At 71.0% G+C, this 57,149-nt stretch carries 55 protein-coding genes (2 of these 55 cut by a window edge); 18 read left to right on the forward strand and 37 right to left on the reverse strand.

Annotated elements, in window-relative coordinates; all coding sequences use genetic code 11:
- A protein-coding gene (locus tag L3Q67_RS43165; RefSeq protein WP_499187161.1) for a nitroreductase family protein crosses the window boundary here: on the forward strand, positions 1–283 show its 3' end. It extends 341 nt beyond the left edge of the window; 283 of the gene's 624 nt are visible here — the last part of the coding sequence; the start codon falls outside the window, past its left edge; it ends in the stop codon at positions 281–283.
- 1 nt (position 284) lies between these two features.
- On the opposite strand, the gene L3Q67_RS43170 is transcribed toward L3Q67_RS43165, so the two are convergent.
- Complete coding sequence (locus tag L3Q67_RS43170) at positions 285–2,774, reverse strand: FtsK/SpoIIIE family DNA translocase (RefSeq protein WP_499187162.1); 2,490 nt, start codon at positions 2,772–2,774, stop codon at positions 285–287.
- A gap of 130 nt (positions 2,775–2,904) precedes the next feature.
- Between L3Q67_RS43170 and L3Q67_RS43175 the strand changes: the two genes are divergently transcribed.
- Both L3Q67_RS43175 and L3Q67_RS43180 read left to right on the forward strand, forming a co-directional pair.
- Entirely contained in the window at positions 2,905–3,717 is an 813-nt protein-coding gene (locus tag L3Q67_RS43175) for a lysophospholipid acyltransferase family protein (protein WP_499187163.1), read from the forward strand.
- Between the two features lie 72 nt (positions 3,718–3,789).
- Positions 3,790–4,749 (forward strand): EamA family transporter, encoded by a 960-nt coding sequence (locus L3Q67_RS43180; RefSeq protein ID WP_499187164.1) that lies wholly within the window; start codon positions 3,790–3,792, stop codon positions 4,747–4,749.
- 219 nt (positions 4,750–4,968) lie between these two features.
- On the opposite strand, the gene L3Q67_RS43185 is transcribed toward L3Q67_RS43180, so the two are convergent.
- From L3Q67_RS43185 to thyX, 8 genes are all read right to left on the reverse strand, one after another.
- Positions 4,969–5,565: a DUF305 domain-containing protein gene (locus L3Q67_RS43185; protein ID WP_499187165.1), complete on the reverse strand. Its 597-nt coding sequence runs from the start codon at positions 5,563–5,565 to the stop codon at positions 4,969–4,971.
- A gap of 91 nt (positions 5,566–5,656) precedes the next feature.
- Entirely contained in the window at positions 5,657–7,312 is a 1,656-nt protein-coding gene (locus L3Q67_RS43190) for a substrate-binding and VWA domain-containing protein (RefSeq protein ID WP_499187166.1), read from the reverse strand.
- Between the two features lie 49 nt (positions 7,313–7,361).
- Positions 7,362–9,059, reverse strand: coding sequence for a ribonuclease J (locus L3Q67_RS43195; protein WP_499187167.1), 1,698 nt, complete (start codon positions 9,057–9,059; stop codon positions 7,362–7,364).
- On the reverse strand, positions 9,056–10,069 hold the full coding sequence (gene dapA / locus L3Q67_RS43200) for a 4-hydroxy-tetrahydrodipicolinate synthase family protein (RefSeq protein WP_499187168.1): 1,014 nt from the start codon (positions 10,067–10,069) through the stop codon (positions 9,056–9,058). Before dapA ends, L3Q67_RS43195 begins: the two co-directional genes overlap by 4 nt.
- Before the next feature lie 128 nt (positions 10,070–10,197).
- On the reverse strand, positions 10,198–11,718 hold the full coding sequence (locus L3Q67_RS43205; RefSeq protein WP_499187169.1) for a serine/threonine-protein kinase: 1,521 nt from the start codon (positions 11,716–11,718) through the stop codon (positions 10,198–10,200).
- A 92-nt stretch (positions 11,719–11,810) separates the two neighbouring features.
- Positions 11,811–13,055: a divalent metal cation transporter gene (locus L3Q67_RS43210; RefSeq protein WP_499187170.1), complete on the reverse strand. Its 1,245-nt coding sequence runs from the start codon at positions 13,053–13,055 to the stop codon at positions 11,811–11,813.
- 179 nt (positions 13,056–13,234) lie between these two features.
- On the reverse strand, positions 13,235–13,627 hold the full coding sequence (locus tag L3Q67_RS43215) for an ACT domain-containing protein (protein ID WP_209665314.1): 393 nt from the start codon (positions 13,625–13,627) through the stop codon (positions 13,235–13,237).
- 4 nt (positions 13,628–13,631) lie between these two features.
- Complete coding sequence (gene thyX / locus L3Q67_RS43220) at positions 13,632–14,384, reverse strand: FAD-dependent thymidylate synthase (RefSeq protein ID WP_209665313.1); 753 nt, start codon at positions 14,382–14,384, stop codon at positions 13,632–13,634.
- A gap of 145 nt (positions 14,385–14,529) precedes the next feature.
- On the opposite strand from thyX, the gene L3Q67_RS43225 reads away from it, so the two are divergent.
- From L3Q67_RS43225 to L3Q67_RS43240, 4 genes are all read left to right on the forward strand, one after another.
- A complete protein-coding gene (locus tag L3Q67_RS43225; protein WP_499187171.1) occupies positions 14,530–15,060 on the forward strand; it encodes a toxin-antitoxin system HicB family antitoxin in 531 nt (176 codons plus the stop codon).
- Positions 15,060–15,965: a DUF4097 family beta strand repeat-containing protein gene (locus L3Q67_RS43230; protein ID WP_499187172.1), complete on the forward strand. Its 906-nt coding sequence runs from the start codon at positions 15,060–15,062 to the stop codon at positions 15,963–15,965. Before L3Q67_RS43225 ends, L3Q67_RS43230 begins: the two co-directional genes overlap by 1 nt.
- Before the next feature lie 42 nt (positions 15,966–16,007).
- Positions 16,008–18,884: an ATP-binding protein gene (locus L3Q67_RS43235; RefSeq protein WP_499187173.1), complete on the forward strand. Its 2,877-nt coding sequence runs from the start codon at positions 16,008–16,010 to the stop codon at positions 18,882–18,884.
- Between the two features lie 124 nt (positions 18,885–19,008).
- A complete protein-coding gene (locus L3Q67_RS43240) occupies positions 19,009–19,566 on the forward strand; it encodes an NADPH-dependent FMN reductase (protein WP_499187174.1) in 558 nt (185 codons plus the stop codon).
- Between the two features lie 385 nt (positions 19,567–19,951).
- On the opposite strand, the gene L3Q67_RS43245 is transcribed toward L3Q67_RS43240, so the two are convergent.
- Positions 19,952–21,163 carry a winged helix-turn-helix domain-containing protein gene (locus L3Q67_RS43245; protein WP_499187175.1) on the reverse strand — a complete coding sequence of 404 codons (1,212 nt, stop codon included), beginning with the start codon at positions 21,161–21,163 and terminating at the stop codon, positions 19,952–19,954.
- Positions 21,164–21,227: 64 nt separating this feature from the next.
- Between L3Q67_RS43245 and L3Q67_RS43250 the strand changes: the two genes are divergently transcribed.
- Complete coding sequence (locus L3Q67_RS43250; protein ID WP_499187176.1) at positions 21,228–21,788, forward strand: GNAT family N-acetyltransferase; 561 nt, start codon at positions 21,228–21,230, stop codon at positions 21,786–21,788.
- On the opposite strand, the gene L3Q67_RS43255 is transcribed toward L3Q67_RS43250, so the two are convergent.
- A complete protein-coding gene (locus L3Q67_RS43255) occupies positions 21,754–22,239 on the reverse strand; it encodes a GtrA family protein (RefSeq protein WP_499187177.1) in 486 nt (161 codons plus the stop codon). The two genes, L3Q67_RS43250 and L3Q67_RS43255, sit on opposite strands and share 35 nt — an antisense overlap.
- Positions 22,240–22,375: 136 nt before the next feature.
- On the opposite strand from L3Q67_RS43255, the gene L3Q67_RS43260 reads away from it, so the two are divergent.
- The gene (locus tag L3Q67_RS43260) at positions 22,376–22,897 is read left to right on the forward strand and encodes a YqaA family protein (RefSeq protein ID WP_499187178.1); all 522 of its coding nucleotides are present in this window, start codon (positions 22,376–22,378) and stop codon (positions 22,895–22,897) included.
- Here L3Q67_RS43260 and L3Q67_RS43265 read toward each other — a convergent pair.
- From L3Q67_RS43265 to L3Q67_RS43315, 11 genes are all read right to left on the reverse strand, one after another.
- Entirely contained in the window at positions 22,886–23,347 is a 462-nt protein-coding gene (locus L3Q67_RS43265; protein ID WP_499187179.1) for a hypothetical protein, read from the reverse strand. The genes L3Q67_RS43260 and L3Q67_RS43265 overlap by 12 nt on opposite strands.
- A 3-nt stretch (positions 23,348–23,350) precedes the next feature.
- Positions 23,351–24,097 carry a 4-hydroxy-tetrahydrodipicolinate reductase gene (gene dapB / locus L3Q67_RS43270; protein WP_499187180.1) on the reverse strand — a complete coding sequence of 249 codons (747 nt, stop codon included), beginning with the start codon at positions 24,095–24,097 and terminating at the stop codon, positions 23,351–23,353.
- Entirely contained in the window at positions 24,094–25,467 is a 1,374-nt protein-coding gene (locus L3Q67_RS43275) for a M16 family metallopeptidase (RefSeq protein WP_499187181.1), read from the reverse strand. The genes dapB and L3Q67_RS43275 overlap by 4 nt, the downstream gene beginning before the upstream one ends.
- A gap of 137 nt (positions 25,468–25,604) precedes the next feature.
- Positions 25,605–27,854, reverse strand: a complete 2,250-nt coding sequence (locus L3Q67_RS43280; protein ID WP_499187182.1) for a polyribonucleotide nucleotidyltransferase — start codon at positions 27,852–27,854, stop codon at positions 25,605–25,607.
- Positions 27,855–28,145: 291 nt separating this feature from the next.
- Positions 28,146–28,415: a 30S ribosomal protein S15 gene (gene rpsO / locus L3Q67_RS43285; RefSeq protein ID WP_499187183.1), complete on the reverse strand. Its 270-nt coding sequence runs from the start codon at positions 28,413–28,415 to the stop codon at positions 28,146–28,148.
- A gap of 118 nt (positions 28,416–28,533) precedes the next feature.
- A complete protein-coding gene (gene thpR / locus L3Q67_RS43290) occupies positions 28,534–29,034 on the reverse strand; it encodes a 2'-5' RNA ligase family protein (protein ID WP_499187184.1) in 501 nt (166 codons plus the stop codon).
- Between the two features lies 1 nt (position 29,035).
- Positions 29,036–29,515 (reverse strand): helix-turn-helix domain-containing protein, encoded by a 480-nt coding sequence (locus tag L3Q67_RS43295; RefSeq protein WP_499187185.1) that lies wholly within the window; start codon positions 29,513–29,515, stop codon positions 29,036–29,038.
- An 87-nt stretch (positions 29,516–29,602) separates the two neighbouring features.
- Positions 29,603–30,577, reverse strand: coding sequence for a bifunctional riboflavin kinase/FMN adenylyltransferase (locus L3Q67_RS43300; RefSeq protein ID WP_499187186.1), 975 nt, complete (start codon positions 30,575–30,577; stop codon positions 29,603–29,605).
- Positions 30,578–30,587: 10 nt separating this feature from the next.
- Positions 30,588–31,430 (reverse strand): tRNA pseudouridine synthase B, encoded by an 843-nt coding sequence (gene truB / locus L3Q67_RS43305; RefSeq protein WP_499191787.1) that lies wholly within the window; start codon positions 31,428–31,430, stop codon positions 30,588–30,590.
- Between the two features lie 93 nt (positions 31,431–31,523).
- Positions 31,524–32,867 carry an MFS transporter gene (locus L3Q67_RS43310; RefSeq protein ID WP_499187187.1) on the reverse strand — a complete coding sequence of 448 codons (1,344 nt, stop codon included), beginning with the start codon at positions 32,865–32,867 and terminating at the stop codon, positions 31,524–31,526.
- A gap of 127 nt (positions 32,868–32,994) precedes the next feature.
- Positions 32,995–34,275, reverse strand: coding sequence for an MATE family efflux transporter (locus tag L3Q67_RS43315; RefSeq protein ID WP_499191788.1), 1,281 nt, complete (start codon positions 34,273–34,275; stop codon positions 32,995–32,997).
- Between the two features lie 181 nt (positions 34,276–34,456).
- Here L3Q67_RS43315 and L3Q67_RS43320 point away from each other — a divergent pair, with 181 nt between their 5' ends.
- From L3Q67_RS43320 to L3Q67_RS43340, 5 genes are all read left to right on the forward strand, one after another.
- On the forward strand, positions 34,457–34,669 hold the full coding sequence (locus L3Q67_RS43320; protein WP_499187188.1) for a DUF397 domain-containing protein: 213 nt from the start codon (positions 34,457–34,459) through the stop codon (positions 34,667–34,669).
- Positions 34,670–34,935: 266 nt separating this feature from the next.
- Positions 34,936–35,754 carry a helix-turn-helix domain-containing protein gene (locus L3Q67_RS43325; protein ID WP_282770056.1) on the forward strand — a complete coding sequence of 273 codons (819 nt, stop codon included), beginning with the start codon at positions 34,936–34,938 and terminating at the stop codon, positions 35,752–35,754.
- Positions 35,755–35,991: 237 nt separating this feature from the next.
- Positions 35,992–36,672: a hypothetical protein gene (locus tag L3Q67_RS43330; RefSeq protein ID WP_499187189.1), complete on the forward strand. Its 681-nt coding sequence runs from the start codon at positions 35,992–35,994 to the stop codon at positions 36,670–36,672.
- Between the two features lie 81 nt (positions 36,673–36,753).
- The gene (locus tag L3Q67_RS43335; RefSeq protein WP_499187190.1) at positions 36,754–37,335 is read left to right on the forward strand and encodes a winged helix-turn-helix domain-containing protein; all 582 of its coding nucleotides are present in this window, start codon (positions 36,754–36,756) and stop codon (positions 37,333–37,335) included.
- Between the two features lie 97 nt (positions 37,336–37,432).
- The gene (locus L3Q67_RS43340; protein WP_499187191.1) at positions 37,433–38,788 is read left to right on the forward strand and encodes an alpha/beta hydrolase family protein; all 1,356 of its coding nucleotides are present in this window, start codon (positions 37,433–37,435) and stop codon (positions 38,786–38,788) included.
- Positions 38,789–38,870: 82 nt separating this feature from the next.
- On the opposite strand, the gene L3Q67_RS43345 is transcribed toward L3Q67_RS43340, so the two are convergent.
- Positions 38,871–39,872 (reverse strand): DHH family phosphoesterase, encoded by a 1,002-nt coding sequence (locus tag L3Q67_RS43345; RefSeq protein ID WP_499187192.1) that lies wholly within the window; start codon positions 39,870–39,872, stop codon positions 38,871–38,873.
- A gap of 23 nt (positions 39,873–39,895) precedes the next feature.
- On the opposite strand from L3Q67_RS43345, the gene L3Q67_RS43350 reads away from it, so the two are divergent.
- The gene (locus L3Q67_RS43350) at positions 39,896–40,921 is read left to right on the forward strand and encodes a TRM11 family SAM-dependent methyltransferase (protein ID WP_499187193.1); all 1,026 of its coding nucleotides are present in this window, start codon (positions 39,896–39,898) and stop codon (positions 40,919–40,921) included.
- A gap of 214 nt (positions 40,922–41,135) precedes the next feature.
- Here the strand turns inward: L3Q67_RS43350 and L3Q67_RS43355 are convergent, their stop codons facing one another.
- The 7 genes from L3Q67_RS43355 to rimP all read right to left on the reverse strand — a co-directional run bounded on the left by L3Q67_RS43355 (position 41,136) and on the right by rimP (position 47,906).
- Positions 41,136–41,990, reverse strand: a complete 855-nt coding sequence (locus L3Q67_RS43355) for an alpha/beta hydrolase (RefSeq protein ID WP_499187194.1) — start codon at positions 41,988–41,990, stop codon at positions 41,136–41,138.
- A gap of 6 nt (positions 41,991–41,996) precedes the next feature.
- Entirely contained in the window at positions 41,997–42,449 is a 453-nt protein-coding gene (gene rbfA, locus L3Q67_RS43360; protein ID WP_499187195.1) for a ribosome-binding factor A, read from the reverse strand.
- A gap of 30 nt (positions 42,450–42,479) precedes the next feature.
- A complete protein-coding gene (locus tag L3Q67_RS43365; protein WP_209665283.1) occupies positions 42,480–42,773 on the reverse strand; it encodes a DUF503 domain-containing protein in 294 nt (97 codons plus the stop codon).
- 61 nt (positions 42,774–42,834) lie between these two features.
- Entirely contained in the window at positions 42,835–45,810 is a 2,976-nt protein-coding gene (gene infB / locus L3Q67_RS43370; RefSeq protein WP_499187196.1) for a translation initiation factor IF-2, read from the reverse strand.
- Positions 45,811–45,982: 172 nt separating this feature from the next.
- On the reverse strand, positions 45,983–46,228 hold the full coding sequence (locus tag L3Q67_RS43375) for a YlxR family protein (RefSeq protein WP_499187197.1): 246 nt from the start codon (positions 46,226–46,228) through the stop codon (positions 45,983–45,985).
- 74 nt (positions 46,229–46,302) lie between these two features.
- Complete coding sequence (gene nusA / locus L3Q67_RS43380) at positions 46,303–47,400, reverse strand: transcription termination/antitermination protein NusA (protein ID WP_499187198.1); 1,098 nt, start codon at positions 47,398–47,400, stop codon at positions 46,303–46,305.
- Positions 47,397–47,906, reverse strand: a complete 510-nt coding sequence (gene rimP, locus L3Q67_RS43385) for a ribosome maturation factor RimP (protein WP_499187199.1) — start codon at positions 47,904–47,906, stop codon at positions 47,397–47,399. The genes nusA and rimP overlap by 4 nt, the downstream gene beginning before the upstream one ends.
- 112 nt (positions 47,907–48,018) lie before the next feature.
- Here rimP and L3Q67_RS43390 point away from each other — a divergent pair, with 112 nt between their 5' ends.
- Positions 48,019–48,969 (forward strand): ferritin-like domain-containing protein, encoded by a 951-nt coding sequence (locus L3Q67_RS43390; RefSeq protein ID WP_499187200.1) that lies wholly within the window; start codon positions 48,019–48,021, stop codon positions 48,967–48,969.
- 5 nt (positions 48,970–48,974) lie between these two features.
- Here L3Q67_RS43390 and L3Q67_RS43395 read toward each other — a convergent pair whose 3' ends face one another.
- Genes L3Q67_RS43395 through L3Q67_RS43410 form a run of 4 tightly spaced genes read right to left on the reverse strand, consistent with a single transcriptional unit; the run spans position 48,975 to position 52,749 of the window.
- Positions 48,975–49,664 carry a hypothetical protein gene (locus L3Q67_RS43395; protein WP_499187201.1) on the reverse strand — a complete coding sequence of 230 codons (690 nt, stop codon included), beginning with the start codon at positions 49,662–49,664 and terminating at the stop codon, positions 48,975–48,977.
- A gap of 19 nt (positions 49,665–49,683) precedes the next feature.
- Complete coding sequence (locus L3Q67_RS43400) at positions 49,684–50,736, reverse strand: aminotransferase class V-fold PLP-dependent enzyme (protein ID WP_499187202.1); 1,053 nt, start codon at positions 50,734–50,736, stop codon at positions 49,684–49,686.
- A gap of 10 nt (positions 50,737–50,746) precedes the next feature.
- Positions 50,747–52,258, reverse strand: coding sequence for a PH domain-containing protein (locus tag L3Q67_RS43405; protein ID WP_499187203.1), 1,512 nt, complete (start codon positions 52,256–52,258; stop codon positions 50,747–50,749).
- Entirely contained in the window at positions 52,255–52,749 is a 495-nt protein-coding gene (locus L3Q67_RS43410) for a PH domain-containing protein (protein WP_209665274.1), read from the reverse strand. Before L3Q67_RS43410 ends, L3Q67_RS43405 begins: the two co-directional genes overlap by 4 nt.
- Before the next feature lie 91 nt (positions 52,750–52,840).
- On the opposite strand from L3Q67_RS43410, the gene L3Q67_RS43415 reads away from it, so the two are divergent.
- On the forward strand, positions 52,841–53,440 hold the full coding sequence (locus L3Q67_RS43415; RefSeq protein WP_499187204.1) for a TetR/AcrR family transcriptional regulator: 600 nt from the start codon (positions 52,841–52,843) through the stop codon (positions 53,438–53,440).
- A 36-nt stretch (positions 53,441–53,476) separates the two neighbouring features.
- The gene (locus L3Q67_RS43420; protein WP_499187205.1) at positions 53,477–54,199 is read left to right on the forward strand and encodes a class I SAM-dependent methyltransferase; all 723 of its coding nucleotides are present in this window, start codon (positions 53,477–53,479) and stop codon (positions 54,197–54,199) included.
- Between the two features lie 7 nt (positions 54,200–54,206).
- On the opposite strand, the gene L3Q67_RS43425 is transcribed toward L3Q67_RS43420, so the two are convergent.
- The 3 genes from L3Q67_RS43425 to L3Q67_RS43435 form a co-directional block, all read right to left on the reverse strand.
- Positions 54,207–54,848 (reverse strand): GOLPH3/VPS74 family protein, encoded by a 642-nt coding sequence (locus L3Q67_RS43425; protein ID WP_499187206.1) that lies wholly within the window; start codon positions 54,846–54,848, stop codon positions 54,207–54,209.
- A gap of 142 nt (positions 54,849–54,990) precedes the next feature.
- The gene (locus tag L3Q67_RS43430; protein WP_499187207.1) at positions 54,991–56,403 is read right to left on the reverse strand and encodes an ArnT family glycosyltransferase; all 1,413 of its coding nucleotides are present in this window, start codon (positions 56,401–56,403) and stop codon (positions 54,991–54,993) included.
- On the reverse strand, positions 56,400–57,149 hold the 3' portion of the coding sequence (locus L3Q67_RS43435) for an ABC transporter permease (protein ID WP_499187208.1). The gene runs 33 nt beyond the window's last position; 750 of the gene's 783 nt are visible here — the last part of the coding sequence; the start codon falls outside the window, past its right edge; its stop codon occupies positions 56,400–56,402. Before L3Q67_RS43435 ends, L3Q67_RS43430 begins: the two co-directional genes overlap by 4 nt.

The raw sequence follows: 57,149 nt of genomic DNA on the forward strand, positions 1-57,149 counted from the left end.
CCCGCACGGCGGCAACGACGCGCTCTCGGTCTTCTACGGCGGCATCTTCCCGGCGGTCTGGAGCTTCCAGCTGGCGCTGCGGGCCCGCGGCCTCGGCTCCACGCTGACCAGCTACCACCTCGAACGCGAGGCCGAAGCCGCCGAGATCCTGGGCATCCCGGACGACGTCACGCAGGTCGGCCTGCTGCCCGTCGCCTACACCACGGCGACCGACTTCAAGCCCGCGCCACGCACTCCGCCCGAGGAGCTGACCTACCAGGACAGCTGGGGCAGTCCGCTCTGAACTACTCGCCCGCGTCGGCGGGGCCGCCGCCGCGGATGAGGTACAGCACCGACTCCAGTTCCTCCGGCTTGATCAGCACGTCACGCGCCTTCGAACCCTCGGACGGGCCGACCACGCCACGCGACTCCAGCAGGTCCATCAGCCTGCCCGCCTTGGCGAAGCCGACGCGGAGCTTGCGCTGGAGCATCGAGGTCGAGCCGAACTGCGAGGTGACCACCAGCTCGGCCGCCTGCAGCAGCACGTCGAGGTCGTCGCCGATGTCCGCGTCGATCTCCTTGGCCTCGCCCGCCTTCGCCGCGGTGACGCCGTCCTGGTAATCCGGCTGCGCCTGCTCCTTGGCGAAGTTCACGATCGCCGAGATCTCGTCGTCGCCGACGAACGCGCCCTGCACGCGCACCGGCTTCCCGGCACCCATCGGCAGGTACAGCGCGTCACCCATGCCGATCAGCTTCTCCGCGCCCGGCTGGTCGAGGATGACCCGCGAGTCGGTCAGCGAGGAGGTCGCGAAGGCCAGCCGCGAGGGCACGTTGGTCTTGATCAGGCCGGTCACCACGTCCACCGACGGCCGCTGCGTGGCCAGCACCAGGTGGATACCCGCGGCACGGGCCTTCTGGGTGATCCGCACGATCGCGTCCTCCACGTCGCGCGGCGCGGTCATCATCAGGTCGGCCAGCTCGTCGACGATGGCCATGATGTACGGGTACGGCGTGTAGACCCGCTCGCTGCCCGGCGGCGCGGTGATCTCGCCCGAGCGCACCTTCGCGTTGAAGTCGTCGATGTGGCGGACCCGGTTGGCCTGCATGTCCTGGTAGCGCTGCTCCATCTCCTCCACCAGCCAGGCCAGCGCGGCGGCGGCCTTCTTCGGCTGGGTGATGATGGGCGTGATCAGGTGCGGGATGCCCTCGTACGGGGTCAGCTCGACCATCTTCGGGTCGATCAGGATCATCCGGCACTCGTCCGGCGTGGCCCGCGCCAGCAGCGACACCAGCATCGAGTTGACGAAGCTGGACTTACCGGAACCGGTGGACCCGGCCACCAGCAGGTGCGGCATCTTCGTCAGGTTCGCGGTGACGAAGTGGCCCTCGATGTCCTTGCCCAGCCCGATCACCATCGGGTGGTTGTCCTTGGCTGCCTTCGGCGAGCGCAGCACGTCACCGAGGCGCACCATCTCGCGGTCGGAGTTGGGCACCTCGATGCCGACCGCGGACTTGCCCGGGATCGGCGCCAGCAGCCGCACGTTGTCGGTGGCCGCGGCGTAGGCGATGTTCTTGGTCAGCGCGGTGATCTTCTCGACCTTCACGCCGGGGCCGAGTTCGACCTCGTAGCGGGTCACCGTCGGCCCCCGGGTGAAACCGGTGACCTGGGCGTCGACGTTGAACTGGTCGAGCACGCCGGAGATCGACTCGATCATCACGTCGTTGGCCTTGCTGCGTGACTTCGGCGCGTCACCGAGGGCGAGCAGGTCCGCCGACGGGAGCTGGTAGTCGCCCTCCACCGTGCGGGTCACCGTCATCGGTGCCTCGGCGGCGGGCTGCTTGCGCGGCTTCTTCTCCGGTACCTCGGCGGCCTTGACCTTCGGCGGGGTGGGCAGCGGCCCCGGCTCCACCGGCAGTTCGAGCTGGTCGTCCTGGTCTTCGGCGGCCTTAGCCTGGCGGCGGCGCGACGGCTTGCGCAGCCGGACGGTCTTCGTGTCCGCCTCGGTGACGTCCGCTTCGCGCGCTTTGCGCTCGGCTCGGGCCTCCTGGCGCGCCTGCTCCTCTTCGAGTTCGTCGGGGTCCATACCCCACTCGCGCAGCCGCTGCGGGATGTCGCGGACCGGGGTGCCGGTGAACACCAGCACGCCGAAGCCCAGCACGAGCGCCAGCAGCGGCGCCGCCACCCAGGTGGTCACCCCGGCGGCGAGCAGGCCGCCGGAGAGGTAGCCGAGGAAGCCACCGGCGTACATCCGGTCGGCGTTGACCGAGGGCAGCCCGGCGAACAGGTGCAGCAGGCCGAGCACGGCGAAGATCATCAGCAGCGCGCCGATCACCCGGCGCGGCCGCGTGTCCGGCTGCGGTTCCGAGCGCATCAGCGCCACCGCGGCCACGGCGAGCACCAGCGGCAGGGTCACCGAACCGGCGCCGAACACCGTGCGCGTGCCGATCTGCACCCAGCCGCCGACCGGGCCTGCGGCCTGCCACCAGACACCGACCGCGATCACGATGGCCAGCCCGATCAGCGCCAGCGCGAGCCCGTCCCGGCGGTGCTCCGGCTCCAGGTCACGGCCGCGGCCCACGGTCCTGGCCAGCGAGCCGACGCCCTTGGCCAGCAGGTTCCACCCACCGCGCACGGCCCGGCCGAAACCGCCCCCGGACTTGCCGCGCGGCGCCGGTTTGCGCGCTGGCGGCCGCTTGGCCGCCGTACGAGGGCGGCTGCCGCCGCGGGTGGTCCGAGCGGGCGCCTTCCCACCACGTCCCTTGGTTGGTCCCTTGGTTGCCGAGCCACCTGCCATGGGCTCCACGGTAACCCTCGGTCCCGGCGCGTCACATCTGCCACTCGCAGCACACCGGGAACATTTCTCACGTTACCGCTCGGCCGGTCCCCAAACCGGGTGAATCACCACTCGTGACATGCTCTGGCGCATGTTCGCTCTCCACCGCGACGAGAACGGGCGCCGGCGCGTCCCCACGCCGGCCATCTGGCGCACGATGCTCGCGATCGACCACCGCCTGGTCAACCTGGTCGGCAGGCTGCGGATCACCGGTCAGGTGCCCAGCGGGCTGCGGGACCGGCCGCTGCTGATGGCCGCCAACCACATCGGCGTGTTCGACCCCTTCGTGCTGATGGCGGCGTGCCGCAAGATCGGCATCGCGCCCCGGTTCATGCTGGCGGGCGGCATCCTCGACGCCCCGGTGATCGGCCCGGCGCTCAAGGCCAGCGGGCACCTGCGCGTGGACCGCGGCAAGTCCGATTCGGCGGTGTCTCAGTTCGGCGCGGCGGTCGACGCCATGCGCACCACGCGGGCACCGATCATCGTCTACCCGGAGGGCCGGATCAGCCACGACCCCGGCCTGTGGCCCGAGCGCGGCAAGTCCGGCGCGGCGCGGCTGGCGATCGCCTCGGGCGTGCCGGTGGTGCCGATCAGCCAGTGGGGCGCGCACGAGGCGGTCTACTGGGGCACCGAGACGGTGACCGGGCCCGCCGACATCCTGCCGCTGGCGAAGTCGGGCCTGACCGCGCCGCTGCGGCGGCCGGTGTTCCGGGTGCACTTCGGCGAGCCGGTCGACCTGGCCGACATCGAGCCGGAACGGCCGGGCGCCGGGGTGCGCGCGCACGCCAAGATCATGCGCGCGATCACCGAGGGCCTGGTGCCGCTGCGCCGCGGTGAAATGGACGCCCCGCGGTTCCACGACCCGACCCGGCCGACCGACACGGTCAGCCCGTGGAAGCCGTAACCCCCGTTCGACTTTAGGCAGTTACCGAAAAAGGGTTCCGGACTGTCGGTGCCCGGTCGTATCGTGCGGTCCATGGTCACCGAGGTCCCGGCGCGCACGCTGGTCGTCCACCGGGGCCGCGGCACGGTGCTGATCCTGGTCGCGGCCCTGTTCTTCAGCAGCTCCGGCGCGCTGGGCAAGCCGGTGATGCTGGCCGGGCTGAGCCCCGAACAGGTGGCCGCCGCGCGGATCGGCCTTGCCGCGCTGGTGCTGGCCATCGGCGTGGCGCTCGCGCGGCCGTCACTGCTGCGCGTCCGGGCGGCGGACTGGCCGCTGCTGCTGGGGTACGGCCTGCTCGGTGTCGCCGGGGTGCAGCTGTGTTATTTCATCTCGGCGAGCCGGATCCCGGTGGGTATCGCGATCCTGCTGGAGTTCACCTCGCCGGTGCTGATCGCGTTGTGGGTCCGCTTCGTGCGGCGGGTGCGGTTGCCCAGGGTGATGTGGGGCGGCATCGCGCTGGCGATGCTCGGGCTGGCCATGGTCGCCCAGGCCTGGGAAGGTCTGCGGCTGGATGCCTTCGGCCTGCTCGCCGGCGTCGGCGCGGCGATCTGCTCGGCGGGGTACTTCCTGATCGGCGAGCGAGCGGTAGCCGATCGGCACCCGCTGGGGCTGGTCACGTGGGGCATGATCGTCGGCGCGGTGGCGGTGTGCGTGGTGGCGCCACCTTGGACCATCCCGGTATCGTTGCTCTCGGCGCCTGCCCAGTTCGGCCCTTGGCAGCCGCCGATCTGGGTGCTGCTGGTCGCTCTGGTGCTGTTGTCGACCGTTTTCGCTTATCTGGCGGGAATTTCTTCGCTACGACACCTGCCCGCTCCGGTGGCGAGCGTGCTGGGCCTGTGCGAACCGCTGCTGGCCGCCGCTCTTGCTTGGGTCCTTCTGGGAGAAGCCCTCACCTGGGTACAACTGCTGGGCGCGGCTGTCCTGCTGGGTGGCGCCCTGATCGTCCAACTGAACTCCCCCGGCAAACCCACGGGCGGGGCCGCTCCCGCCTGACCGCCACTCCAGCCGACTGTCCACACGGGACTCCAGCTACGCGAACGTGGAACTCGGCTGCGCGAATGCGGGACTCGGGTGCCTGAGTGTGGAACTCGGCTGCGTGAGTGTGGGGTTCGGGGGCGGCGGCCCTGCCGAATGCTATGAGTGGGGCATTACTTGCATTGAATGCTAGTAATGCCCCACTCATAGCATTCGCCGGGGGCGCGGCGGCGGGGGTTAGAGGGAGTTCAGTTCGGTCAGTTCGGCTTGCTGGGCCTGGCTGATCTTGCCGGCCAGGTCCTTCGCCTGCGGGTTCTTCCCGTTCGCCTTTTCGGCGTCGGCGACTCGCACGGCGCCTTCGTGGTGCCGCGTCATGAGTTCGACGAACTTCCGGTCGAACTCCGCGCCGGTCGCGGATTCGAGGGCCGTCATGTCGGCATCGGTGACCATGCCCGAGTGGCCGCCGTGGTCGAGGCCCGGGTCTTCCGGCGGCTGCTGCCCCCACACCTCGAGCATGCTCGAGAGCTGCGCCATTTCCGCGTCCTTCGTGTCCCGGATCTTCAGCGCCAGCGCCTTGACCTTCTCGTTCCCCGACTTCTCCACCGCCAGCGCGGCCATGTCCACGGCCTGCTGGTGGTGCGGGATCATCTCGGTCGCGAAGGCCACGTCGGCCTCGTTGAACTCCGCGGACACCTGCAGCCCGGCCACCGCGGCGGGCGGCGGCGCCTGCGGACCCGGCTCCGGCGCGGCCTCCTCTCCGGAACAACCGGCGAGCACCAGCGCCGAGGTCACACCGGCGACGGCCAGGACCGGCCGTCGGGGGAAGCGGAACATGCGAAGCTCCTCGGAGGAAAACGGAAGAATCGGGTGTGCGCACTAGATTCCCAGAGCGTGCCGTTCGCACGCGCACCGGGGTCCGCCCTGCTCACCCGCAGCAGGCGAGCTTGCTCAACGCTGCGTAGAACACTTCGTTGATCTTCCCCGGATCGGGTGTGGTGAACGCCTGCCCACCCGTGGCGGCGGTGATTTCCTGCAACTCCGCCACGTCGATGTCCGGCCCGACGCCGATGCCGAGCAGCTGGATCGGCCGCTTCGGATCGGCGAGTGCACCCAACTGGGTGAGCAGGTCCGCGCGGCTGATCCCCTGCGCGTCGTCGTTGCGCCCGTCGGTCATCACGACCACCAGGTTCAGCCGTCCGGGTTCCCATTCGGCACGCGCGGTCCGGTAAGCGGCGAGCACGCTGTCGTACAACCCGGTCTGCCCGTCCGGGGTCGCCTGGATGCTGCCGAGCGTCGCCTCCGCCCCGCGCGCGAGCTGATCGCTCACCGGCGCCATCGGCAGCACCTCGCGGTAGTCCTTGTCCCCGTCGAGCTTCGTGGAGAAGGCGAGCACCCGGATGTCGCTGGTCGGCCGGAACAACCGCAACGCGCGCTGGGCCGCCTCGCGCGTCAGCTCCATGCGCGTGCGCCCGGTGGCAGGCTCCACCGCGTTCATCGAGCCCGACACGTCGATCAGCACCTGCAGCCGCGAGCTCAGATTGATGCCCGCCCACTGGTTCAGGATCAGGTCGACCTCGTCGGCGGGCGGCATCATCGCGGGCTGCATGTCCCGCGAAACCACGCGCCCGTCCTGCGACCGGTCCCGCAGCGCCTTCCCGCCGGGCGTCCGGAAGCCCGCGTCCGCCAGCGCCTGCAAACCTTCCGGTGCGTCGATCGCCCGCAGGAACCGATCGGCCGCGGCACGTTCGCCGGGACCTGCTCCCGGCAGTACCACGAACGGGTGGTCCAGCGCGGGCGCCAGCGGCGCGTACACCGCGACCAAACCGTGGCCGCCCTGTTCGACGTTGTGCCGCAGCACGGAGTTCTCCGTGGTGGGGAACGCGGTCAACGCCTCCTGCTGCGCGGCCGACGGCAGCCGCCCGAACAGCTCCGGTGCGCCCGCGACCGTGTTCGGCGACAACCGGCGCAGCAACTCGGCGAAGGCCGCGCCCGGATCGGGCTGTCCCTTCACCGTGTCCCGCGCGGCGAACAACGCCGCCACCCCGACCGGATCACGAGCCGGGTCCGCCATGCCCACCCGCAGGCCGCTGTCGGCCGGGCCGAGCACGTCCGACCAGGTGAGCGTCTTGGCAGGCCAGCCGAGCGTGGTCGCGGTCCGCTCGTCGAGCGCCAGCACCACCGGCGAACTGGCGATCGACCGGCCCGAAGCGGGCACCTCGGCCGCCCCGGCTTCCCGCGCGCGCCGCAGCATCAGCGTGGACTCCGGCACCCAGACGTGCGCCGCGTTGTCCTGGGGCAACGCGAGCTCTTCGACCGCGCGCAGGGAGTCGCGGCTTTGCACCTCGACCTTGCCGCACCCCGGGCCGGTGCCCGGCGGGAGCGCGTGCGCGATCCTCGTGAGCACCGGCGCGGTCTCCTCGGCGGCGACCACCCGCAACGTCACCGGTTGGGCGCAGCCGTTGCGGGCGCGCACGAAGACCACCGCACCCCAGGAAATGCCGGCCACCACCAGCACGGCGGCCGTCAGCAGGACCGGCAGCCGCCGGAGTCGTCGAACCGGAACCGCGGAATGACGCCCCATGCGCGCCTCCTGGACCGTGGGGGGTCAGTCCAGATTAATCGCGAAACGCTCAGACGGGAATGACCGTGGGCACGATCATCGGCCGGCGGCGGTAGGTGTCGGCGACCCAGCGGCCCACCACCCGGCGCACCGACTGCGCGATCCGGTGCGTGTCGGTGATGCCCTCGGCCTCGGTGCGCGACAGCTCCATCTCCACCAGCGGCACCACCGCGTCCAGTGCCTTCGGGTCGTCGGAGAAGCCGCGACCGGACACCGTCGGCGGGCTGACCGCGCGCCCGGTGCTGGAGTCCACGGCCACGTTGATCGCGATGAACCCGCCCTCGCCGAGGACCAGCCGGTCGGACAACGTCGACTCGCCCACGTCACCGACCGACAGGCCGTCCACGTAGACGTGCCCGACCTCGACCCGGCCGCTCAGCCGCGCGCGGCCGTCGACCAGGTCGACCACCACGCCGTCCTCGGCGATCACCACGTTCTCCGGCGCGACGCCGGTGCGGACCGCGAGCTCGCCGTTGGCCACCAGGTGCTTCCACTCGCCGTGCACCGGCATCACGTTGCTCGGGCGCACCGCGTTGTACAGGTAGAGCAGCTCACCGGCGGAGGCGTGCCCGGACACGTGCACCTTCGCGTTGCCCTGGTGCACCACGTTCGCGCCCAGCCGGACCAGGCCGTTGACCACGCCGAACACCGCGGTCTCGTTGCCCGGGATCATCGAGCTGGCCAGCACCACGGTGTCCCCGGCCTTGATCGAGATCTGCCGGTGCTCACCGCGGGCCATCCGCGAGAGCGCGGACAGCGGCTCGCCCTGCGAACCGGTGGAGACGAACAGGACCTTGCTCTCCGGCAGTTTCGCCGCCTGGTCGAGGTCGACCAGCAGCCCCTCGGGCAAGTTGAGCAGGCCGAGCTCGGCGGCGATGCCCATGTTGCGGACCATCGACCGGCCGACGAAGGCCACCCGGCGGCCGTGCTGCACGGCCACGTCGAGCACCTGCTGCACGCGGTGCACGTGGCTGGCGAAGCAGGCCACGATCACCCGCTGGTCGACCCGCCGGATCACGTCGTCGAGCACCGGGCCGATGTCGCGCTCCGGCATCACGAACCCGGGCACCTCGGCGTTGGTCGAGTCCACGCAGAACAGGTCCACGCCCTCGTCGCCGAGCCGGGAGAACCCGGCGAGGTCGGTCAGCCGCCCGTCCAGCGGCAGCTGGTCGAGCTTGATGTCACCGGTGTGCAGCACCACCCCGGCCGGGGTGCGGATGGCCACCGCCAGCGCGTCCGGGATGGAGTGGTTGACCGCGAAGAACTCCAGGTCGAACGGGCCGACCTGCCGGCGCTCGGTCTCCTTGACCTCGATCAACTTCGGCCGCTGCTTGTGCTCCTTGCACTTGGCCGCCAGGAGCGCCAGGGTGAACCGCGAACCGTAGATCGGCAGGTCCGGGCGCAGGCGCAGGAGGAAGGGCGCGGCGCCGATGTGGTCCTCGTGCCCGTGGGTGAGCACCAGCGCCTCGATCTCGTCGAGCCGGTCCTCGATCGCCCGGAAGTCGGGCAGGATCAGATCCACCCCCGGCTGGTCGTCCTCGGGGAAGAGCACGCCGCAGTCGACGATGAGCAGGCGGCCGTCGAACTCGAAGACGGTCATGTTGCGCCCGACTTCGCCGATGCCGCCGAGCGCGACCACGCGGAGCGCGCCTTCTTCGAGTGCGGGTGGTGCCGAGGTGGGGCCGGGTCCGATGGACAGTGAGCTCAACGGTGAATTGTCCCAACGCTGGTATGGGTGGTCGGTGCGACGTACGCCGCCGCGGAGTCGGCGTGCGCCACCCGTGAACTATGCCAGTCGCTCGCCGGGGCCGCGTCCAGTGGCACGCCCGCCTGGGTGAGATCCGCCGAAATCGCGGCGATCTGCTCCTCGGTGGCCGGCACGATCGGCAGCCGCGGGTCACCCGCATCGTACCCGCGCAGCCGCAGCGCGGTCTTGCTGAACACCACGCCGCCGACCCGGGAGAAGGCCCGGTAGACCGGCAGCATGCCGCGGTGGTTGGTGCGCGCGGTGGAGGTGTCGCCCTTTTCGTAGGCTTCGATCATCGCCCGGATGCGCCCGGCGACCACGTGCCCGACCACGCTGACCACGCCGGTCGCGCCGACCGAGAGCCACGGCAGGTTCAGCCCGTCGTCCCCGGAGTAGTAGGCCAGGTCGGTGTTCGCGATGACCTCGCTGCCTGCCAGCAGGTCGCCCTTGGCGTCCTTGACCGCGAGGATCCGCGGGTGCTCGGCGAGCCGGCGCAGGGTGTCGACCTCGATCGGCACGATCGAGCGCGGCGGGATGTCGTAGAGCATGATCGGCAGGCCGGTGGCGTCGGCCACGGTGGTGAAGTGCGCGTGCAGGCCCGCCTGGGTGGGCCGCGAGTAGTACGGGGTGACGATCAGCGCGCCGTGCGCGCCGGCCTTCTCGGCCTGGCGCACCAGTTCCACGCTGTGCGCGGTGTCGTAGGTGCCGGCGCCGGTGACCACGGTGGCGCGGTCGCCGACCGCCTCGACCACGGCCCGGATCAGGTCCGACTTCTCCGCGTCGGAGGTGGTCGGGCTCTCGCCGGTGGTGCCGTTCACCACCAGCCCGTCGTTGCCCAGTTCCACCAGGTGCTTCGCGATCTCCTGGGCCCGATCGAGGTCCAGCGCCCCCTCGCGGTCGAACGGGGTGATCATCGCGGTGAGCACGCGGCCGAACGGCCGTCCCGGTGCTGCCGAAGGTGGAGTGGACATGCTCCGACGGTACCTGTTCACGGCCGGTAACCCGGCGCCGACCTCGCACTATGACATGATCACCGCGCCTGGTCACCGGTTGGCGCAGAATCCCCGGCGCGACGGCCAGGAGGCCGCAACTCCTCCGCCTACCGGACCTCGATGGCGGCCGGTCCCGTCGCGGTGGCGCCGCCGGTCTTGCTCAGCACGCAGTAGGCCTGGCGGACGAGGTTGCCGGAGGTGTCCTTCTTGGCGTTCCACGCCTGGGCGGTCGGCAGCAGCGCGCGGTACTGCAACCCCGCCCGCTGGTTGGCCGGCACCACGTTCGAGTGAAAAATCAGCTCGCAGCGCGATTCCACCGAGATCCGCAGTCGCTCGGGGTCCGGGTAGGCCGCCGCGGGCGCGCTGTCGGCGACACTGCTGTCCCCGCCCAGCGTGCCGAACGAGGCGTACACCTCGAAGTCGTGCTGCTCCTCGCATTCGACCTTGTTGCTCGACGAGATCGACCGGCCCGGTTCCAGCGGCACGTTGTAGCAGCGCTGCGAGGACGACGGCGTGTCGAACTGCTGGATGTCGCCCTGCGTGCCGTAGGTCAGCGCGCCCAGCATCGCCGAGTCCTCCTTGGGCGCGCCCCACCAGTTCCCGAGGAAGAAGCCACCGGCGAGCAGCAGGACCGCGGCCAGCGCGGCCCCGGTGACCACCAGCGGCCGCTTGCCCTTGCGCGGCGCGGCGACAGGCTGCTGCTGTCGCGCGTAGTGCGTGGGCGCGGGCCCGGCCATGGTCGGCGGCGGTCCACCGTAGACCGACGTCGGGGTGTGCTGGCCGGTGCCGGCGGCGGCCATCTGCAGCAGCCCGTGTGCCTGGTGCGCGGTCAGCCTGCCCTCGGGCGCGGCGACCAGGAGGCCCATCACCACCGAGGCGAGCGGGCCCTGGGTGCGGGTCAGGTACGGGACCTCGTTCATGATCGCGTGCAGGGTGGCGGCGGTGCTGGAGCGCTCGAACGCGAGCACGCCCTCGGCGGCGAAGAACAGGGTGACGCCGAGCGACCACAGGTCCGAGGCCGGACCGGCTTCCTGACCGGAAACGCGTTCGGGCGCCATGAACGCGGGACTGCCGACGATCATGCCGCTGGTGGTCAGCCGGGGGTCGTCGACGGCCTGCGCGATGCCGAAGTCGGTCAGCTTCACGCGGCCGTTGGGCGCGACCATGATGTTGCCGGGTTTGACGTCGCGGTGCACGATTCCCGACTCGTGCGCGGCCTGCAGCGCGGACAGCACCTGGAGGCCGATGCTCGCCACCTGCTGCGCGGGCAGCGCGCCCCGCTCGCGCACCAGGTCCGACAGCGTCGGCGCGTCGACCAGTTCCATCACGATGTAGGTGGTGCCCGCTTCGGAGACCACGTCGAACACGGTGACCACGGCGGGGTCGTTGAGCCTGCCGCCGGTGCGCACCTCGCGCAGCACCCGCTCGGAGAACACACCCGCGTCGTCGGCCCCCTCGGGCAGGCGCAGTTCCTTGATCGCCACCTGCCTGCCGATGACCCGGTCCTCGGCGCGGAACACCACGCCCATGCCACCGCGGCCGAGTTCACCGAGCAGGACGTACCTGTCGGCGATCACACGGGGCCCTGGCGCGGGCGCCTGGGCCCGCTGGGTCGTCTCCTCGGTCACGATCGGCGCGCCTCCCTCGAGTTTGGCCAGGATGGTAGTCCGACCGTGCGGACGGTCGTGCGGTTCCTGCCCAACCCGTGAAAGAACCGTGCCTAAGCGAAGGTGAGGTACAGCAGCGCGACGTTCAGCGTGATGATCACCGCGGCGACCAGCCAGGCCAGCGTGGTGGTGACGCGGTGGTTGGCGTCGGCGCCCATCAGCCCGCGGTCGCTGGTCAACCGCACCAGCGGCACCAGTGCGAACGGGATGCCGAAGGACAGCACCACCTGCGAGACCACCAGCGCGCGGCTCGGGTCGACGCCGAGCGCCAGCACCACGATCGCCGGCGCCAGGGTGATCAGGCGGCGCGCCAGCAGCGGGATCCGCTTGCGCAGCAGGCCCTGCATGATCATCGCACCCGCGTAGGCACCCACCGAGGTCGAGGCGAGGCCCGAGGCGAGCAGGCCGATGGCGAACAGCAGCGCGACGGCCGGGCCGAGCACGTCGCCGACCGCCAGGTGCGCGCCCTCGATGGAGTCGACCCCTTCACGGCCACGAAGGGTGGTCGCCGCGAGCAGCACCATCGACAGGTTCACCGCGCCGGCCAGCAGCATCGCCAGGCCGACGTCGTACTTGGTCGCCTTGAGCAGCCGGGCACGCCGCTCGCCGTCGGCCTGGCCGTGGCGGTCGCGTGCGAGGCCGGAGTGCAGGTAGACCGCGTGCGGCATCACCGTGGCACCGAGCATGGCAGCCGCGATCAGCACGCTCTCCGTGCCGTCGAACCGCGGCACCAGCCCGCCGAGCGTGCCGGACACCGACGGCGGCTGGACCACCACGCTGGTCAGGAAGCCGATCGCGACCACCGCGAGCAGGCCGGTGATCACCCGCTCGAACGGGCGCTGGCCGCGTTTGTCCTGCACCAGCAGCAGGGCCATCGAGACCACGCCGGTGATCACGCCGCCGAGCAGCAACGGCAGGTCGAACAGCAGGTACAGCGCGATCGCCCCGCCGACCACCTCGGCCAGGTCGGTGGCGATGGCGACCAGTTCGGCCTGCGCCCAGTACGCCAGCCGGGTCGGGCGCGAGGTGCGCTCCCGGACCGCCTCGGGCAGGGACAGGCCGGTGACCAGGCCGAGCTTGGCGGAGAGGAACTGCACCAGGCAGGCCATCAGGTTGGCGGCGACGATCACCCACACCAGCAGGTAGCCGAACTGGGCACCGGCGCTGATGTTGGAGGCCACGTTGCCAGGGTCGACGTACGCGATCGCCGCGACGAAGGCCGGGCCGAGCAGGGTGGTGCCCGCGCGGACCCGCCGCAAGCGGGTCACCCGGGGGGTCACGGATTCCGTCATCGCCATGGCGTACCTCCGAGTTCAGCAGCTCCAACTCGAAGTTTAGGCATGCCGAACATCGGTGTACATACCGCCGTAAAGGTACTGTTGTGAGTTAGCTCCCGCTTGGACACGACCGGGGACTACCCAGTCGTGCGCAAGGAATGTGGCCTTCTTCGCGACAAGCGCGAGAAGGCCCATCCGCTTCACATGGAGACGTCGTGGCCCGCGGCCTGGAGCGCGTCGATCGCCCTGGTCAGGTCGTCGGACTTCACCAGTACGTGATCGGTTTCGAAGGTGGACAGGGTGAACAGCCCCACCCCGGCCGCGGCCAGTTCGCTGGCCAGCGCGGCGATGATGCCGGTCAGCGTGAACGCCAGCGGACCGCGCACGGACAGCAGCCGCCAGTCCGCCTCGACCTTGGCGCCGGGCGGGGCGAACTTCGCCGGGCAGATGATCGAAACCTCGCGCTGGGTCCTGGTCACCGAGACCAGCACCTGCCCGGGGTGGGTGAGCAGGTCCGCGGGCACGGCCTGGTCCGGATCGAGCCGTGCCACCGCGTACTCCAGCGGCTGCACGTCGATGACGAGTCGGCGCACCGGATCAGCCCTCGAGTACCTTCGGACTGGACGCGACCTCGGTGCCGTCGGGCAGCTTCGAGATGGTGAAGTCGGCGAACACGTTCCCCGCCGCCTTCTGCAGCTGCCGCAGGCACTCCACGGCCAGCGCGCGGATCTCCACGTCGGCGTGCTCGGTGGCGCGCATCGCGATGAAGTGCCGCCAGGCGCGGTAGTTCCCGGTCACCACGATGCGGGTCTCGGTGGCGTTCGGCAGCACCGCCCGCGCGGCCTGGCGCGCCTGCTTGCGGCGCAGGGTCGCGCTCGGCGCGTCGGCGAACTTGTCCTCCAGCCCGGCCAGCAGCTCGGTGTAGGCGTCCACACTGGCCTGCGCGGCGGCGAGGAACTTCTTGTGCAGCTCGGGGTCCTCGCGGATCACGTCCGGCTCCACGAAGGCCGCGTCGCGCTCGGGCACGTACCGCTGCGAGAGCTGCGAGTAGGAGAAGTGCCGGTGGCGGATCAGCTCGTGGGTGAGCGAGCGCGAGATGCCCGTCAGGTAGAAGCTGACCGACCCGTGCTCGAGCACCGACAGGTGGCCGACCTCGATGATGTGGTCGATGTACCCGGCGTTGGTGGCCGTCTTCGGGTTCGGCTTCTTCCACGACTGGTAGCAGGCCCGGCCGGCGAACTCGGCGAGCGCCTGCCCGCCGTCGGCGTCGGTGGACCACGGCACGTCGTCGGGCGGGAAGAACTCCGTCTTCGCGATCAACTGCACCTTCGGTGACACCGTCTCGGCCACTGCCTGCTCCCTCGATTTCGCGCTTCCCCGACCAACCCCGGCAGCCTAACCGCCACCCCCCGACCACTACGGGATGCCTCGGGGATGTCCCGGATGATGTCGCCGTTTCCTTGAAAGACACCACGAATGACGTCACAGTGGTGTCATGGACCTGACGAACTACATCTCCACCCTCCGCGAGGACCTCGCCACCGCGGCCTCGGCCGGGGACGAGCAGACGCGGCAGACCGCCGCGGTGCTCGCCGCCGCCATGGAACCGGCCATGCGGCTGGCGCTGATGAACGCGCTCGCCGACCTCGCCGCCGAGGTCACCGCCAACCAGCCCGACTACCTGGTCGACGTCCGGCTCGACGGCCGCGACGTGCGCGTGGTGGTCACCGGCACCGGTGACACCACCGGCGAGAAGAAGACCGAAAGCGAATCCGCCGAGAAGCCGCGCGAACCCAGGCAGGACCGGATGCCGTTCGACAGCGGCGAGATCAGCCGGATGACCCTGCGCCTGTTCGACCAGGTCAAGAACCAGGCCGAGCGGGCAGCGGCCTCGCAGGGCGTGTCGTTGAACACGTTCGTCTCCCAGGCGGTGCAGGGTGCGCTGCAGGGCAAGACCCCGTTCGACCGCGAAGAGCGGCGCGGGTCGAACAGCAGCACCCGCATGCACGGCTGGGTGCAGGGCTGATGACGAGCGGAGAACAGCCGGACGGCCTCGTCCGCACGGGCAACTTCCCCGCCTCCGGGCCGGTGGAACTCGACGTCAGCATCACCGTCGGCCGCGTCGAGATCCTGCTGGCCGAGACCGGCGAGACGACCGTCGAACTACGCCAGGAGCAGACTTCGCAGGCACCGTGGGCCGACGGGGTCAACGCGGTGCTGAGCTGGGTCAACGAGCGCTTCGGTGACCAGTTCGACACCGACGTCCTCGGGTCGCCCGCGGAGGCGATCCGCCAGTCGCGCATCGAACAGGTCGGCGAGCAGGTCATCGTGCGCGGGCCCAAGGCGCTGCCGCTGCGCAAGGTGCCGCTGCACGTGGTCGTGCACGCGCCGCGCGGGTCGCACGTCGGCATCCGCACGGGCGGCGGCGACGTGTCGGTCACCGGTGCCGCCGGGCGCGCCAACATCGTCACCGGCACCGGTGAGGTCTCGCTCGGCGAGACCAAGGCGTCGGCCAGCATCCGCACCGGCTCCGGTGACATCCAGCTCGGCCCGACCACCCACGGCCTCCAGGTGCGCTCGGGCAGCGGGGCCGTGCGCCTGGCCGCCACCGCCGGCTCGGCCACCGTGGTCACCGGCACCGGCGACATCTGGTTCGGCTCAGTGGCCGGGGACGTGCTGGCGCGCAGCGGCAGCGGCGACCTCACCGTGGCCGAGGCGAAGTCCGGCTCGCTGGAATTCAACACCGGCTCGGGTGAGATCCGGTTCGGCGTGGGCTCCGGCGTGACCGCGGAGATCGACGTGTCCACCGGTTCGGGGCGGGTGTCCAGCGAACTGCCGGTGCTCGACACGCCCCCGGACGAGGTCGCCGTGGTGCGGGCGCGGCTGCGCACCGGCTCCGGTGACGCGGTGGTGACCAGCGCCGGAGCCTGAAACCGGGCCCGATCACCCGATCCGGCGATAAACTCGGGGCAAATGAGCCTCCAAGTGAGCCCGGTGCTGGTCGGGCGCGACGGCGAAACGAGCAGGGTGGCCGAGGCCTTCGACCGGGTGGCCGGCGGGGGCCTGGCCACCCTGTTCGTCGGCGGGGAGGCCGGGGTCGGCAAGTCCCGCCTGGTGGCGGAGTTCGCCGGGCGGGCGGGCGCGAAGGCGACCGTGCTCACCGGCGGGTGCGTGGAACTGGGCGCGGAAGGCCTGCCGTTCGCGCCGTTCGTCGCCGCGTTGCGCGGACTGGTCGCCGCCGATCCGGCCGGGTTCGACCGGCTGCTGCCGGACAAGACCGATCTCGCGCCACTGCTGCCCGGCAGCGTCCGCGGGCCCGCCCCGCTGGGCGACGACGCGCGCCCGCGGCTGTTCGAAGGCGTGCTCGCGCTGCTCGGCAGGCTCGCCGACGAGCGGCCCGTGGTGCTGGTGATCGAGGACGCGCACTGGGCCGACCGGTCCAGCCGCGACCTGCTCGACTTCCTGGTGCGCAACCAGAGCGCGGTGCCCGGCTCGATGATCGTGGTGACCCACCGGTCCGAGGAGCTGAACCGGGCGCACCCGCTGCGGCCGCTGCTGGCCGAGCTGGCGCGGGTGCCGTGGGCCGAACGGCTGGACCTCGGCAGGCTCGGCAAGCACGACGTGGTGAACCTGGTGCGCCACATCCTCGGCCACGAACCGGATCCCGAACTGGTGCGCTCGGTCTACCAGCGCAGCGAAGGGAACCCGCTGTTCGTCGAGGCGCTGCTCGACTGCGACGGCAGCGGCGGGATCCCGGCGTCGCTGGAAGACCTGCTGCTGTCCCGGATCGACCGGCTGCCACCGGACGCCGCCTACGTGGTCGGGCTGATCGGGCTCAGCGAGGTGACCGTCTGCCACGCCCTGCTCTCCGCGGTGGCCGAGCTGGACGAGCGGGCGCTGTCGGCCGCCGTGCGGGCCGCGGTCGACGCCAACGTGCTGGTGGTCAAGGGCGAGGGCTACCGCTTCCGGCACGCGCTGATCGGCGCGGCGGCCCTGTCGAACCTGATGCCGGGCGAACGCCAAGCCCTGCACAAGCGCTACGCCGCGGCGATGACGGCCGATCCCACGCTGTCCGCCGGAGCGCCTTCGGTCACCGAACTCGCTCAGCACCTCTACCGCGCCGGTGATTTCCCGGGAGCCCTCTGCGCGGCCTGGCGGGCGGCGGGTGAAGCGCAACGGCTGCTCGCCTACGCCGAGCAGTTGCAGATGCTCGACCGGGTCCGTGAACTGTGGCCGCTGGTCGGCGACGCCTGCCAGGAACTGGGCGGGGTCGAGTACGCCACCGTGCTGGAGCAGGCGGTCGAGGCGGCGAGCCGGGCCGGGGACAACGTCCGCGGCGAGCGCCTCGCCACCTTGGCGCTGGCGGAGATCGACCGTGACGCGCAACGGGTGCGGGCGGCGGCGTTGCTCGACCAACGCGCACGCCTTCGCGCGCAACTGGGTCAGCCCGGCGCGCTGGAAGACCACCGCGAGGCGATCCGTTTGGTGCCCGCCGACCACCCCGCCCGCGGCCACCTGCTGAACTCCTATGCCGCACGCCTGATGGAGATCCCGCGTGCCGACGAAGCCCGTGACGCGGCGGACGCGGCACTGGAATCGGCGCGCCACAACGGAGAACGGTCCGCGGAGGCCTCCGCCCTGATCACGCTCGCGTTGCTCGACGCGCGGCTCGGCGACCTGGACGAGCAGCTGCCGCGGTTGCAGCGCGCCAGCGCGATCGCGCAAACCCTGGGCGAGCACCGGGTGCACCTGCGTGCCATCCACGAGGAATCCGCACTGCTGCGGGCTTTCGGCAGGCTGGACGCGGCCGAGGCGAAAGCCCGCGACGGCCTGGAGGTGGCGCGGAAAACGGGGCTGCAGCGGGCTTTCGGCGCGTTGCACAGCCTCGACCTGGCCGGTGCGCTGATCGACGACGGCCGGTGGGACGAGGCGATGGTCGCGCTGGAACAGGCGCTCGACCTCGGACCGGCACCCACGTTCCGCGAACACCTGCTGTGCCTCAAGGGTTATCTCGCGTTGCAGTGGGGTGACTTCGACCTGCCGGAGCGGCTGCTCGTCCGGGCGCACGAGCAGTTCGGCGACGACGTCCGCTTCACCCTGGACCCGTTCCTGGTGGCACGCCTGGAAACCGAGCTGCGCGTCTCGCAGGGCCGGTACGGCGAAGCGCGGTCCGTGCTCGAACGCGCGCTGGGGCACCCGAACCTGACGTCGGCGGGCCGGTTGCTCTGGCCGTTGCTGGTGCTCGGCAGCAGGCTCGCCGACCACGATCCGTCCTGGCGCGGCACCGAACTGCTCACGCGCCTGCGCCGGATCGCCGCGGAACTACCCGCCACCGGGCCGGTTCAGCTGGCGTTCTCCCGGCTGTTCACCGCCTACACCGACGGTGACCGCAAGGACTGGGAAGCCGCGGCCGACGCCTGGCGTGAGCTCGGGCAGCCGTTGCAGCTGGCCTACGCCTGCCTCGGCGCGGCGGCGTCCGCCATCACCGCCGACGGCGACCGTGAGGCCGCCACGGAACTGCTGCGCGAGGCCCACGGGCTGGCGGAGCGGTTGAGCGCGAAACCGTTGGGCGACCGGGTCACCGACCTGGCGCGGCGGGCCCGGATCCAGCTGGTGCCCGGCGCGCCGGAGGCCGCGGGCAACGGGCACCCCCGGCTCGGGCTGACCCCGCGTGAACTGGAGATCCTGCGCCTGGTGACCGCGGGCAAGGCGAACCGGGAGATCGCCGACGAGCTGTTCATCTCGGCGAAGACGGCGAGCGTGCACGTGTCGAACATCCTCGGCAAGCTCGGCGTCGCGAACCGCGTGGAGGCCGCGGCCACGGCGAACCAGCTCGGCCTGTTCGACTGACTTAGGGCGGGCCTGGGTGCTCGCCGGCGAAATAGGGCTCGTGCCCCATGCGGGCCGCCCCGCCTTACCGCGAGTCTCGATCGCAGCGGGCCGGCACAGCGGCCCGGATCGGGAGGACGACACCATGGGCGTCAGGATCTTGGGGATCGCGGGCAGTCTGCGCGAAGGATCGTTCAACGGCAGGCTGCTCACCGCCGCCAGCTACGAGCTGCCGCGCGGGATGGAGCTGCGCCGCTGGGGTGGTCTGGGGCTGGTGCCGCCGTTCGACGAGGACGCCGAAGACGGCCCGGAACCGGGCGGGGTCGCCGAACTGCGGCGGGCCATCGCGGAAGCGTCCGGGCTGCTCATCGCGACGCCGGAGTACAACGGCTCGATCCCCGGCCAGCTGAAGAACGCGCTGGACTGGGCTTCGCGGCCGTACGGCGAAGGCGTGCTGACCGGCAAGCCGGTGGCGGTGGTGGGCGCGAGCAACGGCGTGCACGGCGCGGCGTGGGCGCAGGAGGAACTGCGGAAGGTGCTGAAGATCGCCGGGGCCGAGGTGCTGGACGGCACGCTGCCGGTCGCCCGGGTGGCGCGACAACTCGACGAAGACGACCGGCTGCTCGACCACGACCTACGGCGGACCATGCGCGCCCACCTACACAACCTACGAGACCAAATCCGCCTACGCGCCTACGCCTAACCCCTCACCCACTCCCACGCAGCCTCCCCATCCGCCCACCCACCTGACCGCGAACCTCACCCGCCCAGCCGCCCGAACGTGGAACTCGCCCGCAGGAGTGCAAAACTCGCCCGCCCGAACGTGGAACTCGGCCGCACCAACGTGGGACTCGCCTGCCCGAGTGTCGAACTCGGCTGCACCAATGTGGAACTCGCCCGCCCGAATGTGAAGTTCAGCTGCACCAACGTGGGACTCGGCTGCGGGAGTGTGGGACTCGGCCGGAGGGGGCTGGATGCGAGTTCCACGTTCAGGAAGCTGAGTTCCACGTTCAGGCAGGCGAGTTCCACGTTCAGGCACGCGAGTTCTGCGCTCCGGCACTCGAATTCCACACTCAGGCAAGCCGGGGTCAGGGGAGGTGGGTGGTCAGGGCTGGGCCCAGGTTGCCTCGTGGGGTGGCGGTGGCGCCGGACAGGCCTAGCCATTCGGCCATCTGCAGGAGTTCGGCAGCCAATTCGGGCAGGACCCGCGCGTGGTCCACATCGGGCTCGGCGAAGGCGCTTTGCACCCGCAGCACCCCGGCCCCCCGGTCGGCCTTCAGGTCGACCCGGGCCACCAGTTCGCCGTCCAGCAGGAACGGGAAGACGTAGTAGCCGTACTCCCGCTTCGGCTCCGGGACGTAGATTTCGATGCGGTAGCGGAACCCGAACATCCGCTCTGTCCGGGCGCGTTCCCAGATCAGCGGGTCGAAGGGGCACAGCAGCGCACGCCCGGTGATGGACCTCGGGGTGCGCGTGCCGGCGTGCCGGTACGCCTGGGCCTTCCAGCTCCGGACCCGCACCGGCTCCAGTTCACCCGCCTCCACCAGTTCGGCCACCGCCTGCCGCGTGACGTCCGGGCCCAGGCGGTAGTAGTCACGCAGGTCTGTCTCGGTGGCGATGCCCAGCGCGGTGGCCGACTTCCCGATCAGCCGCCGCGCCGCCTCCTCCTTGTCGACCGTGGTGGCCAGGATCTCCGGCGGGATCACCCGCTCGGTCAGGTCGTACAGCCGCTCGAAACTGCGCCGCGTGCCCGTCGACAGCTGCCCCATGCCGAAAAGCCACTCGCAGATCTGCTTGACCTCCGACCGGTCCCACCACGCGCCCTGCCGCCGGATCTGCCCCCCGGCCAGCTCGCGTTCGATGGCCCCGGCACCGATCGGGCCGTGCTCCTTGACCACCGCCAGCACGTCCTCGGCCAGCGTCGGCGAGCGTTCGAGCAGTTTCTCGTACCCCCGCCACCAGCCCATCCGCTTCGCCCCGGACCGCAGCAGGGGCCAGTCCTCCACCGGCACCAGGCTCGCCTCGTGCGCCCAGCTCTCCACCAGCAACCGCGGCCGCCGCGTGGAGTGCGTCCACGCTGCGTCGTCGACCAGCGAAGGGTCGTAGCCGCCGAGCCGCGCGAACAACGGCGCGTAGTGCGCCCGGACCGCCACGTTCACCGAGTCCAGCTGGAGCAGCTGCACCCGCGACAACACCCGCTGCAGATGCCGCCGCGTGGGCTCCCCGCCCGGCCGCGGATCCGCGAACCCCTGTGCGGCCAGCGCCGTGCGCCTGGCCACCGAATCACTCACCGTCTGCATGATGGCGCCATGGTGCCAGGACCCACCGACAATTCCGCCGCGGCCGGGCCGATAGGTTGCCCCCATGAGCCAGGCCCAGGTCCGCGCGGCCACCGTCAGCGACGTCGCCGAGATAACCCGGATCCAGCGGGAGACCTGGCGGCTCGCGTACGCGGAATTCCTCGGTGACCAGGCGCTGGCCGCGCTGGACGCGCCGGAGACCGAACAGCACTGGACCGCGGCCGTCGAGCACCCCGGCACCACCGTGCTCGTCGCCACCGAAGGCGGGTTCACCGTCGGCTACTGCGTCGCCGGGCAGGCGCCGCACGACGAGGTCGAGTCCGCGGCCGGTGAGCTGCCCGAGGACGCCGACAGCGTCGGCCTGATCGCCACGCTCCTGGTCGAGCCGCGCTGGGGCCGTCGCGGGCACGGCGGCCGCCTGATCGGCTACGCGGCCCGCGCCCTGCGCGAAGCCGGTGCCGAACGCGGGATCGCCTGGGTCGCCCAGTCCGACGCCGCTTCGCTCGGCTTCTACAAGCGACTGGGCTGGCACCCCGATGGCACCGTCCGCACCCTGGACACCGGCGAGAAGACCATCCGCGAGCTGCGCCTCACCGGTCCGCTGGACCTCGAGCTGACCTCCTGAACACCACCCAGCGCATCACGCTGTACATGAACACGCCCTCGCAGGCGCCCGCGATCAGCCGCGACAGGTGGTACTGCACGCCCAGCTCCACCAGCCCGCTGCCCACGCCGAGGATGAAGGCGACGTAGTTGATCGCCACCGCGACCGCGTACAGCACCGCCTGCTTGCCCACCGGCGCGTGCGACTGGAAGTTGAACGCCCGGTTCAGCACGAAGCTCAGCCCGAACGCCACCACGTAGGCCAGCGTGATCGCCGCCGGAACCGGAAGGCCCAGCTGTCCGTGCAAGAGGGTGAGCAGGAGCAGGTCCACGCCGAAGGTGAAGCCGTTGATCACGCAGAAGCCGAGGAACGTCGGCGGGACGAGCCGCGACAGGCCGAAGGGCAGGCGTTCGGTGACCGCCGCGCACAGGTCGCTGAACCGGTCGGCGGCGGTTTTCTCGGCGACGGCCACGACGCCACCCTGCCAGCGGCAGGTGTCCGGAATACGACGATCAGGTGATCTTCGGGATACGTGGACCCTGGTGCCAGCCCCAGTGCGTCCACGGTGAGCACTGCTACGTTGGATCGGGGATCCCACTGGAGGTTTGATGATCGGCTGGCTCTGCGTGACGCTCGGCGTCGCGTTCGGCTCGGCCATCGTGCCGCTGATCAGCGTCGAGGTCTTCGTCATCGGCCTGGCCAGCAGCGAACCCGGCGTGCACTGGCTGGCCATCGGCGCGGCGGTGGCGATCGGCCAGATCGCCGGCAAACTGCTCTACTACCTGGCCGCCAAGGGCTCGATCAAGCTGCCGAAGTTCCTGCACGACCGGCTGCACCGCGAACGCCCGATGACCCCGCGCCGCGCCCGCTGGGAGCTGCGCACCAAACGCGTGCGCGCCTGGCTGGAGGCCCTCCGCGAACGCTGCCACCGCCACCCCGCGTGGATGACCGGCACCTACGGCGTCAGCGCGGTGGTCGGCCTGCCGCCGTTCATGGCCACCACCGTGCTGGCCGGGCTGGTGCGGATGCCGATGTCGTTGTTCCTCGGTGCCGGGCTGGCCGGCCGGTTCGCCCGGTTCAGCCTGCTGGCCGCCTCGCCCGCGATGTTCGCGGGCTGGCTACACCTCTGAATCCTTGCTGTCGGCGGCTTCCAGTTCGACCGCCTTGCGCATGGTCTCGCGCGCCCGCCGCCGGTCACCGGCCATGTCGTAGGCGTGCGCCAGCCGGTACCAGTGCCGCCAGTTCTCCGGATCGGCGTCCAGTTCGGCTCGCCGCTCGTCGAACCACGCGTCGGCGGCGTCGCGGTCCACCCGGCCGGACGGGCGGCGCGGCAGATCCGAGACGTCCGGCAGCCCGCCTTCGCGGTCGAGCCGCCGCGCGAGCTGCTGGACGCGCACCCCGGACCGCCAGGTGGTCACCACGATCCAAATGCCGAGCACCGGCAGCAGGAGCACCCCGATGCCGAAGAGCACCGGCACCGTCTCGCCGGTCCGGAACAACGCGATCGCGCGCCCGGCGAGCAGCACCACGTAGAGCACCAGCGCCGCGGTCAGCAGCAGCGCGAAGTTGCGGGCCTTCACCGGCTACAGCTCCAGCACGTTCTCCAGGCCGACGGTCAGCCCGGGCCGTTTGGTGATCGACCGCACACCGAGCAGCACGCCCGGCATGAACGAGGAGCGGTCCATCGAGTCGTGGCGGATGGTGAGGGTCTCCCCCTCGGCGCCGAACATGATCTCCTCGTGCGCGACCAGTCCGGGCAGGCGCACCGAGTGCACGCGCACGTCGCCGACCAGCGCGCCGCGCGCGCCGTCCAGCTCGGTGGTGGTGGCGTCGGGGCCCGGCTCCAGACCGGCGTCCGCGCGGGCCTTCGCGATCAGGCGCGCGGTGTGCCCCGCGGTGCCCGAGGGCGCGTCGGCCTTGCGGTTGTGGTGAAGCTCGATGACCTCGGCCGAGGCGTAGAACCGCGCGGCCTGCTCGGCGAACCGCATCGCCAGCACCGCGCCGAGGGCGAAGTTCGGCGCGATCAGCACGCCCAGTTCCGGCTTGGTCGACAGCCAGCCGGACAGCGTGGCCAGCCGCTCCTCGGTCATCCCGGTGGTGCCGACGATCGCGTGCACGCCGTGCTCCACGGCGAACTCCAGGTTGCCCATCACCGAGTCCGGGTGGGTGAAGTCGATCAGCACGTCGGCGCCGTTGTCCACCACATCGAGCAGCCGGTCACCGGCGTCGATCGCGGCGACCAGCTCGAGGTCGGCCGCGCCCTCGACGGCGCCGACCGCCTGCGCGCCCATGCGCCCGCGCGCGCCCAGTACCGCCACCCGGATGCTCATGATGCGATCACCTCGTGCAGATCGTCGGGAAGGTCGTCGGCGTGAGCGTACGGCCCGACCACCGCGGCCGCGGACACCCCCACCGCCCGGCCCGGCGCCCTGAGCAGGGCTTTCGCCAGCGCGGCGGTGTCTTCGGCGGTGACCGCGTCGATCCGGTCGATGGTTTCGGTCACACCGAGGTACTCGCTGTAGTTCAGCTCACCCTTGCCGATGCGTGACATGCGTGAGGCCGAGTCCTCCAGGCCGAGCACCATCGCGCCACGCAGCTGACCCTTGGCCCTGGTCACCTCGGCTTCGGTGAGCCCGTCGCGGGCGACGTCGGCGAGCACCTCGCGGATCACGCCGGCCACCTCGCCCAGCTTCTCCGGCTGGCACCCGGCGTAGACGGCCAGGTGCCCGGTATCGGCGTAGCTCGCCACCGACGAGTACACCTGGTACGCCAGCCCGCGGCGTTCCCGGATCTCCTGGAACAGCCGTGAACTCATGCCGCCGCCGAGCGCGGCGTTGAGCACGGACAGGGTGAAGCGGCGCTCGTCGTGCCGGGTGAGCGCGCGCAGGCCGAGCATCACGTGGGCCTGCTCGGTGTCGTCGGTGTGCAGCGCCAGTTTCGGGGCCGCGGACAGCCGCGCCCGCCCCCTGCGCGGCGGCACCGGGGTGTCCGAACCGGACAGACGGTCGCGCAAAGCCTTGCGCACCAGGCGGAGCACCTGGGTGTGGTCGACGTTGCCTGCCACCGCCAGCACCATCCGCGGGAGCGTGTAGCGGCGCTTGTAGAACCCGCGCAGCGCGCTGGGCGACATACCGGCGATCGATGCCTCGGTGCCCAGCACCGGCCGCCCGAGCGGGTGGTCACCGAGGATCGCGCCGACGAAGGTCTCGTGCAGCAGGTCCTCGGCGTCGTCGTCGCGCATGGCGATCTCTTCGAGCACCACGCTGCGTTCGGTGTCCACATCGGAATCCGTGCAGAGCGCCTCGAACACCACGTCGGTCACCAGGTCCACGGCCAGCGGCAGGTCCTCGTCGAGCACCTGCGCGTAGTAGCAGGTGTGCTCCTTGGCGGTGAACGCGTTGAACTCCCCGCCGACCGCGTCGATCTCCTCGGCGATCTGCTTGGCGTCGCGGTTCGCGGTGCCCTTGAACAGCAGGTGTTCCAGGTAGTGCGCGGCCCCGGCGACCGGCAGCGGCTCGTCCCGCGAGCCGACGCCGACCCACAGCCCGACCGTGGCCGAGCGGGAGGCGGGCACGTGCTCGGTGATCACCCGGAGCCCGCCGGCCAGCACCGTGCGCTTGACCACCGCACCGTCGGGTGTGGAGTCGAGCAGCCGGGTCGTCCCGGCCGCCTGGGCATACCCCGGAGTCTTGGACGCCATCGAAAGTTTCTTCCTCCGAATGCCATGAGTGGGGCACTACTTGCGCCCTCCCGTCGCCCACCGCCACCCTCAACGGAGCTGCGCGCTGGTCTCGAAAGGGGCAAGCAATGCCCCACTCATAGCGTTTGAACTACCTACTACTGGGTGGCGTCGGCCTTTTCGGCCGGGGCGTCGGTGGCGGCCGGTGCGGCAGCCTCCTCTTCCTGCACCAGCACCAGGCTGATCTTGCCGCGGTTGTCGATGTCCGCGATCTCCACGCGCAGCTTGTCGCCGACGTTGACCACGTCCTCGACCTTGGCGATGCGCTTGCCGTTGCCCAGCTTGGAGATGTGCACCAGGCCGTCCTTGCCCGGCAGCAGCGAGACGAAGGCGCCGAAGGCGGCGGTCTTCACCACGGTGCCGAGGAAGCGCTCCCCGACCTTGGGCAGCTGCGGGTTGGCGATGGCGTTGATCTTGTCGATCGCCGCCTCCGCCGACGGGCCGTCGGCCGCGCCCACGTAGATCGTGCCGTCGTCCTCGATGGAGATGTCGGCGCCGGTCTCCTCGGTGATCGAGTTGATCATCTTGCCCTTCGGCCCGATGACCTCGCCGATCTTGTCGACCGGGATCTTCACGCTGGTCACGCGCGGGGCGTACGGGCTCATCTCGTCGGGGCCGTCGATCGCCTCGGCGATCACCTCGAGGATGGTCAGCCGCGCGTCCTTGGCCTGGTTCAGCGCACCGGCCAGCACCTCGGACGGGATGCCGTCGAGCTTGGTGTCCAGCTGCAGCGCGGTGACGATCTCCTTGGTGCCCGCCACCTTGAAGTCCATGTCACCGAAGGCGTCCTCGGCACCGAGGATGTCGGTCAACGCGACGTAACGGGTCTCCCCGTCGACCTCGTCGGAGACCAGGCCCATGGCGATGCCCGCGACCGGCGCCTTCAGCGGCACACCGGCGTTGAGCAGGCCCATGGTCGAGGCGCAGACCGAGCCCATCGAGGTGGAGCCGTTGGAGCCCAGCGCCTCGGAGACCTGGCGGATCGCGTAGGGGAACTCGTCCCGCTTCGGCAGCACCGGCACCAGCGCGCGCTCGGCGAGCGCGCCGTGGCCGATCTCGCGCCGCTTCGGCGAACCGACGCGGCCGGTCTCGCCGGTGGAGAACGGCGGGAAGTTGTAGTGGTGCAGGTACCGCTTGTGGGTCTCCGGCGACAGCGAGTCGATCTGCTGCTCCATGCGGAGCATGTTCAGCGTGGTGACACCCAGGATCTGGGTCTCGCCGCGCTCGAACAGCGCCGAGCCGTGCGCCCGCGGGATCACCGAGACCTCGGCGCCCAGCGATCGGATGTCGGTCAGGCCGCGGCCGTCGATGCGGACCTTGTCGCGCAGGATGCGCTGACGGATCAGCTGCTTGGTCAGCGACCGGAACGCGGCGCCGATCTCCTTCTCGCGGCCCTCGAAGGCCTCGCCCTCGCCGATGCCGACCTTGGCCAGCACGGCGGCCTTGACCTCGTCGGTGGCGTTGTCGCGGTCCTGCTTGCCGGCGATGGCCAGCGCCTTGGTCAGGTCCTCGGTGGCCGCCGCGGCGACCGCCTCGTAGGCGTCGGTCTCGTAGGCCAGGAACACCGGGAAGTCGGCGATCGGCTTGGCGGCCACCTTGGCCAGCTCCTGCTGGGCCTCGCAGAGCACGCGGATGAACGGCTTCGCGGCCTCCAGGCCCTCGGCCACGACCTGCTCGTTCGGCGCCTTGGCACCGGCGGCGACCAGCTCGAGCGTGTTCTCGGTGGCCTCGGCCTCGACCATCATGATCGCCACGTCGTCACCAACGATGCGCCCGGCGACCACCATGTTGAAGGTGGCCGTCTCCAGCTGCTTCCAGGTCGGGAAGGCGACCCACTGGTCCTCGACCAGCGCGACGCGGACGCCGCCGATCGGGCCCGAGAACGGCAGGCCGGAGATCTGCGTCGACGCCGAAGCGGCGTTGATCGCCAGCACGTCGTACGGGTCCTCGGGGTTGAGGCTCTGCACGGTGATGACGATCTGGATCTCGTTGCGCAGGCCGTCGGTGAACGACGGGCGCAGCGGCCGGTCGATCAGGCGGCAGGTCAGGATGGCGTCGGTGGAGGGACGGCCCTCGCGGCGGAAGAAGGCGCCCGGGATGCGGCCCGCGGCGTACATCCGCTCCTCGACGTCCACGGTCAGCGGGAAGAAGTCGAAGTGCTCCTTCGGGTGCTTCGACGCCGTGGTCGCCGACAGCAGCATGGTTTCGTCGTCCAGGTACGCGACGACGGAACCGGCGGCCTGGCGGGCCAGGCGGCCGGTCTCGAAGCGGACCGTGCGGGTGCCGAAGCGGCCGTTGTCGATCACGGCTTCGGTCTCGTGCACGGCGGTGCCGCTCACGTCGGTCATGTAATTGTTCTCCTCGTTCGTCTCGGGCTGGGCGATCTCCCACCCTGGGACCCCATCCGGGGGACGCTCGAGGAACGAGGCCGGTCTTCGATCGAAGTCCCCGGGATCGATGCCCGGGAACCACTACCGAGGACCGGCGGACATGCCCTCGCGCGCGTCGCTTGCGCCCTGTGTGTTGTCTATCAGAAACACGCCGTCACCGGCCGGATACGGTCCGGTCCGGGCCAGTCGTGTCCCTCCTGTTGTGGCGAGGGGGAGCGACCGAGCCGGTCACTCCCCCTCGTCAGCTCGCTATCGGCGGAGGCCGAGTCGCTGGATCAGCGACCGGTACCGCTCGATGTCCACCTTCGCCACGTAGTTGAGCAACCGGCGGCGGCGCCCGACCAGCAGCAGCAGGCCGCGGCGGGAGTGGTGGTCGTGCTTGTGCAGCTTCAGGTGTTCGGTGAGGCCGACGATCCGCTTGGTCAGCAGGGCCACCTGGGCCTCGGGGGATCCGGTGTCCGAGTCGTGCACGCCGTACTCGGAAAGGATCGACTTCTTTTCTTCGGTGGACAGCGCCACGCTGTGTTCTCCTTGGATCAGTGCCGTGCGGCCCGGACGAACCATCACGCCGGGTGAGCCGGTCTCGGCCGCCACGGACTGCAGCCGGACCCAACTGTCAAGGCTACCAGCCGGGCCGTCAGCCGCCCGAACCGCCGTCCAGCGCGAAGCGCGCCACCTGGGAATACGCCCCGGCCGTGCTCTTCATCAGCACCACCTCGGCCGCCGTCCACGCGGGACTGGTGTACCCGGTCAGGTGATCCACGAGCGCCCGCGCTTCGGCGGACCGCTCGGCGGGGAACCGCGCGAGGGTCAGGTGCGGGCGGTACGGCCGCTCGTCGAGTTCGGCTCCCGCCGCCTTCGCCAGGCCGGCGAGGTCCTCGCTTTCCACGCCCAGCCACAGCACCTTCGGGAAGGTGTCCGCCCTGGACAGTCGCAGGTGGACCGGAGGCCGCCCGGTGAGCCGGTCGCGCAGCCATTCCACGCGCTCGCTGATCGAGTCCTCACCGAAGAAGCCGAGCGTGATGTGCCAATTGGACACCGGTGACCAGCGGAAACCGTCGATCCGCCTGCCGTGCAGCGCGACCTCCGCCGAGCGGAGCACCACCGGCGGCGGCACCAGCGCGGAGAAGAGCAGCAAGTCAGGCGCCCTTCGACGCCTTGCGCAGCAGGTCCGCGATGGCCGGGAAGTCCTCGTCGAGCCGGTCGGCGGCCTCGGCCAGTTCGGCGTCCTCGGCGACCTCCCGCAGCGCGAGCAGCACCGAACTGTCCTCGGGCACCGCGCCGACCGGGAAGCTGTCGCGGCCGACCGTCGGGCGCGAGTCGCGTACGTCCTCCAGCGCGGCCCGCATCGCGGCCGGGTTGCCCGCGGCCACGTCCGGGCTGAGGACCTTGCGCTCCAGCATGATCATCCTGGCCAGCACCACCGGATTGCCGATCTTCGCCCGGCGCCCGCTCATCACCTGGCTCAGCATCGGCGCGCTGATCCCGAGCACCTCGGCGAGGAACGCCTGCGAGATGTCGAAGGCCACCACCAGCCTGCGGACCCGATCGCCCAACGGCTCCCCGTACCACTCGCGCTGCAGCGCGATGTTGCGCTGGACGATCTTGTGATCCTCCACGTCAGCCCTTCTCCCCTGTCCAACCTCACCCGGTGGTGCGCACATCATCGCAGGCCCGGACGCCCCCACGGTCCGGAAAAGCCGAGATTACCCGGCGAGGACCTCTCTGGTGCGGACCACGTCCGCCTCCATCTGCCGGATGAGCGGCTCGAGCGATTCGTAGCGGATCTGGTCGCGGAGCTTGACCACGAAGTCCAGTGCCACGTCGTGCCCGTAGAAGTCCTCCTCCACGTCGAGCACGTATGCCTCGACCGTGCGCTCGCGCCCGGAGAACGTCGGGTTCGTGCCCACCGAGACCGCGGCGCGCAGGCGCTTGCCCGGGTCGGTCGAGCGAGTGAACCAGCAGCTGTAGACGCCGTCGGCCGGAATCGCCGCGAAGCGCGGGGTGGACAGGTTGGCCGTCGGGAAGCCGAGGTCCTTGCCGCGGCCCGCGCCCCGGACCACGATGCCCTCGACCCGGTGCGGGCGGCCCAGTGCCTCGGCTGCGGCCTGCACGTCACCCGCGTCGATGCACGAGCGGACGTAGGTGGAGGAGAAGGTGATCTCGCTCTCCGGCGTGCTCCCGGGGTCCTCGACCGGGCCGAGCGCCTGCCCCTGCAGCTCGGCGCCCTGGGCGGCGAAGCCGAAGCGGCGGCCGAGCGTGCGCAGCAGCGCGACGTCACCGGCGGCCTTGTTGCCGAAGGTGAAGTTCTCGCCCACGATCACCGCGGCCACGTGCAACTGGTCGACCAGCACCTCGTGCACGAACTCGTGCGCGGTCAGCCGCGAGAGCTCCGGGGTGAACGGCAGCACGCAGAACACGTCCACGCCGAGTTCCTCGACCAGCTCAGCCTTGCGCCGCAGCGTGGTCAGCTGGGCGGGGTGGCTGCCCGGCCGGATCACCTCCGACGGGTGCGGGTCGAAGGTGAGCACCACACTCGGGAGGTCGCGCGAACGCGCCGCCTCCACCGTTCTCCTGATCAGGGCCTGGTGTCCACGGTGTACTCCGTCGAACACCCCGATGGTGATGACACACCGGCCCCAGCTGCCAGGAAGATCCGCCAAACCACGCCAACGCTGCACGGCCCCAACCCTATGCGGGGAGCAGGACAACCACCGCGCGGGCCACGGATCCCTCGTCCGCGGCGAGTGCGAGCGCGTGCCCGTCCGGGTCGAACACCCCGTAGGTGCCGCCGAGCCCCGCGGCCGGGATGCGCTGGCCGTGCCGCAGCGCCCGCGCGGTGGCGCCGTCGACGTTGCGGCGCGGGAACGCGGTGGCGACCGCCTTGTCCAGGTCGAACGACAGCTCCGGGCGGTCCTCGAGCACTTCGAGCGAGCGCGCGGCGGCGAGGGTGAACGGGCCGACCGTGGTGCGGCGCAACGCGGCGAGGTGCCCGCCGACGCCGAGCGCGGCGCCCAGGTCCCTGGCCAGCGCGCGGACGTAGGTGCCGGAGGAGCATTCGACCACCACGTCGAGTTCGATGCGCCCCGGTGAGCGCCGGGTGGCCAGCAGGTCGAACCGGTAGACGGTCACCGGGCGGGCGGCCAGTTCGACCTCCTCCCCCGCGCGCACCCGCGCGTAGGCCCGCTTTCCGTCCACTTTGACCGCGCTGACCGCGCTGGGCCGCTGCTGGATTTCCCCGGTGAGCACGGCGATCCCGGCCGCGATGGCGTCGTCGGGAACGGCCTCTACGGCGGCGGGGTCGGCGGTGGTGAGCTCCTCGCCCTCCGCGTCGTCGGTGGTCGTCGACGCGCCGAGCGCGATGGTGGCCAGGTAGGTCTTGCGGTCGAGCGCGAGGTGCCCGAGCAGTTTGGTGGCGCGTTCGATGCCGAGCACCAGCACCCCGGTGGCCATCGGGTCCAGGGTGCCGGCGTGGCCGACCTTGCGGGTGCCCATGATCCGGCGGGCACGGGCGACCACGTCGTGCGACGTCATGCCCGCGGGCTTGTCGACGATCAGGAGACCTGGGGGCGGGGCTGGGCGGCGCGGCTGTTGCTGGCGAGACACGCGCGAAACCCTATTTGGGCGCTACGCGGCGGCTGCGGCGGGCTGCCTCTCCGGCGCGTCCCAGCGGCGACGCCGCACCTGCACCGGGACCTGCTCACCACGGGCCTGCGCGGCGAACAGTTCCGCCCGCGCCCGCCGCCACCAGACCAGCGTGCGGAAACTGCCCACCAGCAGCACCGCCACGATGGACAGCAGCGCGATCCGGAAGTTGCCGCCGGTCAGTTCGAGCAGCACGCCGACGCTGAGCGCGGCGATCGTGGTGGCGACGAACCCGCCGACGTTGACCACCCCGGTCGCGGTGCCGACACGGCTGAGCGGGTTGTAGTCACGGGCCAGCGCGAACCCGATCATCGAGGCGGGCCCGCCGAGGGCGAAGAAGGCGAACGCCGGCGCCAGCACAGGTGCCGGGATCGAGCCCGGCCACGCCAGCAGCACCGCCCAGATGAGCACCGCCCCGGCGAGGAAGCCGACCACCAGCGGCATCCGGACCGCCGGGCGCCGCCCGATCAGGTTGCCCACCACCGGGCCGCCGATCATCGAGGTGAACACGAACACCGTCAGCATGGCGCTCGCGCCGGCCTGGCTCATGCCCTGGTCGACCAGGAACGGCACACCCCACAGCATCGACAGCACGTTGGCGCCGAACATGGTGGCGAAGTGCACCCAGAAACCGAGCCGGGTGCCGGGGGTGCGCCAGGCTTCGAGCACGCGCCCGGCGAGCACGCGGCGGCCGGGCGGCGCGACGGTGACCGGCGGGGTGCCCGCCGCGTTGTCCGGGTTGACTGGGTTGTCTTTGATCCGCCAGATGGCGACGACCGCGTACACCACGGTGACCAGCCCGGCGCCGAGGAAGGTGGGCGTCCAGCCGGGACCGGCGAGCAGGAAGGTCAGCGGCACGGTGGCCGCCAGGTTGCCGACGTAGCCGATGGCCGTGGTGAACGAGGTGACCACGGAGTACTGCCTGCCGGGGAAGTGCGCGGCGATCAGCCGGAGGACGCTGACGAAGGTGAGCGCGTCACCGAAGCCGAGCACGGCGCGGGCGAGCAGGCCCAGCGGGTAGGAGGTGGCCACGGCGAGCAGGACTTGGCCGAGGCCGAGGAACAGCAGGGCGAAGCTCAGCACCTTGCGCGGGCCGAAGCGGTCGACCAGCACGCCGGTGGGGATCTGCATGGCGGCGTAGACACCGACCTGGAGCACGGTGAACGTGCCGAGCGCGGCCGCGCCGACGCCGAAGCGCTCGGCGGCCTCCAGCCCGGCGACGCCGAACGAGGTGCGGTGGAACACGGCGAGCAGGTAGACCGCGGCGGCGGTCAGCCAGATGAACCACGACCGGCGGGTGGCACGTCCGGTGGTGGGGGCAGGCAAGGGGTCCTCCTGAGGCGGTGGGCGAACACGGGCACGAGGACGCCGCCGCTGCCGCCCCGTTCGTTGTATCGCCTAAGCAACGCCGAAACATACCCGTTACCGCGGTGGCCTTCGCCACACGCGGTTTTCACCCCGCGCGCACGGCCCCGACCACGGCCCAGTTGCCCGATCGCCAGCGCACCAGCACGGTGACGAGCCGGAACACCATGAACAACGAGAGCCCGGTCCAGATTCCGGCCAGTCCCCAGCCGAACGCCAGCGACAGCCAGATCAGCGGCAGGAACCCGGCCGCCGCGCTGAGCAGGGTGGCCGTGCGCAGGAACGCGGCGTCACCGGCACCGAGCAGCACCCCGTCGAGCGCGAACACCACCCCCGCGATCGGTTGCAGCGCCACGAAGAACCACCACGCGTTCGGGATCTCCGCGAGCACCCCGGCGTCCGAAGTGAACACCCTGGGCAGCACCTGCGACACCGCGGCGAACACCACGCACAACGCGCACCCGAAGACCAGGCCGTACCGGGTGATCTGCGCGGCGATCCCCCGCGCCTGCCGCTGTTGTCCCGCACCCAGCGCCGCGCCGACCAGGGACTGCGCCGCGATCGCCACCGAATCCAGTACCAGCGCCAGGAAAGTCCACAGTTGCAGGACCACCTGGTGCGCGCCGACCGCTTCGGTCGAGGTGCGCGCGGCGACCGCGGCCGCGGAGACGAAGCACACCTGGAACGCGAAACTGCGCAGCACCAGGTCCCGGCCCAGCACGAGTTGCGCCCGCATCACGCCGAACTCCGGCCTCAGCGGAACGCGCTCCTTGATCAGCGCGCGGATGAACAACGCCGCCGAGATGACCTGCGCCACCACGTTCGCCACGGCCGAGCCTTCGAGCCCCCACCCCGCGCCGTAGACCAGCACCGGGCACAGCACCGCGGAGATCCCGTTGCCCCCGAGCACGTACCAGAGGGGTCGCTTGACCTCCTGCACGCCGCGCATCCAGCCGTTGCCCGCCATCGTGATCAGGATCAGCGGCGCCCCGAACAACGCGATCCGCAGCCACGCCACCGCCTCGCCGGCGATCTCGGCGTCCCCGGCCAGCCCGCGCGCGACCGGCGCGGCGAGCAGTTGACCGGCCAGCACCAGCAGCAGCCCGACCCCGATGGCCACCCAGGTGGCCTGCACACCCTCGCGCACCGCCTCTTCGCGGCGGCCCGCGCCGTGCAGCCGGGCGGTGCGCGAGGTGGTCCCGTAGGACAGGAAGGTCAGCTGGGTGGACACCTGCGACAGCAGCACGCCACCGAGCGCGAGCCCGGCCAGCGGCAGCGCGCCGAGGTGGCCCACGACGGCGGTGTCGACCAGGACGTAGAGCGGTTCGGCGGCCAGCACGCCGAGTGCGGGGAGGGCCAATCCGAGCATCCGTTTGGCGGACACCCGGGCGGGGACGGAATCAGGCACTTGCTGAGCCTAACTATCCGTACCGGCAATCCCCCGTTCGCTCGCCCGGACCTAGCTCTGTCGGCGGTAGTAAACGCTCAGTTACCACCCATAAGCTCAAATGTGGCCGGGACCCGTCATGCGCAACCCCAGGGGAGGACACGTGGGCAACCCACGCGTGGTCGAAGTCGATTCGTCCGGCCTTCGCTGGATCAAGAGCTCCAGAAGCGACGAAAATGACCCCAACTGCGTGGAGCTCGCTTTCGACGGCCATGAAGTGCAGGTCCGCGACTCCAAGGACCGCCACGGTTCCCGGCTCCGCTTCTCGGCGGCGGGCTGGGCCGCCTTCCTCGCCGCCGTCCGCACCGGCGCCTGAATTCCCCAACGTCACCGAATGAGGTGACCATCGCGTCGCCCCGCGCTCGCGCGCGCTCTCCTAAGGTGGACTAGGCCACAAGAGCCATGCCAGCTGGCTAGCGGGAATTTGCCCAAGCGACACCCAACTTTCTGCGCTGAGCGCTTCGCTGGTAAGCATTGTGGCTGATACCATCTGCCATATAGCAGGTGGCCACCAACCACCAGGAGGACGGATAGATGACGAGGGCGGATTCCCCCGTAGGCCAGCTCAGAAGGCTGCGAGCTGTGCTGCGGCAGGAACGCGACAGCAAGGGGTACACCCAGCGCGACGTCGCGGAAGCTCTCGACTGGTCCCCGTCGAAGCTCATCCGGATCGAAAAGGGCACGGTCGGCATCTCGGTGACCGACCTGAAGGCCCTGCTGCTGCACTACGACATCACCGAACGCGAGCGGGTGGACCAGCTCGTCGACATGGTGAAGGCGGGTAAGAAGCCCGCTTGGTGGCACCAGTACCGCGACGTCTACCCCCAGCAGTTCATCAACTTCATCGGCCTGGAGTCCTCGGCCATCCGGATCAGGCAGTTCCAGGGCCTGATCGTGCCGGGCACGCTGCAGACGCCGGAGTACGCGGCCTCCATCATGCGGGCCTACGGCACCGTGGAAGCGAACGTCGAACGCGGCGTCGAGGTCCGGATGCGACGCCGGGAGGAGCTGATCCGCTCCGGCGGCCCCGAACTGTCCTTCATCATCGACGAGTCGGCGCTGCTGCGGCAGGTCGGCGACAGCGAAGTGATGGTGGGCCAGGTGCGGCAGCTGATGGAGCTGTCGGCGTACAAGCAGATGCACATCCAGGTGATGCCCTTCAGCGCCGGGCCCAGTTCCGCGATGGTCGGCTCGTTCATCGTGCTCGAACTGTCCGAGGAGCAGGACGACTACGCGATGATGCTGGAAACGCCGGACGGGGCCGTGCTCGTCGACGAGCCGAACGAGCAGACCGCGCGGTACTCGAAGTTCTTCACCGAACTACGTGACAAGGCGCTCTCCGAGGACGACACGCAGGTGTTCCTCGACGAGCTGCTCGGACGACTGGGAGAAGACGGATGAGCTGAGAAGAGGGGGCGGCTCCTGCTGGCACAGGGGCCGCCCCGGCGGAGAAGGACCACCACCCACGGCCAGCAGGCAGGAGTCGCACCGCGGTCTCTCACGGTACCGCCGTCGCCGTGCTCCCGGCCAGTCAAGTAATTCCGGTGTCGTAAGGGGATGGGCGTCGGGGGCGTCCGGAAGGAGACCGATCTTCATGCTGGGAATCGGCGAAAGCGCACCTTCACCAGGCAGGACGCGGTGAACACCCTGAACCCGGGGCCGCCGGTGACCCGGGTCATCTTCGCTGTCGACATCGAGGGGTCGACCAAGCAGAACAACACGAAGAAGGCCGGCCTGCGGGCGGCCATGTACGACATGGTCGAGCAGAGCCTGCGGCAGGCGGGCATCGCCGAGGACCACCACGAGCCCTGGATCGACCGGGGCGACAGCGTGCTGGTGCTGGTCCGCCCGGTGGACGAGGTCCCGCGCACGGTCTTCCTCTCCGGGGTGGTGCCGGTGCTCGAGGACCTGCTGCAGGCCCACGCCGCCGACCACGCCGACCAGCTCCTGCGGATGCGGGCCGTGCTGCACGCGGGCGAGGTGCACTTCGACCGCAACGGCTGCTTCGGCGAAGCGCTGGACATCGCCTTCCGCCTGCTCGACGCCCCGGTGCTGAAGGAACTGTTCCGCGGCACGGCGAACCCGCTGCTCCTGGCCGTGTCCGACGCCATCTACCAGGGCGTGGTCCGGCAGGGGTACGACGGCATCGACGCCGAATCCTTCACCTCGGCGCTCGAAGTCGAGGTCGGCGGCCAGCTGCACCGCGGCTGGGTGCGGGCCAAGGAACAGGGCGGCAGCGGGGACGGCACGGTGATCGACGTCAACCGCCGCCGCCTGTCCAGGGTGGGCGCGCTGGCCCGGCGGATGCAGTCGGCCTGATCCCAGGGTCGTCCCTGAGTTGTCCCGGAGATCGGACTGGATCGAGTGCACAGGAAACTGTGCACAGTTACCTTTGCACTCATGTCCAGTCCGCCCGAACCGGAGCAGGTCGACGACCCGGCCAAGCTCAAGGCCCTGACCCACCCGCGACGGCTGCGGATACTGAACGAACTCCGCCACGGCCCGGCCACCGCCACCCGGCTCGCCAGGGCGCTGGGCGAGAACAGCGGCGCCACCAGCTACCACCTGCGGCAACTGGCCGAACACGGTTACGTCGAGGAGATCGAGGGGCCCGCGCGCGGGCGGGAACGCTGGTGGCGGATCCGCCCGCACGACCTGCGCTTCCCGCCGCGCAGCGAGCAGAGCCCCGCCCTGCGGGCCCAGGTCGACGAATTCGGCCGCCAGAAGTTCCAGGCGGACCTCGACCTGTTCGCGCGGTTCCAGCAGCAGCGCGAATCGATGGGTGACTGGGGCGACGTGCTGCCGTTCAGCCGCGGCACCCTCCACCTCACGCGCGACGAAGCCGGGCGCTTCTTCGAGGACTACCTCGCCCTCCTGCGCCGGTACTGGCGCTCCGCCGAGGAAATCCCGCCGGAAGCCAGGGCACTGGCGGTGCGCTTCGTCGCCTTCCCGATCCCGGAAACGGAGGAACCCGTGGAGTAGTCACCAGAATCCCCTGCCTCGGGCGGCCACCCGCGGCAACGGGATCTCCTTTCACCGAAATCGATGTGCACGAACCTCAGGGAAGGACCGCGGCCTCATGCTGCGCACCAGACGAACGGCGATCCTGCTCGCCGTATTCGGCTTCTTGTTCTCACTCGTCTCCATTCCCGCCCAAGCGGCCCCGGCCGCCCAGAACGAGGAAATCTCGTTTCCCAGCGGCGGCAAAACCCTCCACGGCTCCCTGGTCGGCCCGCCACCCGATGGCATCCGGCGCCCGGCGGTCGTCCTCGTCCACGGTTCCGGCCGGGTGACCAGGGAGAAGGTCCGCAAGGAGGCGGAGGCTTTCGCCGCGCAGGGCCTGGTCGCGCTGATCTACGACAAGGACCTGACCACGTACTCCACGGTCAGCCGGGACTTCTCCGCCCTGGCCGACGACGCGGCGGCGGCGCTGACCTACCTGCGCACCCGCCCGGAAGCCGACCCCGCCCGGACCGGGTTGTGGGGGCTCAGTGAAGGCGGGTGGGTGGCGCCACTGGCGGCCACGCGCAGCGACGCCGCCTTCCTGGTGGTGGTCGGCGCGAACGGGGTCACTCCGGTGCGCGCCCAGTCGTGGAGCTACCGCCAGTGGTTGCGCCACCAGGGCGTGACGTCCGGCCCGGTGTTGCGCATGGTCTCGGTCAGCGGGACCCGGATCGCGAGTGAAGCGGGCATGTTCCCCGAGGCCGACTACGATCCGGTGCCCTCGCTGGAGAAGTTGCGCATGCCGGTGCTCGGCATCTGGGGTGGCAAGGACAAACAGAGCCCGCCGGGGGAAGCGGCCGTGATCTACGCCCGCGCGCTGGCCGCGAACCCCAGCTACACCATGCGCGTCTTCCCCGAAGCACACCATTCGCTGATCCGGACCACGAGTGGGTTCGACCGGCTCGACGCCCTCGAACCCGGTTACCCCGAGCTGGTCGGGTCCTGGGTGCACGGCCTGGCCGCGGGCGCACCGCCGTCCACTTCGGACACGGCGCCCGCGCAGGACGGCCCGGCCTCGGCGCTGACCCCGCTCGCCTGGTGGGAATCGCTGTGGGTGCAGGGGATCGCGTTGCTCGCGCTGGTCGTGTTGTTCGCGGCGTACCCGCTGACCGCCCTCGTGCGACGCCGTCGTGAAGGGCTGGTCTCCGCTCGCTGGGCTTCGGCGACCGGACTGCTGACGGTCACCGGTCTCCTCGGCTTCCTGGCGCTGGTCGTGATGAGCAACGGGCAGGACGTCGGCCCGGTGGTGCTGGGCAGGCCGCTGGTCTGGCTGCTCACCCAGCTGCTGGCGGTCGGCGCGCTGGTTTCGGCGGTGTTCACCGCGGTGGCCTGGCGCCGGTCGGAAGCGGGCCGGGTCCGGCTCGGCATGCTGCTCGGCGGCGCGGTCCTGCTGGTCCCGTGGGGTCTCTACTGGGGCCTGCTGCTGCCGTGAACCCCGGCCTGGGCCGCCGAGCGGCCACTCGGCGGCCCAGGAAAGCGGAGTATTCGATGTGCACGAACCTCCGCCGCACATCCTAAAGCAGGGGGGCGGTCTCCAGCGCGGTGCGCAACTGCTCGAGCACCTGGTCGGCGCTGCCGGTGAGCGTGCAGCCCGCCGCCAGCCGGTGCCCGCCACCGCCGAGGGAGACCGCCACCGCGGAGACGTCCAGCCTGCCCGCCGAGCGCAGCGACACCGTCCACTCCAGACTCGAACCGGGCACCTCCTTGAGCACGATCGCCACACCGGCCTCCCCGACCGTGCGCACCACGTCGATCACGCCTTCGACCTCTTCGTACCGCACGGTCGCCGCCAGATCGGCGGTGACCGCGGTGTGCACCAGGCCGAGGCCCTGCGCGGCGTGCGGCTCGAACCGCGCGGCCGAGAGCGCCGTGCCGAGCATGGCCAGCGCCGCGAACGGCCGCTCGTCGACCACTTCCCTGGTCAGCACGGCGGGGTCCACCCCGGCTTCGAGCAGCCGGACCGCCATCCGGTGGGTGCCCGGCTTGGCCAGGCGGAACATCGCGGTGTCGGTGACCAGCCCGGCGTACAGGCAGCTCGCGGTCACCGCGTCCAGCTCCTCCCCCAGCGCGTCGAGCACCTGGAGCACCAGCACCACGGTGGCCTCGGCCTGGGCGTCGATCACGTTGAGCGTGCCGAAGCCGGGGTTGGAGGCGTGGTGGTCGATCACCAGCACCTCACCGCCGGCGTCGCGGGTGGCCGCCACCCGGCCCGCCAGCGCCCCCAGCCGGCCCGCGCTGGCCGCGTCCACGGTGACCAGCAGCGGCTCGGCCGCGGGCAGCCGGTCCTCGGGCACGTACAGGCCGTCCGGGTCGAGCGAGCGCAGGCTGTCCGGCAACGCGGACCCGCCGGAGTAGGACACGCGCACGGTGGCACCGCGGCGGTGCAGCACCCGGCCGAGGGCCAGCGCGCTGCCGAGCGTGTCGGCGTCGGGGCGGACATGGGACAGGATGGTCACGTCGGCGGCATCCCGGAGCAGGGCCGCGGCGCGATCGACGTCGAGCTGCGAGGTGGTCACCCCCGCAAGCTACGCTGTCGCGGATGTCCCAGTACGCGATCCTGGTGTATCCCTCGGCCAACCGGGTCTACACCGATTCCTCCCCGAAGCTGCTCCGCGCCGAGCTGGCCGTGTTCGACGCGGCCGCGCTGTCCGCCGGGATCACCGAGATCTCCGAGGCCGAGATCGGCGGCGTCGACTACGTCACCTTCGCCACCGAAGCGCCGCTGGGCGAGGCGGATCTGGCCTGCCTGTCGAACCTTTCGGCGCTGTACGCGTTGTTCGAGGTGACCGGTGACCTGCTGCGCCCGCTGGCGGTGCGGCGCGCGGACCGGTTCGACTCGGACCTGCTGACCATCCAGAAGTACCCCGGCAAGACCAACGAGTTGTTCACCAAGCTCCTGCTCAACGTCACCCTGCTGACCGCGGGCCGCGGGTTCACCGAGCCGCTGGAACTGCTGGACCCGTTGTGCGGCCGGGGAACCACGCTCAACCAAGCGATGATGTACGGCTTCCACGGCACCGGGTTCGACGTGGACGGCAAGGACTTCGACGCCTACGAGCTGTTCGTCAAGACCTGGCTGCGGAACAAGCGGATCAAGCACACCGCCGACTCGGGTGCGTTGCGGCGCAACAAGGTCCGGCTCGGGCGGCGGCTGGAGATCGAGTACGGGCTGACCAAGGAGCAGTACAAGGCTGGCGACACCCGGCGGCTGACCGTCTACAACTGCGACACGCTCACCACCGACGAGTTGCTGCGCGCGAACTCCGTGGACCTGATCGTCACCGACGCGCCCTACGGCGTCCAGCACGGCAGCCACCGCGAGACCACGCTTTCCCGCAGCCCCAGCGATCTGCTCGCCGCCGCGGTTCCGGTGTGGACCCGGGTGCTGCGGCCCGGCGGCGCGCTCGGCATCTCGTGGAACACCTACGTGACCAAACGCGAGGAACTCGCCGCGATCCTGACCCGCGCGGGCCTCGAAGTCCGCGACGACGGCCCGTTCGTGGAGTTCGAGCACCGGGTGGACCAGTCGATCGTGCGCGACCTGATCGTCGCGCGGAAACCCTAGACGCTCCCCTGGCAGGCGGAGTTCTGCGGCAAGCTGCGGGAGGTGGTCCACGCGACCATCACCGGCGCCGAGTGACAACTGCGGTCCGGGCCTTCTCCCACTTGGCTGCTCGAGGCTCTGAACGTGGAACTCGGCCGTCCGAGTGTGGGGTTCGGCTGCCTGAATGTGGAACTCGGCTGCCTGAGTGTGGGGTTCGGGCGTTCGAGTGCGGGGTTCATTGCTGGAGGTGGTCGCCTAGGAAGCGGAGCACGTCGGGCAGGATCTTTTTCCAGTACTGGTCCGTGTGCCCGCCCGGCGCGAGCCGTGACAGCTGGGGCCGGGCCGCCTGGATGTAGCGCCGGGCGGCACCGGCGAACGGGTCCTGCGTGCCGCACCAGACGCCGATCGGGACCGGCGCGGTGTCGTCGGCGTGCAGCAGCGGCTCGTGCGACTCCCACTGCGCGCGGTCCCGGAACACCTTGCGCGAGCGCGCGTCACCCCAGCCGACGAACAGCGCCGGGCTGATCGCCGCGGTGGCACGCAGGTCGCGGTGGTCGCGGGTGTAGCGCAGCGCGCCGAAGGCACCCATCGAGATGCCCATGGCCGCCGACGGCACGCCGCCGGTGCGCGTGCCGAGACCACGGCGGCCGAGCCAGCCGGGCAGTTCCTCGGTCAGCATCCGCTGCGGGTCGTCGGCCGGGTCGACGGCGACCCAGTAGTTCGCGCCGTCCACGGCGGCCACGGTGAACGGTGGCATACCCGCCCGCACCGCCTCGGTCAGCATCGACGGCAGCCCGAGGTCCACGAAGGTCCGGGCACTGGAACCGCGGCCGTGCAACGCGAGGCAGACCGGCAGGTCCGCGGCGGGCACGCCTTCCGGGGTGATCAGCACCAGGTCCAGTTCGGCCCCGCGCGCCGCGGACCACACGCGTTCGACGGTGACCGGATCGGCCGGTGTCGGTGGCGCGGGCACCACGGGCGAGACCGACTCCGCCACGGGCTCAGCCGGTTCGGACGGCGCGCACGCCGACGCCGCGAGGGCGCCGCCGCCCAGCAGCAGCGCCCGTCGCGAGAAGCCCTTGCCGGACAAGGAAGATCAGGCGGACTCGTCGTCGTCCACCCGCGGCGCGCGGTACGGGTCCGCTTCACCGGCGGGCTGCGCCCCGGTCGCCCGGCGGGCCACCTCGGCGTCGGCTTCCCTGGCCTTGGCCAGCAGATCCTCGATCCGCTGCGCCTCCTCCGGGATATTGTCGGTGACGAAGGTCAGCGTCGGGGTGTACCGGACACCGGTCCCCTGCCCCACCTTCGACCGCAGCACCCCGCGGGCCGACTCCAGCGCCGCCGCCGCACTCGCCAGGTCCGGCGGGGCGTCGAGCTTCTCGCCGAGCACGGTGTAGTACACCGTCGCGTCGTGCAGGTCCGCGGTGATCTTGGTGTCCGTGATCGTCACGGTCGCCAGCCGCGGGTCCTTGATCTCGTGCTCGATGGCGGAGGCCACGATCTGGGTAATCCGCTTGGCGAGCTTGCGCGCGCGTGCCGGATCGGCCACGACGCACACCCCTTTCTCCGAAGTCTTTTCTCAGTCGTCGGGCCCGACCAACCGGCGCCGCACGGAGAGCAGTTCCAGCTCCGGGCGGCCGGCGACCAGGCGTTCACAGGCATCGAGGACGTCTCGCACGTGCTCGGTGTCGGCGGCCACGACGGCCACCCCGATCAGCGCACGGCGGTGCAGGTCGAGGTGCCCGGCCTCGGCGACCGACACCTCGAACCGCTTGCGCACGTCCGCGATCAGCGGGCGCACCACCGAGCGCTTCTGCTTGAGCGAGTGCACGTCCCCGAGCAGCAGGTCGAACTCGAGCGCACCTACGTACATCAACCCTCCAGGACGCGCACCGGCCGGGGACCACGAACCCGTCCCCGGCCGGTGCCGCACCTCAGGCGCGAGGCTTCTCGCGCTGCTCGTAGGTCTCGATGACGTCCTCGACCTTGATGTCGCTGTACGACCCGAGGGTCAGACCGCACTCGTAGCCGTCCCTGACCTCGACCACGTCGTCCTTGAACCGCTTCAGCGAGCTGATCGGCAGGTTCTCGGCGACCACGACGTTGTCGCGGATGAGACGCGCCCGCGCGTTGCGGCGCAGCTCCCCGGAGGTGACCAGGCAACCGGCGATGGTACCGATCTTCGAGGACTTGAAGACCTCGCGGACCTCCGCCTTGCCCAGCTCGACCTCTTCGTACTCCGGCTTGAGCATGCCCTTGAGGGCCTGCTCGATCTCGTCGATCGCCTGGTAGATCACCGTGTAGTAGCGGACGTCCACGCCTTCACGCGTGGCCCGCTCGGTGGCCTTGCCCTGCGCACGGACGTTGAAGCCCAGCACGATGGCGTCCGAAGCGGTCGCCAGGTCGATGTCGCTCTCGGTGACGCCACCGACGCCGCGGTGCACCACGTTGAGGTCGACGTCCTCACCCACGTCCAGCTGCAGCAAGGACGCTTCGAGTGCCTCGACGGTACCCGAGTTGTCACCCTTGATGATCAGGTTGAGGGTGTTGGTCTCCTTCAGCGCGGAGTCCAGGTCCTCCAGGCTGACGCGCTTCCGCTTCGCCGCGTTCTGGGCGTTGCGGATGCGGGCCTGGCGCCGCTCGGCGATCTGCCGCGCGACCCGGTCCTCGTCCACCACCAGGAAGGTGTCACCGGCACCGGGCACCGAGGTGAACCCGATGACCTGCACCGGACGCGAGGGCGTCGCCTCGGTGACGTCCACGTTGTGCTCGTCGACCATGCGGCGGACGCGGCCGTAGGCGTCGCCGGCGACCACCGAGTCGCCGACCCGCAGCGTGCCGCGCTGCACCAGCACCGTGGCCACCGGACCGCGACCGCGGTCCAGGTGCGCCTCGATCGCCACGCCCTGCGCCTCCATGTCCGGGTTGGCCCGGAGGTCCAGAGCGGCGTCCGCGGTGAGCAGGATCGCCTCGAGCAGCCCATCGATGTTGATGTTCTGCCGCGCGGAGATCTCGACGAACATGGTGTCGCCGCCGTACTCCTCGGCCACCAGGTTGTACTCGGTGAGCTGCTGCCGGATCTTGTCCGGGTTCGAGCCCTCCTTGTCGATCTTGTTGATCGCGACCACGATCGGCGCCTTGGCGGCCTGCGCGTGGTTGATCGCCTCGACCGTCTGCGGCATCACGCCGTCATCGGCGGCGACCACGATCACCGCGATGTCGGTGGAGTTCGCCCCGCGGGCACGCATGGCGGTGAACGCCTCGTGACCGGGGGTGTCGATGAAGGTGATCAGCCGCGGCGTGCCCTCGAGCTCGGTCTCGATCTGGTAGGCGCCGATGTGCTGGGTGATGCCACCGGCTTCACTCTCGCGCACCTTCGTCTTCCGGATCGTGTCCAGCAGGCGGGTCTTACCGTGGTCGACGTGACCCATGATGGTCACCACCGGCGGCCTGATCTGCAGGTCCTCCTCATCACCGGCGTCATCGCCGTAGGTGATGTCGAAGGTCTCCAGCAGCTCGCGGTCCTCCTCCTCGGGGCTGACCACCTGGACGACGTAGTTCATCTCGGAGCCGAGCAGCTCGAGCACGTCCTCCGACACCGACTGCGTGGCGGTGACCATCTCACCGAGGTGGAACAGCACCTGCACCAGCGAAGCCGGGTTCGCGTCGATCTTGTCCGCGAAGTCGGTCAGCGAAGCACCGCGGGGCAGCCGGATCGTCTCACCGGAGCCCTTGGGCAGACGGACACCGCCGACGCTGGGCGCCTGCATGTTGTCCATGTACTCCTGGCGCTTCTGCCGCTTCGACTTGCGGCCCTTGCGCGAGGGACCACCGGGACGGCCGAAGGCGCCGGCCGTGCCACCGCGGCCGCCGGGGCCACCACGGCCACCGCCGCCACCGCGGAAACCGCCGCCACCGGCCGGGGCACCGCCGCCGGGGCGGAAGCCACCGCCGCCGCCACCGGGACCGCCGCCACCGGGACGGAAACCGCCGCCACCGCCGCCGGGACCACCACGAGCGCCGCCACCGGGGCCGCCACGGGCACCGCCGCCGGGGCCACCACGGGCGCCCCCACCGGGACCACCGCGGCCAGCGCCGGGAGCGGGACGCTGAGTACGGCCCGGCATCATGCCGGGGTTCGGCCGCGGGGGCATGTTGCCCGGGTTCGGCCGGTTGCCCGCTGGACGGTCACCGGCGGGACGATCCCCACCGGGACGCGGCGGGCGATCGCCACCGGGGCGCGGCGGCCGGTCGCCACCGGCCTGTCCGCCACCGGGACGCGGACCCGACGGACGCTGCGCGGGCGCACCCGAGCCGACACCGAACGGGTTGTTGCCGACCCGCGGCGAGCGCGGACCGGGCTTCGGGCCACCGGGCTTGGGGCCCTGCGGCTTCGGCGGCACCACACCGGGAGAAGCCGCGGCGGGCGTCTCCTGCTTGGGGGCCTCCGGCTGGGCCTGCTCCACGGGAGCGGCCTTCGCCGCCGCCGGGGCCTGCTGCTCCGGCTTCGGGGCCTCCGGCTGCTGCGGCGCGGGGGGCTGCTGACGCGGGCCCGGACGCGGACCGGGGCCGGGCCGCGAACCGGGGGTGGCCGGGCGAGCCTGCTGCTGCTGCGCGGCCGGACGCTCCTGGGCGGGAGCCTGCGGCGCGGGCGTGGCGGGCTTGGGGGCCATCTTGGCCGGGCTCGGGCCGGGCTTCGCCCCGTTGGACGGGCCGGGCATCGGCTTCTTGCCGCTCTTGGCGGCGTCCTTCTTCTCGTAGGCGTCACGGACGCGGCGGGCCACGGGGGCCTCCACCGTCGACGACGCCGACTTCACGAACTCGCCCTGCTCCTTGAGCTTGGCGAGTACTTCCTTGCTGGTAACCCCGAGCTCCTTGGCGAGCTCGTGTACGCGGGCCTTGCCTGGCACAGCACTCCTGTTCTGGGGAGGCCGGCGGCAAGACCGCAGACCTCGTCCTATTGTCGCGCGTTCATGGCTTCAGCTTCACGGCTGACTCATGACGGGTCGACCTGCTTCCTTGAATCCACGCGGCACGGGGACGTCCCGCGCCGTTCCGGACAGCGGACTCCACTGGAGCCCGTCACCCGGTTGCACCTGAGGTGAACCGCCGCAACTGCGCCGCGTCGAGCGGACCGGGCACTCGCAACGCCCGGGGGAACGCCCGCCGCCGCTCGGCCTTGGCCAGGCACTGCGCGACCGGGTGCACCCAAGCACCCCGTCCCGGCAACCGCCGACGTTCGTCGGCGACCAGCCTGCCCTCGACCGCTACCACTCGCAGCAGCTCACCGTACGAAACCCGCTCCCGGCAACCGACACAGGTACGCACCGGGTCTCCCCGGTGCTCGAGCGCGATTTCCGGTTCCGAGCTTCGAACCACTCCCAAGTCTAGCCCCTGGCTCTTCAGTCGGCGGAACCGGTTGTGGCCGGACGCGGAGTCGAGTCCTGATCGAGTCCTGTCCGAGCTTCTCCGGACCCCGTTTCCGGGGCCGCCGGAACCTCTTCGGCAACCTCTTCGACGGGCTCCTCGGCGGAGTCGCTCCGGATGTCGATCCGCCACCCGGTCAGCCGCGCGGCGAGGCGGGCGTTCTGCCCCTCCTTGCCGATGGCCAGCGACAACTGGAAGTCCGGGACCACCACGCGGGCGGTCTTGGCGCGTTCGTCGACCACCCGTACGGAGACAACCTTCGCGGGCGAGAGCGCATTCCCGACGAAGCGAGCGGGGTCCTCGGAGTAGTCGATGATGTCGATCTTCTCGCCGGCCAGCTCGCTCATGACATTGCGCACACGGGCGCCGACCGGGCCGATGCAGGCGCCCTTGGCGTTGACCCCGGACACCGTGGACCGCACCGCGATCTTGGAACGGTGACCTGCCTCACGCGCCACCGCCGCGATCTCGACCGTGCCGTCGGCGATCTCCGGCACCTCGAGCGCGAAGAGCTTGCGCACCAGGTTCGGGTGCGTGCGCGAGAGCGTGATCTGCGGGCCGCGCGCGCTGCGCGAGACCCCGACGACGTAGGCCTTGAGGCGGCTGCCGTGCTGGTAGGACTCCCCCGGCACCTGCTCGGCCGAGGGCAGCACGCCCTCGGTGCCGCCGATCTGCACCACGACCATGCCCCTGGCGTTGGCCCGCGCGTCGCGCTGGATCACCCCGGCGACGATCTCGCCCTCCTTGGTGGAGAACTCGCCGAAGGTCTTCTCGTGCTCGGCGTCGCGCAGCCGCTGCAGGATGACCTGCCGGGCGGTGGTCGCGGCGATCCGGCCGAAGCCCTCCGGGGTGTCGTCCCACTCCTCGTCGACCTGACCGCTGTCGTCGAGGGTGTGCGCGAGCACGCGCACGTGCCCGGACTTCCGGTCGATGTCGATCCTGGCGTGCGGCTGGTGCCCTTCGGTGTGCTTGTAGGCGGTCAGCAACGCGGTTTCGATGGCTTCCATCACGGTCTCGAAGGGGATGTCCTTGTCCCGCTCGATCGCACGCAGTGCCGCGATGTCGACGTTCACTTCGACTCCTCCCTCGGGTCGCTCTCGAGCAGCCGCAGCTCCTCGGCCGGCGGTTGCCGGAACTCGATTTCGATCACCGCTTTGGCGACCTCGCTGTAACGGACGGTGCGCAGTTCGCCGTCGACCAGCATCCGCGCGCTTTCTTCGTCGCACGGCCCGACGCGGCCGGCGTAGGCGGCCCCCTCGACCGGGGTGACCCGGACCAGGCGGTACCGCGCGCGGCGCCAGTGCCGCGGCTTGCTCAGCGGGCGGTCGACACCCGGTGAGGTGACTTCCAGCGTGTACGCCCCGGCCAGGATGTGCTCCTGCTCGTCCAGCACGGCCGAGACCGTCCGGCTGAGTTCGGCCACCTCATCCAACCCCACGCCGTCCTCGCCGTCGACGACGACCTTGACCAGCTTGCGCCGGCCCGCCTGCTGCACCTCGAGGGCATCGAGCTCGAAACCCGCGCCCGAAACGGCTTCGGCCACGATCGGCTCGAGCCGCTCGGCGAGTTCTCCTGCCACCTTGGCGCTCTCCTGTTCGGCTGTTCGGCTCAGTGATGGTCCAGCTTATCCGGTACGCCGTCAGGCACGCATGAGCGCGGTCGGCATCGGCTTGCTGGCAGGATGGGGCGTCGTGAGATCAAGACCGACACCGCTGAGCCGACGGCGCTTCCTGCGGGCGAGCACGCTCATGGGCAGCGCCGCCGTGATCCTGCCGCTGGCCGCCGCGTGCGGCGACGGCTACGAAACCGCCCCGGACGAGCTGGCGCCGCTGCTGGAGCAGGCGCGTGCCGACGCCACCGCGGCGACCGCGCTGGCCGGTGGCGGCGGGGCGGCCGCCGAACTGGCCAAGCAGGTCGCCGCCGTGCGCACCGCGCAGGCCGACGCGCTGCAGTCCGAGGTGGACCGGCTCAACCGGCCCAAGGCCGCGAGCACGGCCGACACCGCGCCGGTGACGGCGATCGGCGGGCTGAAGACGCGGCTGGAGCAGGCGCGCAAGCAGGCCGCGGACCTGGTGCCGACGCTGCCGCGCCACCGCGCCGGGCTGGCCGGGGCGGTCGCCGCCGGGTGCGCCTCGGTGCAGCAGCTGTCGCCGGAACTGGGCGCCGGCGCCGCCGACGACGAGGTCGAGCCCGACACGCAGACCGGTCAGCTCACCCCGGAGGCGGTCGAGTCGCTGCAGGGCGCGCTGGCCGCCGAGCACGCGGCGGTGTGGGTCTACAGCCTGGTGACCGCGTTCCTGCCGAACGACTTCCGCAGCGGCACCGAGAACGGGGCGCTCGCCCACCGGGACCGGCGCGACGCCTGCGAGCGCCTGCTGACCGCGGCGGGCGCGGACCCGGTCACCACCGAACCGGCGTACCTGCCGCCGAAGCCGGTGACCGACTCGAAGTCGGCGATGGCGCTGGTGGCCACCGCCGAAACGGACGCGGCCGCCGCCTGGCGCGGGGTGCTCGAACGCACCGACGACGCGGCGTTGCGCACGATCGCCTTGCGCGCGCTGGTCGGCTCGGCCACCCGGGGCACGGCCTGGCGCAAGGAAGCGGGCGAGCAGCCACCCGCGGTGGCCCTGCCGGGTACCTGAGCGGCTCAGGTACCGGGGCGCAGCGCCTCGGACAGCCGCAGCGCGTCGGTGGTGACGCGCTTGAGCAGCGGGTCGTCCTTGTGCTTGTCGTAGAAGTCGCCCTCGACGATGGTCACGTCGGCGCCGCTGGCCTTCGACTCGTAGTTGCCCTTGGCCACCTCGGGCGCCTTGGGCAGCTTGGCCGTGCCGTCGCGGACCAGGTCGTTGATGTTGCCGGTGTCGTCGGTGTCGGTGACCGCCTTGAGCTGCGCGGCCAGTTCGGGGTCCGGCATGGTGACGAGCACCACCGAGACCAGCGCCCGCGCGCCTTCCCCGGCGTTGGTCACGTACAACGCGCGCACCACCCGCTGGCAGGGGTGCGCGGCGAACCAGCGCTCGATCTCGCCGTAGGCGTTGCCCGCGCAGTCCGTGCTGGTCACCGGGCCGGCCACGCGCTCGTACTTGAACTCGCCGGAGACCAGCGGATCCGGCTGGGCCTGCACCTCGGGCTCGGCCTCGTACCGGATCAGCCACCAGACCAGGCTGGACACCACGGCCACGAGCACCAGGCCGACGCCCTTGAACAGCGGGTTGCCGAACAGGGCACGCGTCGTGGACGGGGGCGGCGGGGCAGCGGGCCCCTGTCCCACGCGGGGCAGCGGCGCGGTGTCGCCCGCGGCGTCACCGCCGGGGTAGGAGAAGTTGGCACCAACCACGAGGTGTCACGGTAACCGACTACGCCCTGGGGTGGTCACTCGAACGGGCCTCTTCCCCGCGCAAGGCGGTCAACACCAGGTCACAGTCCTCGGAAGAGTTGTAGAGGTGGAAGCCGAGCCGGGTCCGCCCGGCGCGCTTGCTGCAGACCACCCCGGCTTCGGCGAGCCGGGCGGGCGCGTCCGGCTGCGGCAGGGAGATGATCGCGCTGCCCTGCTCCGGCAGCCCGAGCCCGGTCAGCACCGAATCGGCCAACTTCACGCAGTGTGCCCGGACCTGTGCCAGATCGAGTGAGGCCAGGTACGGCAGCGTGATCGCGGCACCGACGTGTGAGAGCCAGGTCGGCGACAGGTCGAACGAGCGCGGGCCGTCGGCCAGCCGCATCGGCAGCCCGTAGACGGTGTCCCACGGGTTCTCGCCCGCGTACCAGTTCGCGCCGACCGGCACCGTGCGTTCCATCGCCCGCGGGTGCACCGCGATCCACGCGGCACCCCGCGGCGCGAGCAGGAACTTGTAGCAGGCCGAAACCACCCAATCGGCCCAGCCGAGGTCCAGCGGCTGCCAGCCGATGGCCTGCGTCGCGTCGAGCAGGACCGGGACACCGGTCGCCCGAAGCGCGTCCAGGTCGGCGTAGCGGCCGTCGGCGGACTGGACCACGCTCACCGCGACCAGATCGTGGCCCTCGGCGCGGTCCGCGAGCTCTGCCAGCGGCGCCTCGGTGACGGTGACGCCGCGCCGGGCGCACGCCGCGAAGGGGAAGGTGACGCTGGTGAAGTCCCCTTCGGCGACGAGCACCTTCGCGCCGTCGGGGAGTCCGGCGGCGACCATCGAGATCAGCTGCGAGACCGTGGCGCCGGAGCCGACCCGCTCGGCACCGACACCGATCAGCTTCGCGAATCCCGCCCGGGACGCCGCCACCACCGCGTCGAAGTCCGGCGGCCGGTCGGCACCGCGGCGCCAGCGCCCCACGGCTTCGGCCACCGCGTCGGCGGCCGAAGCCGGGGGCACGCCGATGCTGGGCGTGTTCAGATAACCGGGCGGAACCTCGAACCGCTCCCCGAACGCACTGCGCATGTCGCCCAGATTAGGCGCGTTCGAGGAAGGGGCCGAGCAGGTCGGGGACCGCCTCGTCGGCGAAGGCGAGTCCTTCGCCCTCCCCCGCGTCGAGCACGTCGTACCCGCCGCTGCCCGCCGCCGTGGTGGCCGTCAGCGTGATCAGCCCGGCCCGGCGCTGGAAGATCGACTGCTTGACCGTCCAGCCGATCACGCCGTCGCGTTGCAATGCCACCGTGGCCCGCCGGACGGTCCCCGCTCTGGCCACCAGGTAGTCACCGGAGATGCCGTGCCCGAGCGCCTTGTAGGCGTCCAAAGCCAGCACCACCGCGATCGGCAGGCCGATCACCGCGGCGATCCAGGCGAGGTGCAGCAGCACGTCGGTGAGCAGCAGGCCCAGCCCGGCGAGAACGGCGCAGAAGACCACCACGGTGCCGATGGCCCACCGCAGCCGCCGTCCGCGCGCGGCGATCGGGTGCGGGGTGAGCCGGGCCACCTCGGTCGGCGAACGCTCCTCCCGCAGCACCACCGCGGCGATCTGGTCGGCCAGCGCCTTGGGCGCGGCGGGCAGCAGCGTCTTGTTGTCGGTCTTGTCGTCCTCCTTGCGCTGCACCATGCCGGTCGCCACGGCGTCCACCCTGGCCGCGCCCGCGAGCCGGGTGCCGAGTGGTTCGACCACCTCGACCCCGCGCAGCCGCCGTTCCTCCAGCGAAATCGACCTGGTGGTCAGCAGTCCGCGGCGGACCCGCAGCGTGCCGCCGGGTTCGCGTTCGAGGTGGTAGTTCCACCACATCTCGACGAACAGCACCAGCGAGCCGATCAGGCCGACCACCATCAGGATGCCCGCGAGCACCAGGATCGCCGCCACCAGCGGGAAACCGGCGAACAGGCTGATCACCCAGCGGACGAACCCGTCCTGGAAGCCGATCCAGTCCGACACCTGCATCACCGCGCCACCGGCGGCCAGGCCCAGCGCGGGGGCGACGAAGGAGACCGGTGCGTACCGGATCCACGCCGGGTCCAGCCGGGCGAGCGTGCCGTCCACCCCGGGCCGGGTGTCCACAGTGGACCCACGGTCCAGCAGTTCCCGGCGCAGGCGGTCGGCTTCGTGCTTGGTCACCGGGTTCAGCACGAGCGTGCTCTCCCCGCCCTGGCCCTGCTCCCCGGTGCCGATCTTCACCGTGACCAGCCCGAAGATCCGCAGCAGCGGGTTCGCGGTCAGGTCGACGTTGCGGATGCGTTCCCTGGCCAGGGAACGGCGTTTCACCACCAGCACCCCGGTGTGCAGTTCGGCGCGCTCGGGCCCGATCCGGTAGCGGGTCTTGAGCCAGCGCAGGTAGTCGGCCACCGTGCCGGCGACGATCAGCAGCGCGGCGCCGGGCAGCACCCAGGCCAGCGCGACCCCCGGCGAAGAGGCCGAGGCGATCCCGATCCCGGTCGGCACCCCCGCGCCGACGGCCACCCCGGCCAGCGCGAGCGCGCTGACGTAGATCGTGCGCCGGTCGAGTTTCCGCCACGGCTCGGCGGGTTCCAGCACGGTCATGTCGCGTCACCCGGCGTGGCCTGCGTGGTCTCGGTCAGTTGCTGCGCCAGGTCCGCGGCGAGTTCGTGGTCCAGGCCCTCGATCTTGATCGGGCCCTTCGACGACGCGGTGGTGACGGTGACCGTGGCGAGCTTGAACCCCTGCTGCAACGGGCCGCGCAGGGTGTCCACGGTCTGGATGCGTGACATCGGCGCGACCCGCCACTCCTGCCAGAAGTAGCCGGTCCGCACGTAGACCGCGGTGTCGGTGACCTCCCAGCGGTGCACGCGGTACCACCACAGCGGCATCAGCACGGTGAACGGCAGCCCGATCACCGCCAGCACCACCGCGGGCAGCAGCAGCCAGAACCGGGCCCCGCTGAGCCACACCCCCAGCACGACCAGCACCAGCACCGGGATCCCGAAGGTCAGCGCGGTGTGCACGCGCCACCAGCCGATCACCCGGGGGTTCAGCTCCTTGCTCGGCGGCCGCAGCCGCACCGTCCCCGACATGGCACTTCCCCTGTCCCCATGTTTACAATGCGATCGCATCGTAAAGGAGGGACGTGGCAGCGGGCAACGCGGCCGGCGGGGAGGAAACGCAGTGCCCAGACGAGTCGACCGGGACGATCGGCGCCGGCGGATCGCCGAGGCTTTGCTGCGCCTGGCGACCACCCGCGGGCTGGAAGCGGTGAGCCTGCGGCAGGTGGCCGCGGAGGCCGGGTTGTCCATGGGCGCGGTGCAGCACTACTTCCGTTCCAAGGACGAAATGCTGCTCTACGCGCTGGAGCACCAGGCATGCGTACGGGAAAAGCGGATCACCGAGCGGGTGCTGGCGGTCGAAGAACACCCGTCGCCGAGGAAGATCCTGCGGACCTGCCTGGCGGAACTGCTGCCGGTCGACGAAACCACCCGTGCCGAGCTGCTGATCGAGGTCGCCTTCTTCATCCGCGCGCTGACCGAGCCGGACATGCGCAAGGTGATCATCGAAGGCTCGCCGAAACTGATCGACTTCTTCGCCGGACTGCTGGGCACCGCGCAGGAAGCGGGCGACCTCGCCGCCGACCGCGACCCGGTGCAGGAGGCGCACATCCTGTGGAGCATGGCCGATTCGCTGCGCACCACGGTCGTACTGGAAGAACGCCCGGCCGACGAAGTGATGGCCACCATCGACTACCACCTCGACCGGCTGTTCCGCACCTGATCCGCGGTGACGGCCGGTTGTGCCACGATCGAAGGCATGACCCAGGACGCCCCTCCCGCTGATGGCTACGACGGTCTCGCCGAGGCTTACACCGCCGAGAACGACAACAGCCTGATGAACGCCTACTACGAGCGGCCCGCGGCACTGGCGCTCGCCGGGGACGTGGCCGGTAGGCGGATCCTCGACGCCGGTTGTGGCTCGGGGCCGCTGTTCGCGGAGTTGCGTGCGCGAGGCGCCGCGGTGACCGGCATCGACGCCAGTGCCGGGATGTTGGAGCAGGCCCGGCGGCGGCTCGGCGCCGACGCGGAGCTGCGGGTCGCCGACCTGGCCGACCCGCTGCCCTTCCCCGACGACTCGTTCGACGACGTCATCGCGTCCCTGGTGTTGCACTACCTGCGGGACTGGGGGCCCACACTCGCCGAGATGCGACGCGTGCTGCGGACCGGCGGCCGGCTCATCGCCTCGGTCAACCACCCCATGGCGATGAACCTCCTGCACCGCCAATCCGGCCCCAGGCCCGACTACTTCGAGACCTACGACTGGACCGAAGAGTGGACCATGGGCGGCCAGACCGCCCGGTTGCGGTTCTGGAACCAGCCACTGCACCGGATGACCGACGCCTTCACCGCGGCGGGCTTCCGCATCGCCGTCATCAGCGAACCCCACCCGGTACCGGCCGCCCGCGAGGAGTTCCCCGACGACTTCCACCTGCTCGACACCTTCCCGACCTTCCTGTTCTTCGTCGTACAGGCCGAATGACCTCGCGCTAGCCCGAGTTGCCGTCCGCGGCCACCGTGGCGACGCGGGCCTGCCGCAGTTCCTTGAAGACCTTGCGCAGCGCCGGGATCGCCGCGCCACCGTGTTCCTCCAGCTCCCGCAGGCGTTCCTTGTTCCGCCGCCGCTCACGCCCGGCCACCACGCCCTTCAGTTCGACGGCGGCCACCAGCGCCACGAGCGCGGCGTCCTCTTGCGACACCGCGCCGTTGCCGCGAAGCGCTTTGTCGACTGTGACGCGCAGCCGATCCACGCTCGCGGTGTCCCGAACTTGGACCCGGCGCAGGCGGAACAGGCGCGTACGCGTCAGCACGATCGCGCGCTCGGCGGAAAGCTGCTCCTCCACCGAGTCCAGCGCCCGCCGGTGGCCCTTGCGCACCCAGTGCCGCCACTTCCGCGACCCGCCTTCGACGATCTGCCCGAGCACCTCGTCCAGCACGGCGTCCCCGGTGGAACCGCCGGGCACCGCACCGACGAGCCCGTCGTGGTCGAGAATTCGCCCGCGTAACAGCAATTCGGTCAGTGCCGCGGCCCGGACCAGATAGCCCACGCGCTGCCGGTCCGGCACCTTGCCACCGCGACACGCCAGCAGGTACACCTTCGCAGGCAACGAAAGCTTCTTCGGTGAACTCATTGGAGCCTCCCAACTTGGTTCGCTAGAGGTTTTGAATGTGGGGTTCGGCTGTCCGAGTGTGGGATTCGGCTGCCTGAACGTGGGGTTCGGCTGCCTGAGTGTGGGGTTCGGCTGCGGGAACGTGGGACTCGCCCGGCCTTGTTTATTGGCTCCTCATTTTCGGCCACAAGCCGGTCCATGAAGCCTGGCGGCCTTCGAACAGCCACACCAGTCCGTCCGTCAGCGGCGCTTCGACGGCGAAGTGCGGGCGCAAGCGCGACGGGTCGAGGCCGACGAACAGGACGTTTTCCGCGGAATCGGGTGGCGCGCCGAAATACCAGTAGCCGCGGTGCCCGCTGTACACGCGTGAAGTGCCGAAGTACTCGACGGAAGCCGCGAACGGGTACAGGTCGGAGAAAATGGTCGTCTTCGCGCGTTGTTCCGGTGGCAGTGAGGCGAAGACCGACGCGCCGATCCGTCCCAGTTCTCCCTGCGGCCGCTCGCCCGCCGCGAAGCTGGAGCCGAGCACGAACGGTCCCCATGAGGTCGGCACCCTGTCCACGACGGACGGTGGGTAGACCGGCAGCATCGCCAGCGCCGCCGCGCCGGAGAGCAGGTAGGGCGGCCACACCGCGAACGGCCGCCACCGCACCCCCGGCCGCTGCCAGAGCGTCACCGCGGTCACCGCGAACGGCAGCGCGAACACGCCCAGCAGGTAGTAGCTGCGCCCGCTCGCGAGCAGGAACGCCGCCACCAGGCCGAGTACCGCCACCCCCAGGAAGCGGTACTCGGCCAGGAACAACAGCCGGAACACGCCGAACACGAAGGCCGGCGCGCCGACCCCGATCCCGGCGAGCAACACCCCGTCGCGCAGGAACGCCAGCGCGCCGGGGAACTCCGCCGCGACCACGTCGCTCATGTGCAGGTACGGCCAGTCGTGGGCGGCCTGCCACACCAGCGTCGGCAGGCTGGCCAGCACGGCGATCCCGGCGCCGAGCCACAGCTTCGGCCGCGACGGCAGCGACCGCGGCCCGAAGACCAGTGCGCTGAGCAGCACCAGCCCCCAGAACGCCGGTACCAGGAACTTCACCTGCAACGACACCGCGGTGACCACACCCGCCCAGAGCAGCAGCCGGTCGTCGCGGGTGCGGACCCAGCGGACCACCAGCCAGGTGAGCACCGTCCACAGGAACGGGTCGAGGGTGTAGGTGGCGATCCAGTGGGAGATCACCACCGCACCCGAAGCGGCGTAGGTCGCCGCGGCGGTCACCTGGGCCGCCCGTCCCCCGCCGAGTTCCCTGGCGATCAGCGCGGTGACCACGACTCCGCCCGCCGCGGACAGCGTGACCGGGAGCCGCAGCACCACCAGCGAACCGGGGAACCAGCTGTCCAGCAGCCCGGCCAGGAACGGCACCAGCGACGGCTGGTCGAAGTAGCCCCAGGCGAGGTGATCCTGCCCGGCGACGATGAAGTACAGCTCGTCGAACCCGTGGCCGTAGTGCGCGCTGCTGTAGAGCAGGGCGGCCATCGTCAGCGCCGCGACCACGAGCACCGGCGCCCACGCGACCCGGCTCACCGTGCGTCCCGGACGCCGAGCACGTGCCGGGTGACCGTCCACAGCAGACCTATCCAGGCCGCCATCACCAGCCCGGCCGCCCACAGCGGGAGGTTGCCGGTGCCGTTGCCGGTGAAGCTGTCCGCGGCGGCCGACGGCAGGAAACGCAGGACGTATTCGGTGACCCAGGCGGGCAGCATCGGGCCGAAGATCGCGGGCAGGTAGACCAGTCCGAGCAGCGTCGCGATGGCCCCGGCCGCGCTGCGCAGCAACACCGTGACCAGCACGCCCAGCAAGCTGAACAACACCATCTGCAGGCCCCAGCCGAGCAGGATCCGCACCACCCCGGGGTCACCGAAACCGGCGGACGGCACCCCCGCACCGGCGAAGATCGCCTGGCTCACCACGAAGGTGACCACCGCGCAGACCAGGCCCGCTACGGCCGAAACCGCGCCGACCACCAGCGCCTTGGCCGCCAGGAATCGCCCACGCCGGGCGGTGATGGCCAGGGAGACCGCGATCATCCGGCTGGAGAATTCGGGAGCTGTCGCGTTCACCGCGAGCACGACGAACAGGATCAACGCCAGCCCGAGGCCGACCAGCCCGTTGCCGATCGGGTCGAACGCGAGCTGTTCCGGCGGGCTGAGCGAGTCGTGATCGGCCGCGACGGCGGTGGAGAACAGGGCGGTCAGGCCGATCGCCACCACCAGGGCCAGCGCCAGGGTCAGCCAGGTGGAGCGGACCGACCGCAGTTTGGTCCACTCGGC

Origin of the sequence: Saccharothrix sp. AJ9571, from assembly GCF_021725495.1 — a bacterium.
Taxonomy (GTDB): Bacteria; Actinomycetota; Actinomycetes; order Mycobacteriales; family Pseudonocardiaceae; genus Amycolatopsis; species Amycolatopsis magusensis.

Excerpts from the sequence above, each read along its gene's own strand:
- L3Q67_RS43170 (WP_499187162.1), bottom strand. The coding sequence starts at position 2,774 with ATGGCAGGTGGCTCGGCAACCAAGGGACCAACCAAGGGACGTGGTGGG.
- L3Q67_RS43175 (WP_499187163.1), top strand. The coding sequence starts at position 2,905 with ATGTTCGCTCTCCACCGCGACGAGAACGGGCGCCGGCGCGTCCCCACG.
- L3Q67_RS43180 (WP_499187164.1), top strand. The coding sequence starts at position 3,790 with ATGGTCACCGAGGTCCCGGCGCGCACGCTGGTCGTCCACCGGGGCCGC.
- L3Q67_RS43185 (WP_499187165.1), bottom strand. The coding sequence starts at position 5,565 with ATGTTCCGCTTCCCCCGACGGCCGGTCCTGGCCGTCGCCGGTGTGACC.
- L3Q67_RS43190 (WP_499187166.1), bottom strand. The coding sequence starts at position 7,312 with ATGGGGCGTCATTCCGCGGTTCCGGTTCGACGACTCCGGCGGCTGCCG.
- dapA (WP_499187168.1), bottom strand. The coding sequence starts at position 10,069 with ATGTCCACTCCACCTTCGGCAGCACCGGGACGGCCGTTCGGCCGCGTG.
- L3Q67_RS43210 (WP_499187170.1), bottom strand. The coding sequence starts at position 13,055 with ATGGCGATGACGGAATCCGTGACCCCCCGGGTGACCCGCTTGCGGCGG.
- L3Q67_RS43225 (WP_499187171.1), top strand. The coding sequence starts at position 14,530 with ATGGACCTGACGAACTACATCTCCACCCTCCGCGAGGACCTCGCCACC.
- L3Q67_RS43230 (WP_499187172.1), top strand. The coding sequence starts at position 15,060 with ATGACGAGCGGAGAACAGCCGGACGGCCTCGTCCGCACGGGCAACTTC.
- L3Q67_RS43235 (WP_499187173.1), top strand. The coding sequence starts at position 16,008 with ATGAGCCTCCAAGTGAGCCCGGTGCTGGTCGGGCGCGACGGCGAAACG.
- L3Q67_RS43240 (WP_499187174.1), top strand. The coding sequence starts at position 19,009 with ATGGGCGTCAGGATCTTGGGGATCGCGGGCAGTCTGCGCGAAGGATCG.
- L3Q67_RS43245 (WP_499187175.1), bottom strand. The coding sequence starts at position 21,163 with ATGCAGACGGTGAGTGATTCGGTGGCCAGGCGCACGGCGCTGGCCGCA.
- L3Q67_RS43250 (WP_499187176.1), top strand. The coding sequence starts at position 21,228 with ATGAGCCAGGCCCAGGTCCGCGCGGCCACCGTCAGCGACGTCGCCGAG.
- L3Q67_RS43260 (WP_499187178.1), top strand. The coding sequence starts at position 22,376 with ATGATCGGCTGGCTCTGCGTGACGCTCGGCGTCGCGTTCGGCTCGGCC.
- dapB (WP_499187180.1), bottom strand. The coding sequence starts at position 24,097 with ATGAGCATCCGGGTGGCGGTACTGGGCGCGCGCGGGCGCATGGGCGCG.
- L3Q67_RS43275 (WP_499187181.1), bottom strand. The coding sequence starts at position 25,467 with ATGGCGTCCAAGACTCCGGGGTATGCCCAGGCGGCCGGGACGACCCGG.
- L3Q67_RS43280 (WP_499187182.1), bottom strand. The coding sequence starts at position 27,854 with ATGACCGACGTGAGCGGCACCGCCGTGCACGAGACCGAAGCCGTGATC.
- truB (WP_499191787.1), bottom strand. The coding sequence starts at position 31,430 with ATGACGTCGCACGACGTGGTCGCCCGTGCCCGCCGGATCATGGGCACC.
- L3Q67_RS43315 (WP_499191788.1), bottom strand. The coding sequence starts at position 34,275 with ATGCTCGGATTGGCCCTCCCCGCACTCGGCGTGCTGGCCGCCGAACCG.
- L3Q67_RS43335 (WP_499187190.1), top strand. The coding sequence starts at position 36,754 with ATGTCCAGTCCGCCCGAACCGGAGCAGGTCGACGACCCGGCCAAGCTC.
- L3Q67_RS43340 (WP_499187191.1), top strand. The coding sequence starts at position 37,433 with ATGCTGCGCACCAGACGAACGGCGATCCTGCTCGCCGTATTCGGCTTC.
- L3Q67_RS43350 (WP_499187193.1), top strand. The coding sequence starts at position 39,896 with ATGTCCCAGTACGCGATCCTGGTGTATCCCTCGGCCAACCGGGTCTAC.
- L3Q67_RS43365 (WP_209665283.1), bottom strand. The coding sequence starts at position 42,773 with ATGTACGTAGGTGCGCTCGAGTTCGACCTGCTGCTCGGGGACGTGCAC.
- L3Q67_RS43400 (WP_499187202.1), bottom strand. The coding sequence starts at position 50,736 with ATGCGCAGTGCGTTCGGGGAGCGGTTCGAGGTTCCGCCCGGTTATCTG.
- L3Q67_RS43405 (WP_499187203.1), bottom strand. The coding sequence starts at position 52,258 with ATGACCGTGCTGGAACCCGCCGAGCCGTGGCGGAAACTCGACCGGCGC.
- L3Q67_RS43410 (WP_209665274.1), bottom strand. The coding sequence starts at position 52,749 with ATGTCGGGGACGGTGCGGCTGCGGCCGCCGAGCAAGGAGCTGAACCCC.
- L3Q67_RS43420 (WP_499187205.1), top strand. The coding sequence starts at position 53,477 with ATGACCCAGGACGCCCCTCCCGCTGATGGCTACGACGGTCTCGCCGAG.
- L3Q67_RS43425 (WP_499187206.1), bottom strand. The coding sequence starts at position 54,848 with ATGAGTTCACCGAAGAAGCTTTCGTTGCCTGCGAAGGTGTACCTGCTG.